This is a genomic window from Streptomyces sp. NBC_00464 (genome assembly GCF_036013915.1).
Taxonomy (GTDB): domain Bacteria; phylum Actinomycetota; class Actinomycetes; order Streptomycetales; family Streptomycetaceae; genus Streptomyces.
The window spans coordinates 3,711,453-3,767,619 of record NZ_CP107899.1; the positions used below are offsets into that span (position 1 = coordinate 3,711,453).

The 56,167-nt window shown below is 67.9% G+C and carries 63 protein-coding genes and 1 tRNA gene (1 of these 64 running past the window's edge); 20 read left to right on the forward strand and 44 right to left on the reverse strand.

Features of this window, described 5'->3' with window-relative positions; all coding sequences use genetic code 11:
* The first annotated feature begins 57 nt into the window (after positions 1-57).
* The 4 genes from sigM to trxA all read left to right on the forward strand — a co-directional run bounded on the left by sigM (position 58) and on the right by trxA (position 3,159).
* Positions 58-762, forward strand: a complete 705-nt coding sequence (gene sigM, locus OG912_RS16560) for an RNA polymerase sigma factor SigM (protein ID WP_327709996.1) — start codon at positions 58-60, stop codon at positions 760-762.
* The gene (locus OG912_RS16565; protein ID WP_327709997.1) at positions 759-1,691 is read left to right on the forward strand and encodes an anti-sigma factor family protein; all 933 of its coding nucleotides are present in this window, start codon (positions 759-761) and stop codon (positions 1,689-1,691) included. The genes sigM and OG912_RS16565 overlap by 4 nt, the downstream gene beginning before the upstream one ends.
* 133 nt (positions 1,692-1,824) lie before the next feature.
* Positions 1,825-2,787 (forward strand): thioredoxin-disulfide reductase, encoded by a 963-nt coding sequence (gene trxB, locus OG912_RS16570; protein WP_327709998.1) that lies wholly within the window; start codon positions 1,825-1,827, stop codon positions 2,785-2,787.
* Between the two features lie 42 nt (positions 2,788-2,829).
* Complete coding sequence (trxA, locus tag OG912_RS16575; protein WP_219569130.1) at positions 2,830-3,159, forward strand: thioredoxin; 330 nt, start codon at positions 2,830-2,832, stop codon at positions 3,157-3,159.
* A gap of 121 nt (positions 3,160-3,280) precedes the next feature.
* Here the strand turns inward: trxA and OG912_RS16580 are convergent, their stop codons facing one another.
* From OG912_RS16580 to rpmH, 9 genes are all read right to left on the reverse strand, one after another.
* Positions 3,281-3,898: a GNAT family N-acetyltransferase gene (locus OG912_RS16580; protein ID WP_327709999.1), complete on the reverse strand. Its 618-nt coding sequence runs from the start codon at positions 3,896-3,898 to the stop codon at positions 3,281-3,283.
* Between the two features lie 228 nt (positions 3,899-4,126).
* On the reverse strand, positions 4,127-5,239 hold the full coding sequence (locus OG912_RS16585; RefSeq protein WP_327710000.1) for a ParB/RepB/Spo0J family partition protein: 1,113 nt from the start codon (positions 5,237-5,239) through the stop codon (positions 4,127-4,129).
* A complete protein-coding gene (locus OG912_RS16590) occupies positions 5,236-6,312 on the reverse strand; it encodes a ParA family protein (RefSeq protein ID WP_326740680.1) in 1,077 nt (358 codons plus the stop codon). Before OG912_RS16590 ends, OG912_RS16585 begins: the two co-directional genes overlap by 4 nt.
* Before the next feature lie 292 nt (positions 6,313-6,604).
* The gene (gene rsmG, locus OG912_RS16595; RefSeq protein ID WP_148019655.1) at positions 6,605-7,345 is read right to left on the reverse strand and encodes a 16S rRNA (guanine(527)-N(7))-methyltransferase RsmG; all 741 of its coding nucleotides are present in this window, start codon (positions 7,343-7,345) and stop codon (positions 6,605-6,607) included.
* Between the two features lie 84 nt (positions 7,346-7,429).
* Positions 7,430-7,939: a Jag family protein gene (locus OG912_RS16600; RefSeq protein WP_326737415.1), complete on the reverse strand. Its 510-nt coding sequence runs from the start codon at positions 7,937-7,939 to the stop codon at positions 7,430-7,432.
* 14 nt (positions 7,940-7,953) lie between these two features.
* Positions 7,954-9,228: a membrane protein insertase YidC gene (gene yidC / locus OG912_RS16605; protein WP_327710001.1), complete on the reverse strand. Its 1,275-nt coding sequence runs from the start codon at positions 9,226-9,228 to the stop codon at positions 7,954-7,956.
* A gap of 3 nt (positions 9,229-9,231) precedes the next feature.
* Positions 9,232-9,591 carry a membrane protein insertion efficiency factor YidD gene (gene yidD / locus OG912_RS16610; protein ID WP_327710002.1) on the reverse strand — a complete coding sequence of 120 codons (360 nt, stop codon included), beginning with the start codon at positions 9,589-9,591 and terminating at the stop codon, positions 9,232-9,234.
* On the reverse strand, positions 9,588-9,959 hold the full coding sequence (gene rnpA / locus OG912_RS16615) for a ribonuclease P protein component (protein ID WP_148019659.1): 372 nt from the start codon (positions 9,957-9,959) through the stop codon (positions 9,588-9,590). The genes yidD and rnpA overlap by 4 nt, the downstream gene beginning before the upstream one ends.
* Before the next feature lie 21 nt (positions 9,960-9,980).
* Entirely contained in the window at positions 9,981-10,118 is a 138-nt protein-coding gene (gene rpmH / locus OG912_RS16620) for a 50S ribosomal protein L34 (RefSeq protein WP_010985740.1), read from the reverse strand.
* 380 nt (positions 10,119-10,498) lie between these two features.
* Between rpmH and dnaA the strand changes: the two genes are divergently transcribed.
* From dnaA to OG912_RS16675, 11 genes are all read left to right on the forward strand, one after another.
* On the forward strand, positions 10,499-12,298 hold the full coding sequence (dnaA, locus tag OG912_RS16625) for a chromosomal replication initiator protein DnaA (protein WP_326737412.1): 1,800 nt from the start codon (positions 10,499-10,501) through the stop codon (positions 12,296-12,298).
* A 1,166-nt stretch (positions 12,299-13,464) separates the two neighbouring features.
* Positions 13,465-14,595, forward strand: a complete 1,131-nt coding sequence (gene dnaN, locus OG912_RS16630) for a DNA polymerase III subunit beta (RefSeq protein WP_148022051.1) — start codon at positions 13,465-13,467, stop codon at positions 14,593-14,595.
* A 146-nt stretch (positions 14,596-14,741) separates the two neighbouring features.
* Positions 14,742-15,620, forward strand: coding sequence for a phosphogluconate dehydrogenase (NAD(+)-dependent, decarboxylating) (gene gnd, locus OG912_RS16635; RefSeq protein WP_326737411.1), 879 nt, complete (start codon positions 14,742-14,744; stop codon positions 15,618-15,620).
* Positions 15,621-15,747: 127 nt separating this feature from the next.
* A complete protein-coding gene (gene recF / locus OG912_RS16640; RefSeq protein WP_327710003.1) occupies positions 15,748-16,878 on the forward strand; it encodes a DNA replication/repair protein RecF in 1,131 nt (376 codons plus the stop codon).
* A complete protein-coding gene (locus tag OG912_RS16645) occupies positions 16,875-17,435 on the forward strand; it encodes a DUF721 domain-containing protein (RefSeq protein ID WP_327710004.1) in 561 nt (186 codons plus the stop codon). Before recF ends, OG912_RS16645 begins: the two co-directional genes overlap by 4 nt.
* Before the next feature lie 460 nt (positions 17,436-17,895).
* Positions 17,896-20,019, forward strand: a complete 2,124-nt coding sequence (gyrB, locus tag OG912_RS16650) for a DNA topoisomerase (ATP-hydrolyzing) subunit B (RefSeq protein ID WP_327710005.1) — start codon at positions 17,896-17,898, stop codon at positions 20,017-20,019.
* A 73-nt stretch (positions 20,020-20,092) separates the two neighbouring features.
* Positions 20,093-22,756 carry a DNA gyrase subunit A gene (gene gyrA, locus OG912_RS16655; RefSeq protein WP_326737406.1) on the forward strand — a complete coding sequence of 888 codons (2,664 nt, stop codon included), beginning with the start codon at positions 20,093-20,095 and terminating at the stop codon, positions 22,754-22,756.
* 93 nt (positions 22,757-22,849) lie between these two features.
* Positions 22,850-23,464: a DUF3566 domain-containing protein gene (locus OG912_RS16660; protein WP_327710006.1), complete on the forward strand. Its 615-nt coding sequence runs from the start codon at positions 22,850-22,852 to the stop codon at positions 23,462-23,464.
* Positions 23,465-23,541: 77 nt separating this feature from the next.
* Positions 23,542-23,615: transfer RNA gene (locus OG912_RS16665), tRNA-Ile, on the forward strand.
* 588 nt (positions 23,616-24,203) lie between these two features.
* Positions 24,204-25,178 carry a hypothetical protein gene (locus OG912_RS16670; protein ID WP_327710007.1) on the forward strand — a complete coding sequence of 325 codons (975 nt, stop codon included), beginning with the start codon at positions 24,204-24,206 and terminating at the stop codon, positions 25,176-25,178.
* A 385-nt stretch (positions 25,179-25,563) separates the two neighbouring features.
* Positions 25,564-25,800, forward strand: coding sequence for a helix-turn-helix transcriptional regulator (locus OG912_RS16675; protein ID WP_327710008.1), 237 nt, complete (start codon positions 25,564-25,566; stop codon positions 25,798-25,800).
* Positions 25,801-25,818: 18 nt separating this feature from the next.
* Here OG912_RS16675 and OG912_RS16680 read toward each other — a convergent pair whose 3' ends face one another.
* The 3 genes from OG912_RS16680 to OG912_RS16690 all read right to left on the reverse strand — a co-directional run bounded on the left by OG912_RS16680 (position 25,819) and on the right by OG912_RS16690 (position 27,843).
* Positions 25,819-26,364, reverse strand: a complete 546-nt coding sequence (locus tag OG912_RS16680) for an NUDIX hydrolase (protein ID WP_327710009.1) — start codon at positions 26,362-26,364, stop codon at positions 25,819-25,821.
* 9 nt (positions 26,365-26,373) lie between these two features.
* A complete protein-coding gene (locus tag OG912_RS16685) occupies positions 26,374-27,495 on the reverse strand; it encodes an adenosylhomocysteinase (RefSeq protein WP_327710010.1) in 1,122 nt (373 codons plus the stop codon).
* A 180-nt stretch (positions 27,496-27,675) separates the two neighbouring features.
* Positions 27,676-27,843, reverse strand: coding sequence for a hypothetical protein (locus tag OG912_RS16690; RefSeq protein ID WP_327710011.1), 168 nt, complete (start codon positions 27,841-27,843; stop codon positions 27,676-27,678).
* 156 nt (positions 27,844-27,999) lie between these two features.
* Between OG912_RS16690 and OG912_RS16695 the strand changes: the two genes are divergently transcribed.
* Together OG912_RS16695 and OG912_RS16700 are read left to right on the forward strand one after the other, a co-directional pair.
* Positions 28,000-29,457: a helix-turn-helix domain-containing protein gene (locus OG912_RS16695; protein WP_327710012.1), complete on the forward strand. Its 1,458-nt coding sequence runs from the start codon at positions 28,000-28,002 to the stop codon at positions 29,455-29,457.
* A gap of 11 nt (positions 29,458-29,468) precedes the next feature.
* Complete coding sequence (locus OG912_RS16700; RefSeq protein WP_327710013.1) at positions 29,469-29,954, forward strand: hypothetical protein; 486 nt, start codon at positions 29,469-29,471, stop codon at positions 29,952-29,954.
* 733 nt (positions 29,955-30,687) lie between these two features.
* Here the strand turns inward: OG912_RS16700 and OG912_RS16705 are convergent.
* The 24 genes from OG912_RS16705 to OG912_RS16820 all read right to left on the reverse strand — a co-directional run bounded on the left by OG912_RS16705 (position 30,688) and on the right by OG912_RS16820 (position 50,846).
* Positions 30,688-30,954 carry a hypothetical protein gene (locus OG912_RS16705; RefSeq protein WP_327710014.1) on the reverse strand — a complete coding sequence of 89 codons (267 nt, stop codon included), beginning with the start codon at positions 30,952-30,954 and terminating at the stop codon, positions 30,688-30,690.
* Between the two features lie 30 nt (positions 30,955-30,984).
* Positions 30,985-31,335 (reverse strand): hypothetical protein, encoded by a 351-nt coding sequence (locus OG912_RS16710; RefSeq protein WP_327710015.1) that lies wholly within the window; start codon positions 31,333-31,335, stop codon positions 30,985-30,987.
* 3 nt (positions 31,336-31,338) lie between these two features.
* Complete coding sequence (locus OG912_RS16715; RefSeq protein WP_327710016.1) at positions 31,339-32,163, reverse strand: CHAP domain-containing protein; 825 nt, start codon at positions 32,161-32,163, stop codon at positions 31,339-31,341.
* Complete coding sequence (locus tag OG912_RS16720) at positions 32,163-32,405, reverse strand: hypothetical protein (protein ID WP_327710017.1); 243 nt, start codon at positions 32,403-32,405, stop codon at positions 32,163-32,165. Before OG912_RS16720 ends, OG912_RS16715 begins: the two co-directional genes overlap by 1 nt.
* Positions 32,406-32,469: 64 nt before the next feature.
* Complete coding sequence (locus OG912_RS16725; protein ID WP_327710018.1) at positions 32,470-32,967, reverse strand: hypothetical protein; 498 nt, start codon at positions 32,965-32,967, stop codon at positions 32,470-32,472.
* A complete protein-coding gene (locus OG912_RS16730; protein ID WP_327710019.1) occupies positions 32,964-33,425 on the reverse strand; it encodes a hypothetical protein in 462 nt (153 codons plus the stop codon). Before OG912_RS16730 ends, OG912_RS16725 begins: the two co-directional genes overlap by 4 nt.
* 10 nt (positions 33,426-33,435) lie before the next feature.
* Positions 33,436-35,886 (reverse strand): LamG-like jellyroll fold domain-containing protein, encoded by a 2,451-nt coding sequence (locus tag OG912_RS16735; protein ID WP_327710020.1) that lies wholly within the window; start codon positions 35,884-35,886, stop codon positions 33,436-33,438.
* A 2-nt stretch (positions 35,887-35,888) separates the two neighbouring features.
* A complete protein-coding gene (locus OG912_RS16740; protein ID WP_327710021.1) occupies positions 35,889-39,593 on the reverse strand; it encodes a hypothetical protein in 3,705 nt (1,234 codons plus the stop codon).
* 73 nt (positions 39,594-39,666) lie between these two features.
* On the reverse strand, positions 39,667-40,239 hold the full coding sequence (locus OG912_RS16745) for a hypothetical protein (RefSeq protein WP_327710023.1): 573 nt from the start codon (positions 40,237-40,239) through the stop codon (positions 39,667-39,669).
* A 10-nt stretch (positions 40,240-40,249) separates the two neighbouring features.
* Entirely contained in the window at positions 40,250-40,783 is a 534-nt protein-coding gene (locus OG912_RS16750) for a hypothetical protein (RefSeq protein WP_327710024.1), read from the reverse strand.
* Positions 40,784-40,822: 39 nt separating this feature from the next.
* Entirely contained in the window at positions 40,823-41,230 is a 408-nt protein-coding gene (locus tag OG912_RS16755; RefSeq protein ID WP_327710025.1) for a hypothetical protein, read from the reverse strand.
* A gap of 68 nt (positions 41,231-41,298) precedes the next feature.
* Entirely contained in the window at positions 41,299-42,285 is a 987-nt protein-coding gene (locus OG912_RS16760; RefSeq protein ID WP_327710026.1) for a phage tail tube protein, read from the reverse strand.
* 1 nt (position 42,286) lies between these two features.
* Positions 42,287-42,517 carry a hypothetical protein gene (locus OG912_RS16765; protein WP_327710027.1) on the reverse strand — a complete coding sequence of 77 codons (231 nt, stop codon included), beginning with the start codon at positions 42,515-42,517 and terminating at the stop codon, positions 42,287-42,289.
* A gap of 25 nt (positions 42,518-42,542) precedes the next feature.
* Positions 42,543-43,010, reverse strand: a complete 468-nt coding sequence (locus OG912_RS16770) for a hypothetical protein (protein ID WP_327710028.1) — start codon at positions 43,008-43,010, stop codon at positions 42,543-42,545.
* Positions 43,010-43,822 (reverse strand): hypothetical protein, encoded by an 813-nt coding sequence (locus OG912_RS16775; protein WP_327710029.1) that lies wholly within the window; start codon positions 43,820-43,822, stop codon positions 43,010-43,012. The genes OG912_RS16770 and OG912_RS16775 overlap by 1 nt, the downstream gene beginning before the upstream one ends.
* 12 nt (positions 43,823-43,834) lie before the next feature.
* Entirely contained in the window at positions 43,835-44,290 is a 456-nt protein-coding gene (locus tag OG912_RS16780; protein ID WP_327710030.1) for a hypothetical protein, read from the reverse strand.
* On the reverse strand, positions 44,290-44,694 hold the full coding sequence (locus OG912_RS16785) for a hypothetical protein (RefSeq protein WP_327710031.1): 405 nt from the start codon (positions 44,692-44,694) through the stop codon (positions 44,290-44,292). Before OG912_RS16785 ends, OG912_RS16780 begins: the two co-directional genes overlap by 1 nt.
* 66 nt (positions 44,695-44,760) lie before the next feature.
* Positions 44,761-45,993, reverse strand: a complete 1,233-nt coding sequence (locus OG912_RS16790) for a phage major capsid protein (protein WP_327710032.1) — start codon at positions 45,991-45,993, stop codon at positions 44,761-44,763.
* A gap of 73 nt (positions 45,994-46,066) precedes the next feature.
* Positions 46,067-46,879 carry an HK97 family phage prohead protease gene (locus tag OG912_RS16795; protein WP_327710033.1) on the reverse strand — a complete coding sequence of 271 codons (813 nt, stop codon included), beginning with the start codon at positions 46,877-46,879 and terminating at the stop codon, positions 46,067-46,069.
* Positions 46,876-48,072, reverse strand: coding sequence for a phage portal protein (locus OG912_RS16800; protein ID WP_327710034.1), 1,197 nt, complete (start codon positions 48,070-48,072; stop codon positions 46,876-46,878). The genes OG912_RS16795 and OG912_RS16800 overlap by 4 nt, the downstream gene beginning before the upstream one ends.
* Positions 48,073-48,185: 113 nt before the next feature.
* Positions 48,186-48,380 carry a hypothetical protein gene (locus tag OG912_RS16805; RefSeq protein WP_327710035.1) on the reverse strand — a complete coding sequence of 65 codons (195 nt, stop codon included), beginning with the start codon at positions 48,378-48,380 and terminating at the stop codon, positions 48,186-48,188.
* Positions 48,377-49,921, reverse strand: a complete 1,545-nt coding sequence (locus tag OG912_RS16810) for a terminase (protein WP_327710036.1) — start codon at positions 49,919-49,921, stop codon at positions 48,377-48,379. The genes OG912_RS16805 and OG912_RS16810 overlap by 4 nt, the downstream gene beginning before the upstream one ends.
* Positions 49,881-50,129 carry a hypothetical protein gene (locus tag OG912_RS16815; RefSeq protein WP_148019692.1) on the reverse strand — a complete coding sequence of 83 codons (249 nt, stop codon included), beginning with the start codon at positions 50,127-50,129 and terminating at the stop codon, positions 49,881-49,883. The genes OG912_RS16810 and OG912_RS16815 overlap by 41 nt, the downstream gene beginning before the upstream one ends.
* 276 nt (positions 50,130-50,405) lie before the next feature.
* A complete protein-coding gene (locus tag OG912_RS16820; protein ID WP_327710037.1) occupies positions 50,406-50,846 on the reverse strand; it encodes an AAA family ATPase in 441 nt (146 codons plus the stop codon).
* A gap of 65 nt (positions 50,847-50,911) precedes the next feature.
* Between OG912_RS16820 and OG912_RS16825 the strand changes: the two genes are divergently transcribed.
* Complete coding sequence (locus OG912_RS16825; protein ID WP_327710038.1) at positions 50,912-51,457, forward strand: hypothetical protein; 546 nt, start codon at positions 50,912-50,914, stop codon at positions 51,455-51,457.
* 32 nt (positions 51,458-51,489) lie between these two features.
* On the opposite strand, the gene OG912_RS16830 is transcribed toward OG912_RS16825, so the two are convergent.
* Together OG912_RS16830 and OG912_RS16835 are read right to left on the reverse strand one after the other, a co-directional pair.
* Complete coding sequence (locus tag OG912_RS16830; RefSeq protein ID WP_327710039.1) at positions 51,490-51,774, reverse strand: HNH endonuclease; 285 nt, start codon at positions 51,772-51,774, stop codon at positions 51,490-51,492.
* A gap of 16 nt (positions 51,775-51,790) precedes the next feature.
* On the reverse strand, positions 51,791-52,138 hold the full coding sequence (locus OG912_RS16835; protein WP_327710040.1) for a hypothetical protein: 348 nt from the start codon (positions 52,136-52,138) through the stop codon (positions 51,791-51,793).
* Between the two features lie 591 nt (positions 52,139-52,729).
* Here OG912_RS16835 and OG912_RS16840 point away from each other — a divergent pair.
* Positions 52,730-52,858: a hypothetical protein gene (locus OG912_RS16840; RefSeq protein WP_327710041.1), complete on the forward strand. Its 129-nt coding sequence runs from the start codon at positions 52,730-52,732 to the stop codon at positions 52,856-52,858.
* A gap of 313 nt (positions 52,859-53,171) precedes the next feature.
* Positions 53,172-53,744, forward strand: a complete 573-nt coding sequence (locus OG912_RS16845; protein WP_327710042.1) for a hypothetical protein — start codon at positions 53,172-53,174, stop codon at positions 53,742-53,744.
* 5 nt (positions 53,745-53,749) lie between these two features.
* Here the strand turns inward: OG912_RS16845 and OG912_RS16850 are convergent, their stop codons facing one another.
* The 6 genes from OG912_RS16850 to OG912_RS16875 form a co-directional block, all read right to left on the reverse strand.
* A complete protein-coding gene (locus OG912_RS16850; protein WP_327710043.1) occupies positions 53,750-54,049 on the reverse strand; it encodes an endonuclease domain-containing protein in 300 nt (99 codons plus the stop codon).
* Positions 54,046-54,453, reverse strand: a complete 408-nt coding sequence (locus OG912_RS16855) for a hypothetical protein (RefSeq protein WP_327710044.1) — start codon at positions 54,451-54,453, stop codon at positions 54,046-54,048. Before OG912_RS16855 ends, OG912_RS16850 begins: the two co-directional genes overlap by 4 nt.
* Before the next feature lie 152 nt (positions 54,454-54,605).
* Positions 54,606-54,977, reverse strand: coding sequence for a hypothetical protein (locus OG912_RS16860; RefSeq protein ID WP_327710046.1), 372 nt, complete (start codon positions 54,975-54,977; stop codon positions 54,606-54,608).
* A 146-nt stretch (positions 54,978-55,123) separates the two neighbouring features.
* A complete protein-coding gene (locus OG912_RS16865) occupies positions 55,124-55,333 on the reverse strand; it encodes a hypothetical protein (RefSeq protein ID WP_327710047.1) in 210 nt (69 codons plus the stop codon).
* Between the two features lie 17 nt (positions 55,334-55,350).
* On the reverse strand, positions 55,351-55,485 hold the full coding sequence (locus OG912_RS16870; RefSeq protein ID WP_327710048.1) for a hypothetical protein: 135 nt from the start codon (positions 55,483-55,485) through the stop codon (positions 55,351-55,353).
* Between the two features lie 146 nt (positions 55,486-55,631).
* Positions 55,632-56,167 carry the 3' portion of a hypothetical protein gene (locus OG912_RS16875; RefSeq protein ID WP_327710049.1) on the reverse strand. The gene runs 205 nt beyond the window's last position, so 536 of the gene's 741 nt are visible here — the last part of the coding sequence; its start codon lies off the right edge, out of view; it ends in the stop codon at positions 55,632-55,634.

Below are 56,167 nucleotides of genomic sequence, written 5' to 3' on the forward strand. Positions count from 1 at the left end.
CCCACCTGAACCGTGATAGACAGACGGACCTTGATTCAGAGAGGGAGGGAGGGGGAGGTGGCCGCCGAGCCGTCCGGAGAACTCAGCGACTCAGACCTCCTCGCTCGCCATGTAGCCGGTGAACCGGACGCCTTCGGTGAGCTCGTACGCCGGCATCGCGACCGGCTGTGGGCCGTGGCGCTGCGGACCCTGGGCGACCGTGAGGAAGCGGCCGATGCCGTACAGGACGCGCTGATCTCCGCCTTCCGCGCCGCCCACACCTTCCGCGGCCAGTCCGCCGTCACGACCTGGCTGCACCGCATCACGGTTAACGCCTGCCTCGACCGAATCCGCAAAGCCTCCTCCCGGAAGACCGCACCGGTCGACGACCCCGAGCGGTTCGACCAGCTCCTGGAGCCGCACGAGTCCGCCGAGGCACCAGCCGAACGTCAGGACCTCCACCGCGAGCTGCTCGCGGCCCTGGCCACCCTCCCCGCCGAACAACGCGCCGCTCTCGTCCTCGTCGACATGCAGGGGTACCCGGTGGCGGAGGCGGCCCGCATCCTCGATGTCCCGGTCGGCACCGTGAAGAGCCGCTGTGCGCGGGGACGCACCAGGCTGGCCCCTCAGCTCACCCATCTCCGCAGCGAGAGCGGCGGCAGTAAGGCGCCGAAGACGGAAGGGAACCGGACGCCGAGAGCATCCGTCCCACCGGCGGCGGGACCAAGAGATGCAGAGACGAGCGATCCAGCGGCAGCGAAGGGCGGAGGTGGACGCGCATGACACCAACGACCGATACAACCCAGCACCCGGACGTCTCGGAGATCTCCGACCTCACCGAGGGCCTGCTCACCCCCTCCCGCACGGCTGACGTCCAGCGCCACGTAGCCGGCTGCGAGCTCTGCGCCGACGTCCACACCTCGCTGGAGGAGATCCGCAGTCTGCTCGGCGCTCTGCCCGTCCCGGAGCCCATGCCTTCCGACATTGCGGATCGCATCGACGCCGCACTCATGGAGGAAGCCCGCTCCGCCCGCGAGGCGCCGGAGGCGACCGATGTTTCACGTGAAACGGCATCCGCTGCACCTTCCCCGGAACTCTCGGACCGCCCCGCCGGACACTCACGTGCGGCAACTGGTCCCGGTCGGCGCCCTGCGCGACGGCGACGGCGCACTGCGGTGCTCGGCGCCACTCTCGGAGCCGCCCTGGTCGGCGTGAGTATCTTCCTGCTGCAGAACCTCCAGCTGTCCGGGAGCAGCGACGACAGCGGTGCTATGGACCGGAGCGCCGCTCTTTCGAAGACCGGCTCGGACACGTTCGCCCAGTCCACGCTGGAAGACCGGGTCCACAGCCTCCTGGGCTCTCGCACAGACGCTGCCAGCCCCCAGGACTCCAGCGGAGAGGTACAGAACCCGTCGTCCGACACCAAGTCCTCGTCGGAATCCGCGCCCTCCAAGTCCGCATCACCCCAGAACCCGCTCCGCGCTCCGACCGTGACGGTGCCTTCCTGTGTCGAGCAGGGCATCGGCCGGAGCACCGCCGCCCTCGCCATGGAGCGGGGCACCTACAAAGGTGCCGATGCCTTCCTCGTCGTGCTGCCGCACCCCACGGACACGAGCAGGGTCCAGGCCTACGTCGTCGACGCGGCATGTGTCGGTGCCGAGCCCGCGGTCAAGGGAAAGCTCCTGCTGACGCACGCCTACGCGCGCCCCTGAGAATCCCGCCGGATGCTGCCCCGGCACGTCGGGAATGCATCCCCCGTAGGATCCGTTGGGTGGGGTGAGAGTCGTTGAACCGACCCCAGTAGGCGTGGACAGTAGGCAGTCTGCAGAGACGAGGAAGAAACCCGTGAGTGACGTGCGTAATGTGATCATCATCGGCTCCGGCCCCGCGGGCTACACAGCCGCCCTGTACACCGCGCGCGCCTCGCTGAAGCCGCTGGTGTTCGAGGGCGCAGTCACCGCCGGTGGCGCGCTGATGAACACCACTGACGTGGAGAACTTCCCCGGTTTCCAGGACGGCATCATGGGCCCGGACCTCATGGACAACATGCGCGCCCAGGCCGAGCGTTTCGGCGCCGAGCTCATCCCGGACGACGTGATCTCCGTGGACCTCACCGGTGACATCAAGACGGTCACCGACACCGCCGGCACGGTTCACCGCGCCAAGGCCGTCATCGTCACCACGGGCTCGCAGCACCGCAAGCTCGGCCTGCCCAACGAGGACGCCCTTTCAGGACGTGGTGTTTCCTGGTGCGCGACCTGCGACGGCTTCTTCTTCAAGGACCAGGACATCGCCGTGGTCGGCGGCGGCGACACCGCGATGGAAGAGGCCACGTTCCTCTCCCGATTCGCCAAGTCGGTCACCATCGTCCACCGCCGTGACTCCCTGCGCGCCTCCAAGGCCATGCAGGACCGCGCGTTCGCCGACCCGAAGATCAAGTTCGCCTGGGACAGCGAGGTCGCCGGTGTGCAGGGCGAGCAGAAGCTCTCCGGTCTGACCCTGCGCAACACCAAGACCGGTGAGACGTCCGAGCTCCCCGTGACCGGCCTGTTCATCGCCGTCGGCCACGACCCGCGCACCGAGCTCTTCAAGGGCCAGCTCGACCTCGACGACGAGGGCTACCTCAAGGTCGCCGCTCCCTCGACGCGCACCAACCTCACCGGTGTCTTCGGTGCGGGCGACGTCGTCGACCACACCTACCGGCAGGCCATCACCGCTGCCGGCACCGGCTGCTCCGCCGCTCTCGACGCCGAGCGCTTCCTGGCCGCGCTCGCCGACGACGAGAAGGCCGCAGCAGCCACCGTCTGATCCACGCCTCACCCCACACCCCGCGAAGTTAAGGAGGCCGCCGTGGCCGGCGCCCTGAAGAACGTGACCGACGACTCTTTCGACGAGGTCGTCCTGAAGAGCGACAAGCCCGTGCTGGTGGACTTCTGGGCTGCCTGGTGCGGCCCGTGCCGTCAGATCGCCCCCTCCCTGGAGGCAATCGCGGCCGAGCACGGCGAGATCGAGATCGTCAAGCTCAACATTGACGAGAACCCGGCCACCGCTGCGAAGTACGGCGTCATGTCCATCCCGACGCTGAACGTCTACCAGGGTGGCGAGGTCGCCAAGACCATCGTCGGTGCCAAGCCGAAGGCCGCGATCCTCCGCGACCTCGAAGGCTTCATCACCGAATAAGGCAGGACAGCAGTCCCGCTGTTTCACGTGAAACATGAAGCGTGAAACGTGAGCAGTGAAGAACGAAACGGGTCCACCCCTCAGGGGATGGACCCGTTTTGCGTTCCTGGCCATGCACCGCTCACAGCGGCCGCAGCGCCGGTTCCTTCTGCACGACGCCCAGCAGTCGGTCCAGCGCCATCTCAACGTCTTCCTTCCACGAAAGCGTCGTGCGCAGCTCCAGCCTGAGCCGCGGGTGCACCGGATGGGGCCGAACGGTCTTGAATCCCACCGCGAGCAAGTGATCCGCCGGCAACAGACAGGCGGGTTCCTTCCACCGGGCGTCCCCGAAGGCCTCGATTGCTTTGAAGCCTCGGCGGAGCAGGTCCTTGGCGACTGTCTGCACCATGACTCGGCCCAGCCCCTGGCCTTGGTACCCGGGGAGGATCAGGGCGGTCATCAACTGAACCGCGTCAGGGGAGACAGGACTCGTCGGAAAGGCCGTCGCTCGCGGCACGTAGGCGGGCGGCGCGTAGAGAACGAAGCCGACGGGCACATCGTCCACATAGACCACGCGGCCGCAGGACCCCCACTCCAGCAGAACGGCGGAGACCCAGGCTTCCTTCTCCTCTTCGGCCCTCCCGCCCTTGACCGCAGCGGCACCACGCACCGGATCGAGCTCCCAGAACACACAGGACCGGCATCGCTGGGGGAGATCAGACAGGTTGTCCAGCGTGAGTGGTACGAGCCGACGCCCCATGAAGGTCGTTCCTCACTTCCCGCACCCGCCGCATCGCGCGACGGCCGGTGCACTCCGTTCACGGAGGCGGATCAAATGGATGTGCGCTACCAGAACGCATCGTATCCACCAAGGGATCAAGCCGACACCGTGAAAAAGCAAAGGGCGGACCCTCTTCCGCAGACAGCAAAAGGCGGGCTGTCCTCCGTCACCCACCGGAGGACAGCCCGCCACTCACCACTCAGAAAGTCAGCTCTCGTCGCCCTCAGCCGTCTCCCCAGAAGGGGCCTCCTCCTCCGAAGGAGCACGGTCCAGAACGCGGCCCTCGCCCGGCGCGAGACTGCCGAGGATGCGGTCCAGATCCTCCATCGAGGCGAACTCGACGACGATCTTTCCCTTCTTCTGACCGAGGTCGACCTTCACCCTGGTCTCGAACCGGTCGGACAGCCGGGACGCCAGGTCGGTCAGCGCCGGCGACAGCCGGCCACCGGCCCGCGGCCCCTTGGGCTTTACGGAACTCGTGGGCCTGGAGCTCATGAGCGTCACGATCTCCTCGACCGCACGCACCGAAAGCCCCTCGGCCACAATGCGATGGGCCAGCTTGTCCTGCTCCTCGGAGTCGTTCACCGAGAGCAGCGCCCGTGCATGTCCCGCCGACAGCACCCCGGCCGCGACCCGGCGCTGAACCCTCGGCGACAGCCGCAGCAGGCGCAAGGTGTTGGACACCTGCGGCCGCGAACGCCCGATCCGGTCGGCCAGCTGGTCATGAGTGCACTTGAAGTCCTTGAGCAGCTGGTCGTACGCGGCCGCTTCCTCCAAGGGGTTCAGCTGAGCCCGGTGAAGGTTCTCCAGGAGTGCGTCCAGGAGCAGCTTCTCGTCGTCCGTCGCCCTGACGATCGCCGGGATCTGCGTCAGACCGGCCTTACGGCAGGCCCTCCAGCGCCGCTCACCCATGATGAGCTCATAGCGCCCGGGTCCCGTCTTCCTCGCAACGACGGGCTGGAGAAGGCCCACCTCCTTGATGGAGGTGACCAGCTCGGCAAGTGCGTCCTCGTCGAACTCCTCACGCGGCTGACGAGGGTTCGGCGTGATCGAGTCGATGGGCAGCTCGGCAAAGTACGCCCCGGCCACCTCTGCAGGCCCACCGGCCCCATCGGACACCGAAACAGGTGCACTCGGCTCCGGCACCACAGCGCCACCCGAGGTCACCTTCGCAACGGCCACGCCCCGCTCGGACGTCAACACCGGCCTCGTGCCGGGTGAGGACGTCCCCATCCCGGCGGGCGGCATCTGCTTCTCCTGCGGAGCGGCAGGGATCAGGGCACCGAGCCCTCGCCCCAAACCTCTACGACGCTCGCTCACTGGATCCCCTCCGAAGAATTCTGCTGGCTGTTCCGACTGCCCGTGTGGGCATGCTGGGCCTCGTACTGCACTCCGGCCCCGCGCAGCGCGATCTCACGAGCTGCTTCGAGGTAGGACAGGGACCCGCTCGAACCCGGGTCATAGGTCAGCACGGTCTGCCCGTAGCTCGGCGCCTCGGAGATCCGCACCGAACGAGGAATGCTGGTCCGCAGCACCTCCTTGCCGAAGTGGCTGCGCACCTCCTCCGCGACCTGTGAAGCGAGCCTGGTCCGGCCGTCGTACATGGTGAGCAGGATCGTCGACACATGGAGATCGGGGTTGAGATGCCCCCGCACCAGGTCGACGTTGCGCAGCAACTGCCCCAACCCTTCCAGCGCGTAGTACTCGCACTGAATGGGGATCAGCACCTCCGCACCGGCCACCAGGGCGTTGACCGTCAGCAGGCCGAGCGAGGGCGGGCAGTCGATCAGGATGTAATCGAGCGGCTGCTCGTACGCCTGAATCGCCCGCTGTAGTCGACTCTCCCGCGCCACCAGCGACACCAGCTCGATCTCCGCACCGGCGAGATCGATGGTCGCCGGGGCGCAGAAGAGACCTTCGACGTCCGGCACGGGCTGAACCACGTCGGAGAGCGGTTTGCTCTCCACCAGGACGTCATAGATTGAGGGAACCTCGGCATGGTGGTCGATACCCAGAGCCGTAGAGGCGTTCCCCTGCGGATCGAGGTCGACCACCAGAACACGTGCACCGTGAAGTGCAAGCGACGCGGCAAGGTTGACCGTCGAGGTGGTCTTACCCACCCCGCCCTTCTGGTTGGCCACCACCATGACCCGCGTCTGGTCAGGCCGCGGCAGACCCTCGCCGGCACGGCCGAGGGCCTCCACCGCCAGCTGGGCCGCACGGCCGATAGGTGTGTCATCCATCGGCGGCGGTGTTTCACGTGAAACACCGTCCCCCGCCGATTCGGTTCGGGGACCGGGGACCGGATCGGTCATCGGTCCCGCGATGTTGGCGTCGGACCGCAAGGATTCACTCTCCTCGACTTCAGGCTCGCAATGAGCAGAGCCTGCCATGGTTTCGGGGTCGTGAACCAGCGAGGCCCGCTCTTCTGTGGATGAATCCACTTCTGTGGACAACTCCGTAGCCCTAACGGGCCTGCGATGGCGAGGGGTGGCAGCCGCACGACCGCGGCCGATGATTCCATGCAGCAGAGAGCGACGTTTCACGTGAAACACGATGCCCCTGCAGCGTAGCTACAGGGGCACGACACTCCGCGCGGGGTACGTACAGCTCCTTGACTGAAACAAGACCGAGATCGGGATCAAACGGTAGGTAACAGTCAGATGCGTAGCGTAATCGCGCTACTCAGCGACGACGACGTGTCCGACTGACCCTCGCGGCCTTGGCTCGCTTTGCGGCGAACCTCACACCGCCGGGGCTCTCACCCACCACCACGCGCACCACGGTGGACATCGGATCGACGACACCTTCGCCCACGTGGAGCACCTCGGTCTCCACGACCCCGAGCTTGCTGAGGGCCGCTCGCGCGCCGTTGATCTCCTCCTCGGCGGTATCGCCCTTGAGGGCCAGCATCTCCCCGTACGGGCGAAGCAGGGGCACTCCCCAGCCCGCCAGGCGATCCAGAGGAGCCACCGCTCGAGCCGTCACCACATGCACCGGCTGGAGCGTGCCCAGGACCTCCTCGGCCCGGCCGCGGACGACCGTCACATGATCCAGTCCCAGGAGCTCGACAACCTCCTGGAGGAAGTTCGTCCGCCGCAGCAGCGGCTCAAGCAGGGTGATCTTGAGATCCGGGCGTACCAGCGCCAGCGGAATCCCCGGAAGGCCGGCACCCGAACCCACATCGCAGACCGTGACGCCCTCGGGAACGACCTCGGAGAGCACCGCGCAGTTCAGCAGATGCCTCTCCCACAGACGCGGGACCTCGCGCGGACCGATCAGCCCTCGCTTGACCCCCGCATCGGCCAGCAGTTCCGCGTACCGGACGGCCTCGGGAAAGCACTCACCGAACACCTCCCGGGCCTCGTCGGGCGCCTGGGGAAGCGCTACTTCCTCCGTCACGGGAACCGTCCTTCCATACCGCATCGCCGCACCATGGGTGGCTGACTATCAGGCTGACAAAGATCGGCCCCGTCTGCGAACAGACGGGGCCGACAAGAGAGGATCCGGTCAGGCCGGAAGGACGACGACGAAGCGCTGCGGCTCCTCGCCCTCCGACTCGCTGCGCAGACCTGCGGCCGCAACCGCGTCGTGCACGACCTTGCGTTCGAACGGCGTCATCGGGTCCAGCTTCACCGGCTCACCGGTGTTCTTGACCTCGTCCGCGGCCTTGGCACCCAGCTCGGCAAGCTCCGTGCGCTTCTTGGCCCGGAAACCGCCGATGTCCAGCATCAGACGGCTCCGGTCACCGGTTTCCCGGTGCACGGCCAGCCGTGTGAGCTCCTGAAGTGCCTCCAGCACCTCACCGTCGCGACCCACGAGCTTCTGCAGTTCACGTGCCGAATCGCTGATGATCGAGACCGCGGCCCGGTCCGCCTCGACGTCCATGTCGATGTCGCCGTCCAGGTCGGCGATGTCGAGCAGGCCCTCAAGGTAGTCCGCTGCGATCTCCCCTTCCTGCTCGAGACGGGTCAAGGTGTCGCTGCCCTCAGCGGCCGTGGAGGTGGTGCCTTCCGTCACGGATGGACTCCTTCTTACTTCTTGGACGGGTGCTTGGGCCGCTGCGGGCCCTTGCGCTGTCCGGACTTGGCTTGGCGTGAGGAGCCGGACGCGGGCTTGCCCGCCGGCTTGGACTTGTCGTCCTGCGGTGCACTCTTCTGCAGGGAGGTCTTGGACTCGGAGTCGGACTCGGACTCGCTGGAATCAGCGTCCTTGGCCCCGGCCGGGTGGCTTGCGGCGGTCTGGCGCTTCGCCTTCGTCTGACGCTTGGGCTGCTGGCGCCGCTGTGCGGTTCCGCCCTCGGCCTCGGCCACGGCGGTCTCACTCTTGGCCACCGAGCCGTCCTCCTGCGGGGCCAGGCCGAGCTTGGCCAGCCCCGTGACGAACTTCCGCTCGATGTCATTGCGGTCCGGACCCTTGACCGCGATCCGCTTGACCGTGTTGCGCCTGGTCCGTCCCCGCACCTCACCGTGCGCGGTGACGCTCTTCAGGAGACGGCCGAGGTACTGCTCCTGCGCCTTGCTGCCCGGGGTCGGGTTCTGGTTGATCACGTACATCTGCTGACCCATGGTCCAGACGTTGGTGGTCAGCCAGTAGACGAGGACACCGACGGGGAAGTTGATACCCATGACGGCGAAGATCAGCGGGAAGATGTACATGAGCATCTTCTGCTGCTGCATGTACGGCGTCTTGACCGTCAGGTCGACGTTCTTCGTCATCAGCTGGCGCTGGGTGAAGAACTGCGAGGCCGACATCATCACGATCATGACCGCGGTGACGACCCGGACGTCCACGAGCGAGGCGCCCAGCGCCTCGACCTTGTCCGCGCTGTCCATGAACTTCGCGGCGAGCGGAGCACCGAAGATGTGTGCCTGACGCGCGCTGTCCAGCAGCGACTGGTCGATGACACCGATCTTCTTGTTCGACGCGATGGCCGAGAGCACGTGGTACAGAGCGAAGAAGAACGGCGACTGCGCGATGATCGGAAGGCACGAGGAGAGCGGGTTGGTACCCGTCTCCTTGTACAGCTTCATCATCTCTTCGGACTGACGCTGCTTGTCGCTCTTGTAGCGCTCCTGGATCGCCTTCATCTTCGGCTGGAGCACCTGCATGTTCCGCGTCGACTTGATCTGCTTGACGAACAGCGGGATCAGACAGATACGGATCAGCACCACGAGGGACACGATGGAAAGACCCCAGGCCCATCCCGTGTCAGGGCCGAAGATCGCCCCGTACAACTTGTGGAACTGGACGATGACCCAGGAAACGGGCCACGTGATGAAGCTGAACAGACTGGCAATCGTGTCCACTAATCAGGCTCCTTGAGCATTGGGCGAAGTCTCTGCGGCCGAGCTCGGGAGATCGGTGGCCGACCTCCCGGGAGGCACATCAGCGGCGGAGTCCCCGCCCTTGCCACCGCGTACGGCACTACGCAGCAGCTCGTGCCAACGCGGACGTTTGCGTGGTGGAACGTGATCCACGCCGCCGGGTGACCACGGATTGCATCGCAGGATGCGCCAGGCCGTCAGCGCTGTTCCCTTGATCGCTCCGTGCCGGTCGATCGCCGTATATCCATAGTGGGAACACGACGGGTAGTAACGGCAGACAGGCCCGAGAAGTGGGCTGATCGTCCACTGGTACAGCTTGATGAGAGCCAGCAGCGGGTACTTCATCGCGCGCCCCCTCCCAGCAGCCGCTGAAGCGCGGCGTCCAGGTCTCGGGCCAGCTGTTCATGGTCGGCGTCACCCGAACCGGGCAACGCGCGTACGACAACCAGGCTACCGGGGGGCAGCAGGGCAAGCCGTTCTCGGACCAGATGGCGAAGCCTTCGCTTCACCGCTGTGCGGACGACCGCGCCACCCACTGCTTTGCTGACAACGAAACCCGCACGCGGCGGGGGAGCAGTCTCCCCAGTCACGTGCGGGTCCGTTGCACCGCTGCGTAGATGAACGACGAGTAGAGGGCGGCCGGCCCTGCGTCCTCGTCGTACCGCGGTCGCGAAGTCCTCGCGCCGCCTCAGCCGATTCTCGGTAGGCAGCACGTCATGACGACCTGTACGCGATCAGGCGGACAGGCTGGCGCGGCCCTTGCCACGGCGGGACGCGAGAATCGCGCGGCCGGCACGGGTCCGCATACGCAGACGGAAGCCGTGGGTCTTCGCGCGACGACGGTTGTTCGGCTGGAAGGTGCGCTTGCTCACTCGGGGGCTCCAGTAATGATCGTGTGTTGGCGGGACATCGCCTGGCTGTCACCGTGCGCCCACGAGAGACTCGCGTAAACGCCCTAGTTGCACCGCTTCACAATCACAGATCGTGATCTTTGCCCATCGGAGGCAGGCGGCAGCAGCCATCGACAACTCGACCTGGTCACGGTACGCGCGGCTACGCCATCCGGTCAAACCGACCCTGTCGGACCCCCCATTGTGCACAGCCTGTGGACAACGACTTGAACCGCACGGGTCGGCCCGCCTACCGTGGCTGAACCCCGGTTCTTTTTCTTCCCGCCTGCCGGTCCTCACCCATCCCGACCCATACGTCCCGAGAAACACACATTCGTGGGACCAGCGAGAGAGCGTGCCTTGTGGCTGACGTACCTGCCGATCTTGCCGCAGTGTGGCCACGAGTGCTGGAGCAACTCCTCGGGGAGGGCCAGCAGGGCATCGAGCCGAAGGACAAGCAGTGGATCGAGCGCTGTCAGCCGCTCGCCCTGGTTGCCGACACCGCGCTGCTCGCCGTCCCCAATGAATGGGGCAAGCGCGTCCTGGAGGGCCGGCTCGCCCCTCTCATCAGCGAGACGCTGAGCCGCGAGTGCGGTCGGCCGATCCGGATCGCGATCACGGTCGACGACTCCGCGGGCGAACCGCCGAACCCGCCGGCCCCCCCGATGCACCAGTCCCAGCAGCCGCAGCAGCACCGCTATCAGGGACCTCAGCACGACGAGCGTCAGCACAACGACGGGTACGACGGTTACGGTCACCGGCCCTCGGACGACGGGATGCCGACGGCCCGTCCCGCGTACCCCGACTACCAGCAGCAGCGCCCCGAGCCCGGTGCCTGGCCGCGTACCCAGGAGGACCTCTCCTGGCAGCAGCCCCGGCTCGGCGGGTTCCAGGACCGCGACCCGTCCGCCGAACAGTGGCGCGAGCCGTACGGCGGCCGCCCCCAGCAGCAGCCCCAGCACGACTACCGCCAGCAGCCTCCCGAGCGCCAGGGGTACGAGTCCCAGCGCCCCGAGCGCCACGACATGCAGGAGCCCCAGCACCGGCAGGGCGCCGGTACCGGACGGCCCGGCGGCGGCACCGGCCCGATGGGCGCACAGCCCGCACCGGCGCCCGGCCCCGGCGAACCCCACGCCCGACTGAATCCGAAGTACCTCTTCGACACCTTCGTGATCGGGGCCTCCAACCGGTTCGCGCACGCCGCGGCCGTCGCCGTCGCCGAGGCGCCCGCGAAGGCGTACAACCCTCTCTTCATCTACGGAGAGTCGGGACTGGGCAAGACTCACCTGCTGCATGCCATCGGGCACTACGCCCGCAGCCTCTATCCGGGCACCCGGGTGCGGTACGTGAGCTCGGAGGAGTTCACCAACGAGTTCATCAACTCGATCCGCGACGGCAAGGGCGACACCTTCCGCAAGCGGTACCGCGATGTCGACATCCTGCTGGTCGACGACATCCAGTTCCTGGCGAGCAAGGAGTCGACGCAGGAGGAGTTCTTCCACACCTTCAATACGCTCCACAACGCCAACAAGCAGATCGTGCTGTCCTCGGACCGACCGCCCAAGCAGCTGGTGACCCTGGAGGACCGGCTGCGGAATCGTTTCGAGTGGGGCCTGACCACCGATGTGCAGCCTCCGGAGCTGGAGACACGCATCGCGATCCTGCGCAAGAAGGCAGTGCAGGAGCAGCTCAACGCCCCGCCGGAGGTCCTGGAGTTCATCGCCTCCCGTATCTCCCGCAACATCCGTGAGCTGGAGGGCGCTCTCATCCGCGTGACGGCCTTCGCCAGCCTCAACCGTCAGCCGGTGGACCTCGGGCTGACCGAGATCGTGCTGAAGGACCTGATCCCGGGCGGCGAGGACTCGGCTCCGGAGATCACGGCGACGGCCATCATGGCGGCGACCGCCGACTACTTCGGACTGACCGTGGAGGATCTCTGCGGATCGAGCCGCAGCCGTGTGCTGGTGACGGCACGCCAGATCGCCATGTATCTGTGCCGTGAACTGACGGACCTGTCGCTGCCCAAGATCGGTGCGCAGTTCGGTGGCCGGGACCATACGACGGTGATGCACGCCGACCGCAAGATCCGCGCGCTGATGGCGGAGCGGCGCTCCATCTACAACCAGGTCACCGAGCTCACCAACCGCATCAAGAACGGCTGACGAGCCCTCCCGCACCGACGCCGGCACACGCAAGGGCCCCATCGATAAGGGCGCTCCGCGGACTCCCGAAGAGTCCACGGAGCGCCCTTCCGCGTTCCGGGAAGCGTTCCACAAGTCGTTCCGGACCGCGGCTCCGGAAGGCGGCTCCGGGCGGCGGCCCAAGAGATGACTCAGGAGGCGGCTCAGGCGGCGGCTCAGGCGGCGGCTCGGAGGTCATCCGTGCGTCGCCGCGAGCTGCCGTACGTCGCGGAGAGCCACTGAGAACTCCCGAGAACTCCCGAGAACTGCCGAGAACTGCCGTGAAGAGCATGCAGCACGCTCCACGAGCGGCCCGATCGACGGTCCCTGACCGCCCCTCAGGGGGTCGGGCAGGCCACTCGCACCGCCCACGCTGTTCGAATACCTGCCGCGGAGAGGCTGTTCTCCACAGATCTGGGGAGAATCTTCCCTCCACAGCCTGGGGATCCAAAAGTTGTCCATACTGCATCCACAGGCAGGGCAGCCGATACTCCATCAGGCCAGCTCAGGAGCCTGGGGATTTGTGGTCAACAATGATCCACAGCCTGTGGACAAGTTTTTCGTCCACAGGGTCTCACCGAGGTTGTCCACCGTCGGCCCACAGGCCGTCGGCCGTTTTCCCCAGGAAGGGCAGGCTTCTCCACACCGCTGTCCACTGTTCGGCAACGCAACACCCGCTTTCACCGCACCGAGTGAAAGGCGTCACACCAAGAGGGTCGGTTGGGCTGTGGGAAACGTGGGTAAAGCTGGGGACAGCCCTGGGGAGAAACCCCCCTGCCCTGTGTATCGGGTGTGCACAACTTTCGGGTGTCCACAGAAACACCAGGTTGTCCACCGGTGCCACCCACAGGGTCGGTGGACAAAAAAGTGGGTCTGACCTGCGAAAACGACGTTATCCACCGTTTCCACAGGCCCTACTACTACTGCCACCTATAGTTAGCCCGGAATCCGCTTCGAAGTGGGGCCTGTGCACAACTCGGCGCCGGAGCTCTCCGAACCTCTTGTCGCGACTTGACCCCGAGCAGCACCGAGTGTCGGTGCCGTACGTCAGACTGGTCCCCGGCGTCCTCCCCCCGGCATCGGTGGAGCGACCCGACCAGACGACGAAGGCCAGCAGGGCGAGCGAGCAACAGCAGGAGGCGGTTCCGGTGAAGATCCGGGTGGAGCGCGATGTACTCGCGGAGGCTGTGGCCTGGGTGGCCCGTAGCCTCCCGGCCCGTCCGCCGGCGCCCGTTCTTGCGGGCCTTCTGCTGAAGGCTGAGGACGGAGCCCTCAGCTTCTCGAGCTTCGACTACGAGGTTTCGGCCCGGGTCTCGGTGGACGCCGAGATCGAGGAGGACGGCACGGTGCTCGTCTCCGGCCGTCTGCTCGCCGACATCTGCCGTGCTCTGCCCAACCGGCCGGTGGAGATTTCCACAGACGGTGTACGGGCGACCGTGGCCTGCGGCTCCTCCCGGTTCACACTCCACACCCTTCCTGTGGAGGAGTACCCCGCACTGCCGCAGATGCCGACCGCGACCGGCACCGTGCCCGGTGAGGTCTTCGCCTCGGCGGCCGCCCAGGTCGCGATCGCGGCGGGCCGCGACGACACGCTGCCCGTGCTCACAGGTGTGCGTATCGAGATCGAGGGCGACACCGTCACCCTCGCCTCCACCGACCGCTACCGCTTCGCGGTCCGCGAGTTCCTCTGGAAGCCGGAGAACGCCGACGCCTCCGCCGTCGCGCTGGTGCCCGCCAAGACGCTGCTGGACACCGCCAAGGCGCTCACCAGTGGTGACACGGTGACGCTGGCGCTGTCGGGCTCCGGTGCCGGTGAAGGCCTCATCGGCTTCGAGGGCGCGGGCCGGCGTACGACCACCCGACTGCTCGAAGGCGATCTGCCGAAGTACCGCACGCTCTTTCCCACCGAGTTCAACTCGGTCGCGGTCATCGAGACGGCCCCCTTCGTCGAGGCCGTCAAGCGCGTGGCCCTGGTGGCCGAGCGGAACACCCCGGTGCGGCTCAGTTTCGAGCAGGGCGTCCTGATCCTGGAAGCGGGTTCCAGCGACGACGCACAGGCTGTGGAGCGCGTCGACTCGGTGCTGGAGGGCGACGACATCTCGATCGCCTTCAACCCGACCTTCCTGCTCGACGGCCTGAGCGCCATCGACTCCCCGGTCGCCCAGCTCTCCTTCACGACGTCCACCAAGCCCGCGCTGCTCAGCGGCCGGCCGGCCGTGGACGCCGAGGCGGACGATGCGTACAAGTACCTGATCATGCCGGTCCGCCTCTCCGGCTGATCCGGTCACCGGTCCTGCCGACGCCCAAGGAATCGCGGCAGGACCCGACGGGCACGTTCAGCGCCGAGCATGCCCGGCGTCCTGTCCCCTGCCGGGCGTAGGCTCGGTCCTGGGTACCAATCGGCACAACGCTTAAGGAATCTCTGATGGAGCTCGGTCTCGTCGGCCTCGGCAAGATGGGCGGCAACATGCGCGAGCGCATCCGCCGCGCCGGCCACACCGTCATCGGTTACGACCGCAACCCGGACGTCGCCGATGTCCACAGCCTCGAAGAGCTTGTGGGCAAGCTCAAGGGCCCCCGCGTCGTGTGGGTGATGGTCCCGGCCGGTGCCGCGACCCAGTCCACGGTCGACGAGCTGGCCGAGCTGCTCTCGCCCGGCGACATCGTCGTGGACGGCGGGAACTCCCGCTGGACCGACGACGAGAAGCACGCGGTCGAGCTGGGCATCAAGGGCATCGGCTTCGTCGACTGCGGAGTCTCCGGCGGCGTCTGGGGCCTGGAGAACGGCTACGCCCTGATGTACGGCGGCGACGCCGAGCACGTGGCGAAGGTTCAGCCCGTCTTCGACGCCCTGAAGCCCGAGGGTGAGTTCGGTTCCGTCCACGCGGGCAAGGTCGGCGCCGGCCACTTCGCGAAGATGGTTCACAACGGCATCGAGTACGCCATGATGCAGGCCTACGCCGAGGGCTGGGAGCTCCTGGAGAAGGTCGACTCCGTCACCGATGTGCGCGAGGTCTTCCGCTCCTGGCAGGAGGGCACGGTCATCCGTTCCTGGCTGCTCGACCTGGCGGTCAACGCGCTGGACGACGACGAGCACCTGGACCAGCTCCGTGGCTTCGCCGCCGACTCCGGCGAGGGCCGCTGGACCGTGGAGGCGGCCATCGACAACGCCGTGCCGCTGCCCGCGATCACCGCGTCGCTCTTTGCGCGCTTCGCCTCGCGCCAGGACGACTCCCCGCAGATGAAGATGATCGCCGCGCTGCGCAACCAGTTCGGCGGCCACGCGGTCGAGAACAAGAAGTAGCAGTCGAGAACAACAAGCAGTAGCGGTCGGGAACAAGCAGTGACCGCAACGAGGAGCGGGCCGGACCGGACGGTCCGTCCCGCGCTACGAAGCACGGAGCAGGAAGCCGGGAAGGTCGGCGTACACCATGCATGTCACGCATCTGTCGCTGGCCGACTTCCGCTCGTACGCCCGGGTCGAGGTGCCTCTCGACCCGGGCGTCACCGCGTTCGTGGGGGCCAACGGCCAGGGCAAGACCAATCTCGTCGAGGCCATCGGCTATCTCGCGACGCTCGGCAGCCACCGCGTCTCCTCCGACGCCCCTCTCGTGCGCATGGGTGCCGACCGGGCTGTCATCAGGGCGGCTGTCACCCAGGGCGAGCGGTCCCAGCTGATCGAGCTGGAACTGAACCCGGGCAAGGCCAATCGCGCCCGGATCAATAGGTCCTCGCAGGTCAGACCCCGTGACGTACTGGGCATAGTGCGCACGGTGCTGTTCGCGCCGGAGGATCTCGCGCTGGTCAAGGGCGACCCCGGCGAGCGCCGGCGGTTCCTCGACGAGCTGGTCACCGCGCGTTCGCCGCGGATGGCCGGGGTGCGCTCCGACTACGAGCGGGTGCTGAAACAGCGCAACACGCTGCTGAAGTCCGCGGCGATGGCGCGCCGGCACGGCGGACGGTCCATGGACCTGTCGACGCTCGACGTGTGGGACCAGCATCTGGGCCGGGTGGGTGCCGAACTGCTGGCGCAGCGGCTGGACCTGATCGCGACGCTTCAGCCCCTGGCCGACAAGGCGTACGCGGACGTGGCGCCGGGCGGCGGTCCGGTGACGCTGGAGTACCGGAGCTCGGTGGGTGCAGAGGTGGAGCCCGCTCGCACGCGCGAGGAGCTGTACGCGCAGCTGATCGCGGCCCTTGCCGAGGTGCGCAAGCAGGAGATCGAGCGGGGCGTGACGCTGGTCGGCCCGCACCGCGACGACCTGGTCCTGGGCCTGCGCGGAATGCCCGCCAAGGGGTACGCGAGTCATGGGGAGTCCTGGTCGTACGCGCTGGCCCTGCGGCTGGCCTCGTACGATCTGCTGCGCTCCGAGGGCAATGAACCGGTGCTGGTCCTGGACGACGTCTTCGCCGAGCTGGACGCCCGGCGCCGCGAGCGGCTGGCCGAGCTGGTGGCCCCCGGTGAGCAGGTGCTGGTGACGGCCGCGGTGGACGACGACGTCCCCGGAGTGCTCGCGGGGACCCGGTACGCGGTGTCCGCCGGTGAGGTGGAGCGGCTGTGACCGGCGACGGGGACGGCAAGGACCCGGCCGGGGGCCCGGCGAAGCAGCCGGAGCCCTCGGGTGTGGACTTGGCGCGGGTGGCCCTGCGCGCGGCGAAGGAGCAGGCGAAGGCGCGCGGTGCGGCCGCGCAGCAGAAGAAGCAGGCCCGGCGGGGCGGCGGACTGCGTTCCGGTGCGCGGGCGGACGGCCGGGATCCGCTGCCGCTGGGGGCCGCGATCAACCGTCTGATCACCGAGCGCGGCTGGGAGACGCCGGCCGCGGTGGGCGGTGTGATGGGCCGCTGGCCGCAGATCGTGGGTGACGATCTTGCCAATCACTGTGTGCCGTTGCGTTATGACGAGGCCCCCGACGAGCGGGTGCTGACGGTGCAGTGCGACTCCACGGCGTGGGCGACGCAGCTGAGGCTGCTGGCGCCGCAGCTGGTGGCCCGGCTGAACGCGGATCTGGGGCACGGCACCGTCCGGCTGATCAAGGTTCTGGGGCCTGGAGGGCCCGCGCGCAGATACGGCCCGCTGCGCGCGCCCGGGAGCACCGGCCCGGGCGACACCTACGGATGACACCCATGGATGACCATGCCTGACCTGGTCTTTTCCTTCTGATCGACAGCGGTTTTCCTGCTGACCGACGGCGATTTCCCTGCTGGCCCACCGCGATCACGATGCTGTGCGCGAGGGGCCCGGGGCGCGCTGCGCCCTGCTTGTCACCGATGGCTCCGTTGCCCCTGTTGCGGGGGTGTGCGGTGGTTGCAACCGTACGGCGGGGAGCAGGCGTCCCTCACCGTAGCGGGAGGCTGACAGGCAGAAGCGCTCAATGCCCGTGTGAGCCTCTTGAGGCCCCTTCCCGGATATGGGGAGTCGTCAGGCGCTCATTCAGGGCGGCACATGCGGACTCAGGTACCGGCAAACCCCCATTCGGGTCGGCGCTACCGGTAGACTGGTGGACAATCCCGCGTCCTTGCGGGATTCGTCGATACAAGCCGAACGACGCAGCCGCTCCCGCCTGCCCGGAGAACGGCCTGTGCTGTGCCAGAAAGGGCGCTTCGTGGCCGATTCCGGCAACCCCAACGAGAACATTCCGTCCACCCCCGGTGAGAGCAGCGCTGCTCCCGCCTCGGCCGAGGTGATGGCCGACGTGAAGGCGAAGGCTTCGGGTGAGGTGAAAGCCTCGTACGACGCCAGCGCGATCACCGTGCTGGAGGGTCTGGACGCGGTCCGCAAGCGGCCTGGCATGTACATCGGCTCGACCGGTGAGCGCGGTCTCCACCACCTCGTGCAAGAGGTCGTCGACAACTCGGTCGACGAGGCGATGGCCGGGCACGCGGACACCATCGACGTCACGATCCTCGCCGACGGCGGGGTGCGCGTGATCGACAACGGCCGTGGCATCCCGGTCGGCATCGTGCCGTCCGAGGGCAAGCCGGCCGTGGAGGTCGTCCTCACCGTGCTGCACGCCGGCGGCAAGTTCGGCGGCGGCGGTTACGCCGTCTCCGGTGGTCTGCACGGCGTCGGTGTCTCCGTGGTCAACGCGCTGTCCACCCGGGTGGCCGTCGAGGTCAAGACGGACGGGTACCGCTGGACCCAGGACTACAAGCTCGGCGTCCCGACCGCCCCGCTGGCCCGTAACGAGGCCACCGGCGAGACGGGTACGTCGGTCACCTTCTGGGCCGACGGGGACATCTTCGAGACGACCGAGTACTCCTTCGAGACCCTCTCGCGGCGCTTCCAGGAGATGGCCTTCCTCAACAAGGGCCTCACCCTGAAGCTGACCGACGAGCGCGAGTCGGCGAAGGCGACGGCGGGCGCGGACAGCGCCGAGGCGGTGGACGTCCCCGAGGAAGAGGCGACGCGCACGGTCACGTACCACTACGAGAACGGCATCGTCGACTTCGTCAAGTACCTCAACTCCCGCAAGGGCGATGTCATTCACCAGTCGGTGATCGACATCGAGGCCGAGGACAAGGACCGTCTCCTCTCGGCCGAGATCGCCATGCAGTGGAACACGCAGTACAGCGAGGGCGTCTACTCCTTCGCCAACGCGATCCACACGCACGAGGGCGGTACGCACGAGGAGGGCTTCCGTGCGGCGCTGACCTCGCTGGTCAACCGGTACGCGCGCGACAAGAAGCTGCTGCGCGAGAAGGACGACAACCTCACCGGTGAGGACGTCCGCGAGGGTCTGACGGCGATCATCTCGGTGAAGCTGGGCGAGCCGCAGTTCGAGGGCCAGACGAAGACCAAGCTGGGCAACACGGAGGCCAAGACCTTCGTGCAGAAGGTCGTCCACGAGCAGCTGACGGACTGGTTCGACCGGAACCCCAACGAGGCCGCCGACATCATTCGTAAGGGCATCGCCGCCTCGACCGCCCGCGTGGCGGCCCGCAAGGCGCGTGACCTGACCCGTCGCAAGGGCCTCCTGGAGAGCGCCTCGCTGCCGGGCAAGCTGAGCGACTGCCAGTCCAACGACCCGACGAAGTGCGAGATCTTCATCGTCGAGGGTGACTCCGCCGGTGGTTCGGCGAAGTCCGGCCGTAACCCGATGTACCAGGCCATCCTGCCGATCCGCGGCAAGATCCTGAACGTCGAGAAGGCCAGGATCGACAAGATCCTGCAGAACACCGAGGTCCAGGCGCTGATCTCGGCCTTCGGTACCGGGGTCCACGAGGACTTCGACATCGAGAAGCTCCGCTATCACAAGATCATTCTGATGGCGGACGCCGACGTCGACGGTCAGCACATCAACACCCTGCTGCTGACGTTCCTCTTCCGCTTCATGCGGCCGCTGGTCGAGGCCGGGCACGTCTACCTCTCGCGCCCGCCGCTCTACAAGATCAAGTGGGGCCGGGACGACTTCGAGTACGCGTACTCGGACCGCGAGCGCGACGCCCTCGTGGTGCTCGGCAAGGAGAACGGCAAGCGGATCAAGGAAGACTCGATCCAGCGCTTCAAGGGCCTCGGCGAGATGAACGCCGAGGAGCTGCGTGTCACCACGATGGACGTCGACCACCGTGTGCTCGGCCAGGTCACGCTCGACGACGCGGCGCAGGCCGACGACCTGTTCTCGGTGCTGATGGGTGAGGACGTCGAGGCACGGCGCTCGTTCATTCAGCGCAACGCCAAGGACGTTCGCTTCCTCGACATCTGAGTCGGCCGTACAAGGAGGAGGGTCCGGCGACCCTCCAAGCCGCAGCCGCAGCGCGAAAGGACTTTGACCAGCAATGGCCGACGAGAACACCCCTGCCCCCGTGACGCCCGAAGAGGTCCCGCCCGTCGAGGGCGTGGGCATGCGTGTCGAGCCCGTCGGGCTCGAGACGGAGATGCAGCGCTCCTACCTCGACTACGCGATGTCCGTCATCGTGTCGCGTGCCCTGCCCGACGTGCGGGACGGCCTCAAGCCCGTCCACCGCCGGGTGCTGTACGCGATGTACGACGGCGGCTACCGGCCCGAGAAGGGCTTCTACAAGTGCGCCCGCGTCGTCGGTGACGTCATGGGTACGTACCACCCGCACGGCGACTCCTCGATCTACGACGCCCTGGTGCGCCTGGCGCAGCACTGGTCGATGCGCATGCCGCTGGTGGACTCCAACGGCAACTTCGGTTCCCCGGGCAACGACCCGGCCGCCGCCATGCGGTACACCGAGTGCAAGATGATGCCGCTGTCCATGGAGATGGTCCGTGACATCGACGAGGAGACCGTCGATTTCAAGGACAACTACGACGGCCGCAACCAGGAGCCGGTGGTTCTGCCGGCGCGCTTCCCGAACCTGCTGATCAACGGTTCGGCGGGCATCGCGGTCGGCATGGCGACCAACATCCCGCCGCACAACCTGCGCGAGGTCGCGTCCGGCGCCCAGTGGTACCTGGAGCACCCGGAAGCCTCGCAGGAGGAGCTCCTGGACGCCCTCCTTGAGCGGATCAAGGGCCCGGACTTCCCGACGGGCGCACTCGTCGTGGGCCGCAAGGGCATCGAGGAGGCGTACCGCACGGGCCGTGGCTCGATCACGATGCGCGCGGTCGTGGCGGTCGAGGAGATCCAGAACCGCCAGTGCCTGGTGGTCACGGAGCTTCCGTACCAGACCAACCCCGACAACCTCGCGCAGAAGATCGCCGACCTGGTCAAGGACGGCAAGGTCGGCGGCATCGCGGACGTCCGTGACGAGACCTCGTCGCGTACGGGCCAGCGCCTGGTCGTCGTGCTGAAGCGGGACGCGGTCGCCAAGGTCGTACTGAACAACCTGTACAAGCACACCGATCTGCAGACCAACTTCGGCGCCAACATGCTGGCGCTGGTGGACGGGGTGCCGCGCACCCTGTCGATCGACGCGTTCATCCGCCACTGGGTGACGCACCAGATCGAGGTCATCGTCCGGCGTACGAAGTTCCGGCTGCGCAAGGCCGAGGAGCGCGCGCACATCCTGCGTGGCCTCCTCAAGGCCCTGGACGCCATCGACGAGGTCATCGCCCTCATCCGGCGCAGCAACACCGTGGAGATCGCGCGTGAGGGCCTGATGGGCCTGCTGGAGATCGACGAGATCCAGGCGAACGCGATCCTGGAGATGCAGCTGCGCCGGCTGGCCGCGCTGGAGCACCAGAAGATCACCGCCGAGCACGACGAGCTCCAGGCGAAGATCAACGAGTACAACGCGATCCTGGTGTCGCCCGAGCGTCAGCGGCAGATCGTCAGCGAGGAGCTGGCGGCGATCGTCGACAAGTTCGGCGACGACCGGCGCTCCAAGCTCGTGCCCTTCGACGGCGACATGTCCATCGAGGACCTGATCGCCGAGGAGGACATCGTCGTCACGATCTCCCGCGGCGGCTATGTGAAGCGCACGAAGACGGACGACTACCGCTCGCAGAAGCGCGGCGGCAAGGGTGTGCGCGGCACGAAGCTCAAGTCGGACGACATCGTTGACCACTTCTTCGTGTCCACGACGCACCACTGGCTGCTGTTCTTCACCAACAAGGGCCGGGTCTACCGGGCGAAGGCCTACGAGCTCCCGGACGCCGGCCGTGACGCCCGCGGTCAGCACGTGGCGAACCTGCTGGCCTTCCAGCCGGACGAGCAGATCGCCCAGATCCTGGCGATCCGCGACTACGACGCGGCGCCGTATCTGATCCTGGCCACGAAGGGCGGTCTGGTGAAGAAGACCGCGCTGAAGGACTACGACTCGCCGCGTTCCGGCGGTGTCATCGCCATCAACCTGCGCGAGACGGCCGACGGCAGCGACGACGAGCTGATCGGCGCGGAGCTGGTGTCGGCCGAGGACGACCTGCTGCTCATCAGCAGGAAGGCCCAGTCGATCAGGTTCACTGCGACGGACGATGCGCTGCGCCCGATGGGCCGTGCCACTTCGGGTGTCAAGGGCATGAGTTTCCGCGAGGGAGACGAACTGCTCTCGATGAATGTCGTCAGGCCCGGTACTTTCGTGTTCACTGCCACTGACGGCGGGTACGCGAAGCGGACCCCCGTCGACGAGTACCGCGTCCAGGGTCGCGGCGGCCTGGGCATCAAGGCCGCCAAGATCGTGGAGGACCGGGGCTCGCTGGTCGGTGCGCTGGTGGTCGAGGAGACGGACGAGATCCTCGCCATCACGCTCGGCGGTGGTGTGATTCGTACGCGAGTCAATGAAGTCAGGGAGACGGGCCGTGACACCATGGGCGTCCAACTGATCAATCTGGGCAAGCGAGACGCCGTCGTCGGTATCGCGCGCAACGCCGAGGCAGGTCGCGAGGCCGAAGAGGTCGACGGGACTGACGATGCCGAAGGCGAGACGCCCGAGGCAGTGACAGCTGAGGCCACCGCGGCCGACGCAGCTGCCGACAGCACGGTCGACGGCACAGTCGAGGGCAACACGTCCTCGACCGGGGAGCACGAGGAGTAGAGCGTGAGTGGAGCCACGGGCGCCGGTTCGGCCGCTTCCGAAGCCGGCGGAAACGGCGCCCGTGGCCCTGCCACGGACTCCCAAGGGGGCACTGTGACGGATACCCGGGGCCCTCAGCCCCAGTACGAGGGTTACGCGACCGGGCCGTTGCCCGGTGAGCGGGAACCCGCACCGGGCCAGGCGGGCCCGTACCACCCGCCGCAGGCCTACCCCTCGCCCCCTGCGGGCGGGACCCAGGGTGGCGGCCGGTCCCACGGGGGGCGGCAGGGCGCCGTGCAGGGCGCAGGCACGGCCCAGGCGACCCGCAGGCCCCGGACGGGGGCGCGGACGACTCCGCGTACCCGCAAGGCGCGTCTGCGTGTGGCCAAGGCCGATCCGTGGTCGGTGATGAAGGTCAGCTTCCTGCTGTCCATCGCGCTCGGCATCTGCACGGTGGTCGCGTCGGCGGTGCTGTGGATGGTGATGGACGCGATGGGCGTCTTCGAGACCGTCGGCGGCACCATCAGCGAGGCGACCGGTTCCAACGAGGGCAACGGCTTCGACCTGCAGTCGTTCCTGTCCCTGCCGCGGGTGCTGATCTTCACCTCGGTCATCGCGGTGATCGACGTGGTGCTGGCCACCGCGCTGGCGACGCTGGGCGCCTTCATCTACAACCTGTCGGCCGGCTTCGTGGGCGGTGTCGAGCTCACCCTGGCCGAGGACGAGTAGCGACGCGGGTATCGATTTTGGGACTGGCCCCGACGTGCGCTAATCTTCTTCACGTCAGCGCGACACAAAAGCGCGGCGGGGCTATAGCTCAGTTGGTTAGAGCGCATCCCTGATAAGGATGAGGCCACAGGTTCAAATCCTGTTAGCCCCACAGCAGTAGGTAGCAGGTCAGAAGGCCGGTAGATCTCAGGATCTACCGGCCTTCTACTTTTGTCGATCTTGGTACCCCGCTACTACCCCGTAACGTTTTGTCTGGCGCGCCTATCCCGCCCGGGGGTCAGCCCGTTTACTCTCAGCACGAAGCCCCCTGCCGCTTTGCTCGGCAGGGGGCTTCGTCTGTCCGGTCGGGGACCTCCCGAGTACCTCGACCGGGGTCTGTGGGGCGGGGGGTCACCCCCAGCCGACGTCCTTCGCCTCTTCCGTCGTCGGTGTCGGAGCGGGCGTAGGAGTCGGGTCTGCCGGAGGAGTTCCCCAGCCGACGTCCGCAGTGGCCGGCGGGGCCGGGACTTCGGTGGCGGAAGACGCTGTGGCCGCGGCCGTCAGTGCGGTGACCGCGAGTGCAACAGCGGCCAATGCGGCACGGATTCTGGACTGGCTCACCAGCAACCCCCCTTATCGAACGCGTGTACGTTTACGCGTTGCTGTACGTAGGTTGCCACGCCCGAACCGCGACACCAAGCGGCTCGCCGTGCTGAAATCTGTACGTGCGGTTTTCAGCACATAACAAACGGGGGCAAACATGAAGGAAACAGAGCAAACCGCAACCGCTCTACTCGCAGAGAGCGCTGTAGAAACGTACCGAGCGGTCGCTGCCGCAGGCATCGCACCGACCGAAACGAATCTCTCCGACCTGCTCGACCTCCACCTCGTCGACCCCGATCCGTACCAGCCCGGCCACTACATCGCCCGCGACCCCCGCGCCGTGGCCCAAGGCCTCATGGCCGCATCTCTCGCAGACCTCACCGCAGCCATCAGCCGCATCAGCCAGATCCCCACCGTCGAAGCGCTGGCCGCCGACTATGACCCCCATCGCTTCTACGGCGGCCCCGGCAGCGAATACCTCGGCACCCCCGCACTCATGAACGCCCGCATCCTGCCGCTCACCGACGCGGCCACCACCGAGGTCTACACAGCGCAGCCCGGAGAGCCGGCCGACCGAGACCCTGAAACCCTCCGAAACGGAGCAGCCCGCACCGTCGCCGCCTGCCAGCGCGGCGTTCGCGTCCGCTCCATCTACAACGCGCGCGCCCACGACCACGACCAGACCCGGACCCACATCGACGAGCTGGTATCCGCCGGCGCCGACGTCCGCGTCCTGGGCGCACCGTTCCCTCGCATGGTGCTGCTCGACCGGATGCACCTGTTCATCGACAACCTCGTCGTCGAGGGGGCAGCGGCTCACTCCGGCTGGCACGTCTCGGACCGCAGCTCGGTCATGTGGGGCCGGTCCATCTTCGACCTGTGCTGGGATCGGGCCACGCCCTGGCAGGCCCTCAGCCGGGCCACAGGGGCGGCGGTGACCACGGCCCGGCAGCGGGCACTCATGCAGGAGCTGGAGGCCGGATACTCGCAGCAGCAGGCCGGCCGCCGCCTCAGCCTCGCAGAGCGGACCGTGGCCAAGGAGCTGGCAGCCCTACGGACAGCCCTCGGGGCCCGGACGCTCTACCAGGTCATGGCCTGGTGGGGTCGATCGCCGGAACGGCACCTTCCGTGAAATCGCACAAGGTGTCACGACTCTGTGTGCACCAGGTCTACGGGCTGTAGATCGATGGTGCTCGTGCGTAGAGTGCCAGGCGGGGAGCAGGTGGATTCCCCCACCACCTACTGACGCACAACCCCCGACTGACCCGGCCCGAATGCTCGGGAGGCTTCGGGTCGGAGACGCCCCCTGCCGGCGATTTCGGCAGGGGGCGTCGTGCTGAACACACTAAACCGCCCCACCCCGAGACGGGATGGGGCGGCGCAACCCGGCCGAATATGGCCGAGCTGGTGCGGTCGATGTCGGACGCACATCACAACCCGACCGCACGTATCCATGATCGCTAAATTTCCCTGGCCAGGTAAAGACTTACGATCATGATCGAATCAGCGTTGAGTTTGTGTCGGCCGACCCAACCCCGGACTGGGTACTCCCCCTCCGCCAGCAGATCGGCACAACCCTGCGCGCAGCCCGCATCGAAGCAGGCCTCACCCAGGTACAGCTCGCGGAGCTCGCCGGCATGGACCACAAGACCGTGCACCGCATCGAGTACGCCATCAGCGACCCCAGCCTCACGATGCTCCTCCGCCTGGCCGCCGCGCTCCATGTGCCGATCGAGGACCTCGTGCGCAGATGAGTCGCGGGCGCCCAAGGGCTACAGCACGGCGGTCAGCACCCGGCTACGCAGCGGCTCCGTGACCAGCATGTCGGCAGGCTGCCACGACGCCGCGCTCACCTCTTCCTCCTGGAGCACGATCTCGGCAGCCGTGGTGTGGAACAGGAATCGGAAGTCGAAGTGGAGGTGCTCCGGCTCATCCTTCGCGGGGTTCGCCGGGATGACGTGCGCATCGACGTGCAGCGGCAGATCGACGGTCAGCGTCACCTGGTCGGAGTCGATGCCGGTTTCCTCGGCCAGCTCGCGAAGTGCCGCACCGACGAGCGTCTCGTCAACCTCTTCGACGTGGCCACCCGGCAGCAGCCACTTCGAGAGCGTGCGGTGCTCGATGGTCAGCACGCGGCCGTCGGGGCGGTGGAGCACAGCGCCGGCGGTGACGTGACCGAGGAACTCCTTACGCGAAGTGATCGCGTCGCCTGCCTCGTCAAGGACCGTGAGCAGCGAGGCGAGCGGCTCCTTGTCCTCTGGGTGCTGGGCGAGGTACGCGTCGAGCGTTTCGCGGACGTGCTGGGAGGTGATGGGCATGGGTGCTCCTTAGCGGTTGAAGTAGCTCAGCCAGGTGGACGCGATGGCAGCGCGGTCGGTGGGTGTCACCTCGTGTATGCCGCTTGCCAGGGCGCCTTGGGCGAGAATGCGGATGCTCGCCAGGATCTCCGCCTGGACGAGGAAGATGAACGGGCCCACGCTGGCGCCGTGCAGGAAGTTGACGGCGTTGCCCCCGTTCAGCAAGTAGAAGTAGTGGCCGGTGGTCTGGTAGCGGGTGACGTGGTCGCCGGACGGCGTACGGGTGTAGACGTCGGGCAGGCCGTCGAGGTCGAGCTCGTCCTCCGACGACGTAACAGTGGCAACGTAGGCCCCGTTACGCAGGGCGGAGAAGTCCTCGCTGCGGAGTGAGACAGCCCCGGTAGCGCACAGGACCAGGCCGGCGCCGTGCAGGGCGGCATCCCGATCCCGCGCCACGGTGAAGCCCTGTGAGAGCGCCTGGGTGCGACGAACGGGGTCGATGTCGTAGACGGTGACCTGAATGCCCTTGGCGTGCAGCAGGCGGGCGATGGAGCTGCCGAGCTTCCCGAAGCCGAGGACGAGGGCAGGGCGGCCGTGCAGGATGTCGCCGCGTGCCCGCATGAGGGCCTCGGTGGAGAACACGACGGACTGGCCGACGAGGAAGTCCTCGGGGTCCTTGAGTGGCGATCGGGCCACGGACACGACTGGGCAGGGGAGCTTCTCGATGTCCGCGTACCGGCGGTGTCCGTTCTCGGTGTCCTCGACTACGCCGAGGATGCGCCCGGAAAACCGGTCACAGATCGCGTCGAGGCTGGGCGCGAAGTAGCCGCCGACGTCGAGGAGCACGAGGGATTCGCCGGCCGCCCGAGACTCAAGGAAATCGACGGCGGTGTCTGGGTCGGTGAACAGCTCTCGGGAGAGAGCGGCGCACGGGCTGACCTTCTCGACAGCGCGCTGCGCTGCGGCGTCGATCGACTTCGGCTTGGGCAGGACAGCTCGCAGTTGAGAGGCGGCTGCCACAGCCCGTACGAACGATGGTCGTTCCGGCAGCAGGTGGGTGATGAGCAGGGAGGCAGGGGGCTCCGAGGGGCGGAACTGGGCGTTGATCCGGGCGAAGTACGCGTCGAGCCGGGCGTTTTCGAACGCTTCCATGGGCGTCGCCTTTCAGGTCTCAAGCGCGGGTGCGATGGCAAGGGCAGGCACAGAGGTGCACTTCGACGGGGCGCTCCCATGCCGTGGCGCCCGGTAGCCGTAGCTCACCCGGACCAGGGCATTCGTCGTGCTCGCCGATGCGGCACGCCGGGGCAAGGTCCGCTCTGGGCGCTGCGGCCTTCACGGCCGCTGCTCTGCGGCCGGCCCCGACGAGCAGCGAGCGCATTCGCAGGCCGGGAAACGGTCGGTGTCCGCAGGCCGTTCGAGGGGGACGACCTCGCCCTTCTCACGTAGGACCCGGGCGGAGCCCCAGCGGTCGACCTCGTACACCTTGAGTGACATTCCCATGGGGCGCCCCCCGCCGTCGGTTGTCATCGCTTCAATAGCGTCGTCCTGCGGCGCTAACTCCGGGATGACCAGCGGGGGTTACCGATGCGGTAATACACTCGTTGCTCCTCCAGCAAGGCGCCTGCGTGTGCATAGGATCGCGACGGAAGTCAGCCCATGGATGCCACCACCCCCGGCCTGCTCAGCCCCGATGTGCTCGACAGAGCAGACCTCCGGGCAGCGCTCATCGAGCACGACTTCGCAGCCGTCTTCACCCTGATCAAGAAGTGGGGCGGCCTCTCCCAGAACCGCATCGCGTCCGCCTGCCAACTCACCCCCGGCAAGGTGTCCACGATCATCAACGGGGCCCAACGCGTCACCAGCTTCGAGGTCGTCTGCCGGATCGCCGACGGCCTCCGAATTCCGGGCAGCCTGCTCGGGCTCGCAGCACGCCCCTGGGAGGGCACACACCACCCAGCACAGCAGGACCAGCCAGACGCTCCAGGTGACCGGCCAGACGCAGACGAGATCCCGTGGCGGCCCGACGCCACCGTGGACCTGGCCACCCACCTCACCAGGAGTGATCTCGTGATGGACCGAAGGGCCCTCACCCGCGCCCTTGCCGGCGCCGCGGTAACCGGCGCCGCCCTCCTCGACAGCCTCGAAGGCTGGCTCGTCCCGGCCGCAAGCGTCCCGGGACAACGCCGCCCGGGACGACTCGGCATGCGCGAAGTCGAGGAACTGGAGACCACCGCGCGCGCCTTCCGCCAGTGGGACCATCAGTACGGTGGCGGCCTTCGAAGGAAAGCGGTCCTCGGCCAGCTCGCCGAAGTCTCCGGCGCCCTCGATGACCACCAGGCCCCGGCTGTGGCCGACCGGTTGTACCGCGTCATGGCGCAGCTGGCCGGCACTGCTGCGACCATGGCGTGGGACTCAGGACTGCATCGGCGGGCTCAGGACTACTACCGCCTCGCCCTTCGCGCAGCTCACGCCGGAGGTGACGTCGTCTTCGGAGCCAACGTACTGGCCGGGATGGCCCGGCAGATGCTCTATCGCGACCGGCCGGACGACGCGCTACAGCTGATCCACCTTGCGCAGGAAGGTGCCCGCGACGTGATTGGCCCCCGGGCCCGAGCCATGCTCCACACCCGCGAAGCCTGGGCCTACGCTGCACAAGGGCGCGTCGCCGGGTTCCACCGGGCCACCACCAAGGCGGCCGAAGATCTTGCCGCTGCTGGCGCGGATGGCGACGAGCCATATTGGATCGCGTACTTCGACGAAGCAGAACTCGCGGGCGTAACCGGGGGACGGCTTCTCGACCTCGCCCGAACCGACCCGCGCCAGCACGCCACCCAGGCAGCCGACGAGATCCGGACTGCCCTCGCATACCGCGGCCCCGAGGCTGGGCGATCTCATGCGCTCGACCGTATCGGCCTGGCGGAATGCCAGTTTCTCGCTGGCGACATCCGGGCGGCAGCCGCCGAAACAACCCTCGCCGTGCAGGCCGCGCGAGGCACACAGTCGGGGCGTGTCCGTACTCAGCTCAGACAGCTGTATCCCTACACCGTGGGACACAGCGCCTCGCGCCCGGTGCGGGAGGCGCGCGATAGTATCCGCGACCTGCTGTCGAGCTGAGGGACGGGCGCATGACGACATTGGCCGTGACCGGGCATATGGACCTGACAGACGAAAGCGTGCCGCTCGTGCGCGAGGCTCTTCGCCGCCTGCTGACCGCGCACAGCGAGGACTTGATCGGGGTCTCGTGCATCGCGGCGGGAGCCGACAGCCTCTTTGCCGAGGAAGTCACCGCCGCAGGAGGAAGGCTGGTGGTCGTGATCCCCTCACAGGACTACCGCGCCCGGAAGGTCAAGCCAGAGCACGCGGCAGTCTTCGACCACCTTGTCGAAACTGCCGTCGAGGTGCTTACGCTGCCGCACGACACCGCGAACCGCGGCGCCTACGAGGCGGCCAACGCCGAGCTCTTGAAGCGTGCTGATCGGCTCGTCGCCGTCTGGGACGGTAGCCCTCCTTCGGAGAAGGGTGGGGGCACAGCCGACACGGTGGAGGAAGCCCGAGCCGCTGGAGTGCCAGTAGATGTGGTGTGGCCGGATGGAGCGGGACGACGGGGCTGACCCCGAGCGCACGAAAGCGCCCCCCGCCGCCGGCCGAAGCCGGGACAGGGGGCATGCGCTCAAGTGCGGCGGCGGTCCACGGGCAGGCCCAGGACCGTAGGGTTCGATGCCGGGTCGGGGGCGGTCGGGGGGTCGCGCCGGCACATCAGTCCATCCGGATCACCCGGCGGCGGCTGCAAGTTGTACCCAGCCGGGCACGTCTGGCCGTTGACGCCGTCGCGCCCGGCCGCGCCGTCCTTGCCCGCAGGCCCGGGGGCACCGGCTGGTCCCTGCTCGCCCTGCGGCCCAGCCGGGCCGACCGGACCGACAGGGCCAGCCGCTCCCGGGACGCCAGCAGCACCGTCCGCCCCGGACGCTCCCGACGGGCCCGGGGTCGGGGTGCCCGCCGCGCCCGGGGCGCCGCGCTCGCCCTGCTCCCCACGCGGCCCCGGAGGGCCAGGGATCGGCACCGGCACTGCGGCACGGGCCGGCAGATCCTCCACCGCATCACCCGGATCCGGCGCGGCCGGGGTGCCACCGCGCGCCTGCACCTGCGCGCGCAACTTCCGCACATCCGTGGCCAGCTTCGACACGGCGGTACCGCGGCGGTCCGCTTCCGTCGCCAGCTGGTCTCCGCGCGCCTGCGCCTTATCGATCTGCAAGAACGCCACCGCGACCGCGCCCCCCAGGAAGAGGAGGGCGGCCACGATCCACAGCAGGACACGGCGCCGGTACAACAGGTGCTCCGCCCTGGTCACGGTGTACCCCCGAGCTGGGTTACGAGGAACCGCAGACGGGACACTTCCAACTCCAGTGCGGCCGCGCGCTGCTCGGCTGCCGCCTGGTCCAACTCCGCCTTGTCCCGCTCAGCAGTGAGCCGTGCAGTGAGGCTGTCGTATCCGGTGATGACTCCGCCCTCCCGGGCCGCTCTCGTGGCGCCCCGGGACCCGTAGGCGGCCGCTGCCGCAGCAACCGGACTGGCCAGCAGTGCACCCAGCGCGGTCAACATGGCAGCGTCCACACGTTCCTCCAGTGCGCTCAGGTCGGCAGCTCAGATACCCGTCGGGCGGGCGGGCCGCTTCTCAGCAGGGGCGACCTGCCCGCGAGTCAGCAGCGCCAGGACGGCGAGTACCAGGGCGTTCAGACCACCGACGGTCTCGGCCGACACGGCGAACCCGTAGGCCGCGAGCAGGGCCACCGCAGCAGCGACGAGCCCGGTGAACGCGCTGGGTGCGACTGGCCGGGTGATGGCCGCCGTTGCTGCGGCGAACACGCCGGATACGACAGCAACGATCGCACCAGCCTGCTCCCCGGACAGCCCGAAGTTGAAGCTGACAAGCAGGGACAGGGCGCCGCTGATCGTGGCGATGATGAGAGCCGGTTCACGGCCGAAGATGCGCATGGGTCAGGACTCCGGGGTGTTGATGTTGACGTCGATGACGGCGGACTCGATCGCGGCAGTGACGGCGGCCACGATCTTCGCGGTGTCCGCGCCCTTGCCGACCTGCCCGGCCAGTGCAGTGATCGCGGCACTCATCGCGGCGACCCGCTTGTCCGTCGAACGGACCCGGGCCTGCAGGTCCTTGAGGATGCTCTGCGGCTGCCACGTTGGGTTGGTCTTGTGGTCCGCTGCATCCCCCGGGCCAGCGATGGCGTCCGTCCGCCACACCGCGTCGTAGATGTCCTTCTTCGTCATCCCCGCCATGGGGTCCTCCTCGATGCTCGGGTTCTTCCAGGTGGGGTCGGCGGACGTGATGCCGCCGGGGTAGTCGGGGTAGCCGTAGCCGTACACGTAGGCGTCCCGGCGCTGCCGGACCTTGCGGTACACGCCGTCACCCTCGGCACTGCCGCTGGTGTTGGTGTTGCCCTCGATCGTGGTGATCGTGGTGTCGTCGTAGCCGATGACGATCCCGGTGTGAGACCCGCCGCCAGGCCCGAACATGACCTGCGCGCCGACCGCGGGGAACTCCGACCAGCGACCGGCCTTCTTCCACCAGTTCGTTGCCGTCGCGCACGACGCGGTGACCGGGTACGAGCCCTTCGGCAGGCCAGCGGTCTGGAACGCCCAGGACGTGAACGTGCAGCACCACGCCTGATAGTCGGACCACGCCAGGCCGGGCACCGAAGCTGAGTACTTCTGCTTGTTGTTCCAGTGCCCGCCGCTGAACCCTTCGCGGTAGCCGACCTCGCCCTTAAGAACACGGGCCACATCGGCGTACCTGCCGGCCATCAGACGCGCTCCGGCCAGTGCCAGCCGCCGCCCTCGTGCGAACCGTTGGCCTTCGGCTCGCCATGGGTCACCTCGCGGTTGAAGAACATGCCCTCCGGATTCAGCACCGCGAGATCCACGAGGAACGGTCCGTGCACAGCAGTGATGACGGCGGCCCGGCACTGCGAGGTGTACTCGCCGCCGGGGGTGCCGTAGCTGACGTAGTGGACGATCCGGCCGACGGCCGGTACGGGTGATGACATCGAGCCCTCCAGGGCATACGAAAGCCCCGGCCGGATCGGCTCGGGGCGGGGTGTACGGGGTGGGTCAGGTGGCGGATTCGTAGGTGAACGTCATCCTGAGTTGCGCGCCAGCAGCGTGGGTCTCGGGCTTCGTCGGATTCATCCACGTCAGCCGGGTGTTCGTCGCGCTGTCGGAGAAGAACGGGGCGGTCGTGCCGGCCCCGGACGAGATGACCATCTGCCCAGCCCACCGGGCGACACCGAGAAGCTGGGCCTGGCCGACGGCAGCCATTCCGCTCGCGGCCGCGGTGGCGGGGAGACTGAACCCGTAGTCGCCGGATCCGTAGGTGGTGGTGGACCCGGTGGTGAGATTGATGTTGCAGAACACGATCCTGCCCAGCTTCATGTACCGGCCGGTCAGTGTCCCGTTGTTGAGGACGGGGTTCGTAGTCGATGCGGTCCAGGTCGGGGTGTACGGCGTCCACGCACCGAAGAACGAGTTCAGCTGGTCGCGGATCTCCTGGTTCATCAGCGCGGCCGTGACCGTTTCGCCCGCACCCCAGGTACGGGGAGCGACGGTCACGACTGCACCTCAGGCTGGACCGGCCCCGGGTCCACGATGGGCACGTTGGGGTTGGTCGGGTCGGCAAGGTTCCACCAGAACCGGCGATCGAGGGCCAGCGCCTGAGCCTCCGCGGCCGCCACGTCGTCGGGCAGGATCAGCGGCACCCAGTCCCGCATGCACATCACGCACCCGAACCGCGGGTCATTGACCGACACGATCCACGCAGACCCGCAGGCGTCGCACTCGGCCAGCCAACGACCGTCATCGATCCGCGCATACAGGCCGGGGTGGTCCGGGACGGTAGCGGTGGGGACAGAGACCCGGCGGTGCAGGTGGGTCTCAGCCCACAGGTAGACGAGCTCCGCACCGGGGATCTGCGACCAGTCCTGTGTGGGCTGGCCGCGCCTCGGCGGTGGCGGCAGGTAGTACGTTTCCGCCTGCACGATGGCGGTGGCGGGCAGTGCTGTGGCACCCATGAGTTCTCCGTCAGTAGGCGAGGCGGGTGGTGTAGCCGAGCTGGGAGTAGGCCGGATCGTCGAGGACCCAGACGCTGTCCCGGCTGCTCGCGCTGGTCCGGAACTGGATCAGATGGCTGTTCTCTTTGATCGTTTCGGTGTAGCCCTCGACGGTGACGCGCATCTCCGGTGCGTTGCTCTCCGCGGGCAGGTCGTACACGGTGAAATAGTTCGAGATGTCCGCGTCGAGGATGTCGAGGAACTCGGGCAGCGTCGCGGCTTCGATCGGCACCTCGCGCAGCTCGGGTTGTGGGTCGGCGTACCGGGACACCAGCCAGGCCGCGGCATCCGCGACCGAGTTGTCCGTGGTCTTGAGCACGTTCAGCTGTTGCTCGTACAGGCCGAACTCGGTGACGGACGCTGGCTCGCTGACGATCTGCGTCGCCCCGCCCGGCCGGGATGCCTCCACCTGGTTGCACAGCTTCTGATCGTCGTCAGCCAGCCGTGTCCCGGGTTCGACGTCGGCGTAGGCGATCGTGAACGTCTCGTCGAACGGATCGGGGTTGTACCGCAGGTCACGGGACTGGTACGCCAGCCCGTAGTAATCCCTCTCTGCGAACAGCTTGCCGCTCTCCGTGGTCTCGACTTCCCGCAGCCGGGCTACAACCGACGTGCCGGCGGGCCCCTGCGATGCGACGGGATCGAATGTGGTCCCGAGGAGCGTGACCGAGTCCAGGCCCGCGTACCGGGCGAGACGCTCGACTCGCCAGTCCGACGACTCGCCGCTGAATCCGGTGCGCGCGTCCGAGGACACGGCGTACACCGAGCCGACCGGGCCAGTAGCCAGATGGAGGGACACGTGCGCGATCTGCCCGGAGAACAGACGGGCCGACCGGTAGCCGCCCACGTACATGGTTCGCACGTCCGGTGTCGACGCGGCCAGCAGTGTTCCGCCGACAGCCGCCCCGTCCACGTAGACGCGCTTTGCGGCCCCGTCGTAAACGATGTGGTGCCACGCCCCGTTGGCAAGGTTGCCGCTGGTTGTGGTCGCGACGGTGAGCGCGGTGCCGTCCTGTGTCGACTCCACGGTCAGGATGCCGCTGCCGTTGAGGGCGAGCACCAGCTGTACCGTCAGCGAAGGGTCGTGCAGGCCGAGGATCGCCCGGCCCGCCGTCGACGTCTTGATCCACACCTGTGTGTGGATCAGCCACGTCGCCATGTTCGCCGCCATCTGCGGGCCGAGGTCCCCGACCAGGTACCGGCCCGCCGTCGCCGACGCGGGGGTGAACGTCGGTGCGCTCTCCCCGGTTTCGGGGACACCGTCCCCACCGAAAACCAGGCTCCCGCCAGCCCCCACCTGCGTGGACGCCAGGGCGCCGATCCCCGACCCCACGACGGAGCCGGCGGACGACGACTCGGCGGGCTCGGACAGCGGGAAGTACGCGGCCGGGAAGCTGAACGTCCCGGTCGTCGTGTCCCTGGTCAGCACCTCCATGCCCAGCATGCTGCGAAGCGGCGGCTGCCGGTTGAGGCGCTTGAACAGGTCCGTTGCCGAGATGGAGACGGACGACAAGAGCCCTTCCCACTGCACTGGCCACTCGTTGACCATGCCGTAGAAGCGCGGCCGCACCTTCGCGCCGAGGAGATCCCACTCCATGTAGTCCGCGGTGCCACCGGTGCGGGTCGCCGTGAACTCCACCTGCACGGTGTCCGTGGCCACCCACGCCGGGGTGGGCAGCGACCGGTAGACCGTCCAGTCCCACCCGTCCGGGCTCGCCTCGAAACGAAGGACGCCGCTGCTCTCGCGAATGCGCAGCCACGCATGGGCGATCGGGTCATACGGGACAGTGACGGCACCGGCGTCCGTAGACCCCACCTCGGACGCCGCCCGCAGCTGGTTGGTTACGGCGTTGTACGACCAGCGGACCCGCGTCCCAGACGTCTGCGAGTAGATCCACATCGACACCGACGTCGACGACGAGCCGTTCGCCCCGGGCGCCGTGGACAGCTTCACCGGCAGGGATGCCCCCGCCAGCGACCATTCCCGAATCGACGTCTGCCGGGACACGACACCCGACACGACCGGTAGCCGCAGCCGACCCCCTGTCTGCACCGCCCCACCGGACGACGTCCACATCGTCGGGTCCATCACGCCACTGTCGAAGGCGTCGCCCAGCATCGACAGTGAGTACGGCGCCGCCCCGGACCGGACAGGCACGACCGCCTGACTGATCCTGAGCGGTGCGTTGGGCCGGACATGCGGGTAGAACGGGCTGTCCGGGTTCCCCGGTGTCAGAGCCCCGTCCGCATTGTCGAGCCGCAGTGACGCCGTGCCCGGCTGGATCTCGGACAGTTCATCCGCCGCGCCCCGGGTGATCGACACCCCCTGGACCTGATCCACCCGGCGGGTGACGTCCGACCACAGAATGCTCTCCTGGGACTGGATCAGCCCACCCCAGCCCATCTCCACAAGGACCGGCACGGCTACCTCCCCACGCTCAGGTTCACCGTGGCGCCCTGCGCACGGCCCAGTTGCACCAGCACCCGCTGCACCTCCCGGCCCACCGCGACCGGGTCCATGGCCTGCTCGACGGTGACCGCCACGTTGTAGACCACGCCACCCCCACCGCCCATGACCGCGGGCCGGCCGATGACCGGCTGCATCCCGGCGACCCGCCCGGACACCTCGCCGAGTGCGGCGTCGAGCATCGGCATGGGCTGCGTCAGTCCTTGCGCCAGGCCCTCCGTGGAGTACCGGCCGACCTGCGCCATCACCGTGCTGGGCGACTTGATGCCCAGCGCCTTCTTGATGGCCGTCTGCATCCCCTTCGCGATCTTCGTCATCTGCGTCTCGATCGCGTCCTGTTGCGACGTCAGCCCCTTCAGGAACCCGGCCCCGGCCTGTGAGCCCGAGTCGTACATAGCGTCCGCCCCGGCCTTGCCCAGCGACGTCGTGGCCGAGTCGAGCGCGGTCTGAGTGGAGTTGATGGACTTCAGCGTGGTGGACGAAGCACCAGCCAGGGCCGACGCGTAGGCGTACCCCTGCTCCGGACCCATGTCGAGGATCTGCCGAATGAGGCCCTTGGACAGGCCGCGCTTGGCCAGGGTCCCGATGTAGCTGGTGAAGGTCTTGATCTTCGCCAGCTTCGCCGCCAACCCGGCCTTGATGCTGCCGGCCGACACTTCGCCGTCCGCGATACCGAGCTGCCCCAGCGTCGTTTCCTGACGCGCGGCTGCCGTGACAGTGCCCGCGAACTTCTTCGCCGTCGCGATCGTTGCGGCAATGTCGTCCCGCCTCTTGGCCAGGACCTGCAACCGCTTCGTGTCGCGGTTGACCATCGCGACCAGCCGGGAATCCTTCGTGGTCCGCGAGCCCCTCCACGCAGCCCAGATGTCCCTGACCAGATCCTTCGAGACTGCACTGATCTTGCCCTTGGACCCGGTCAGCCCGATGATCAGGCCCCGGCCCGCGTCGGCCGCGAGCGCCTTCGTCTTCTTCGACGGGCTCGCGATCTCCAGCTCATCCCGAATCCCGTACAGGACCGCAGCCCCAAGACCCCGGCCACCAGCCGTGACGGCATCCGTCGACACGCCCATGCCGGACCGCAGCCCCGCACTCGCGTCCCGGCCGGCCCGCGCCGCATCAGACACCATCGCCATGCTGTCGGAGTGGGAGTAGATCTCCGTCCCGCCCCCACCGAAACGCATGAGCTCGGGGCCCTGCTCGCCAACCCAGGCCAGTTCGCCCGGCTTCGGCTTGCCACCGGAGGCGAACCCGCCGATGGACTTCGCGAAGCTGGACACACCCGAGTGTGATGACCGGTACTGCACCATCACGCTGGCGGTAGCGGTTCGCCCATCCATCGCGGCAAGCTCTCGCTTCGCCTGCGCGATCTTCGCCTGAAGATCGCCGATGTTCGCCTTGACCTGCGCCTTGCGCGAGTCAGGAACCTTCGCCAACCGACTCTTCGCGTCGGCCAGCTTTGCCGCCAGATCCTCCAGGTTCCCCTTCAGGCGGGCGGTCTTGTCCGGTGTCTTCAGGATCTGGTCCGCGAGCTTCCGGGCCTCATCCCGGTTCAGTCCCATGGCGTCGGCTGTCGCGATCAGCTTCTCGCGGCCGCGGGCATAGATGCCGTTGACGGTCGACCATGACGCCCCGGACTCCCGGGCCTGCGCTGCCGCCTCATCCGTCTTCGACGCCAGGTCGTTCAGCGCAGTGGCTGCCGTCCGGGCCTTCTCGCTGTTGAGGTTGAGCTGCCCGCCAGAGATTGACAGGGCTTCCTCGTTGCCCTTGATCGCCTTCGTGGCAGCATCGATCGCAGCCTCGAACCCGATCATCCCGCCCAGACCCTGCCGGTGGGATTCGTTCAGCGCACTGATGCTCTGCCGCAGCCCATCCGCGCTGGACTTCTGCGCGTCGAGCTTCGCCTGCACCTGCTGAGCCTGCGTACCGAACAAGCCCATCGACTGGGCGGCCAGCTGCTCCTCGAACGCCTTGTCCGCCAGCGCTTCCTTGTACTCGGTGAGCTTGGTGTTCAGGCCAGCTGTCTCGTAGTTGTTCTCGCCCATCTGCTTCTTGATGCGGGCCAGAGCAGCCGCGGCCAGGTCGGCCTTGCCGCCGGCCACGAGACCAGCCAAGGACTTGTCGAGCGCCTCGACTTCCTTCTTCGCGTCCTTGAACGAGATGGGGTTGTCGTTGAACCGCTTGAAGAACTCGTCGCCGTCCTTGGCCGACATGAGGTTGAGGCTGGCCATGAGGCCGCTCAGGTCCTTGCCGAAGACTCTGGCCGTTTCTCCCGCGACTTGGCCCGAGTCGGCGAACCGGCCCAGGCTGGACGTCATCTTGTCGATGTCCGGTGGCGCAGACTTCCCCATCTGCGACAGTTCCATAAGGCCGATAACGAGCAGTCCAATACCGGCGCCGGCCAGGGCGATCTTCGCGCCTCGCGACATGGCGCCAATCCCGGCAGTGACCGCAGCCAGACGGCCCGGTGCCGCGGCAGCAGCCGACCGCATCGCGACGATCTCCGCAGTGAATGCGGCCATCGCTGCACGACCCGCGGCCATGCCGGCCGCCGCCAACTTCGCAAGCTTGATCGCTACGACCAGCTGGAGGATCGTACTGACCGCGTCAGGTGGGACCGCCGCCACGATCCCCGACAAACCGTTGACGACGTCGAGCAGCGAGACACCGACACCCGAGGCCCCGACGAGGACATTGCCCAGCGCCTGGCCGACGTTGCCGAGAGTCTCCGCAACGACCGGGCCCTGCTCGCGGGCGAAGGCCATGAACTCGCTGAGACCGCCGCCGACCTCACCGGTGTCCACGGTCCGCATCAGATGGATGAGCTGGTCGTCGACCTTGCGAAGAGTGTCGTTCGAGAACTTCGTGAACTTCTGGGTGACCCGGTCCAGGCCGGGTGACGCCATCTCGCCACCGAGGACCGTCATCATGCGGTCGAGCTCGTGCCCCGTGCCCTTGACCAGACCCTCGGTTTTCGGGAGCAGGCCGTTGGCGATCGCGAGGCCCTTGTTGAAGGCCGGCATCGTGTCGTCGGCCAAGCTGTCGGACCAGTTCTTGGCCGAGTCTTTCAGCAGTCCGAGCGCAACCGCGGCTTCGCGAGTCTCCGGCGGTAGATCCGCCAGCACCCGCTGATATGCCAGCTGCGCCGTGATCGCTGCTTCGGACGTGCGGCCGCTCTTACTGACCGCGTCCTCGTACTTCTGCTGTGCCTCGCCCGCCTCGGAAAGGGCGGAGATCTGCGGGATCAGCGCGCCCGTGAAGGCAATGGCGGCGATGGCCACGGCGCCGGCCCCGGCGGCGAGCGGCGCCAGGGACGCGGCGGCCGGGATCGCTGCCGGGGCCAGGCTGATCAGCGACGCTGCGAGTTTCTCGCCCACCGTTGACGCGCGGTCCGCAACGGCCGACCAGTCCGCCGTACTGCGCCGGGCCCCCGTGATGCGGAGGCCCGTGAGCCGGGCCGCGTCCGACGTCGTGAGGAAGCGGCCGCGAAGGTCCCGCAGCCGGCCGTCCGCGTCCTGTGTGAACGCGCGCAGGTCCGAACTCGCGCCGCCTGTCACCCGCTGAAGGCGCCGACGGAAATCCTCTGAGGACTCACCCGCGCGACGCATGACGGGGGTCAGACCGTCGCGACCATCGAGCACGAACGTCAGGCGGGTGGACGCCATCACTCACCTCCGGATTGCTGGGCCTGCTGGTGGGCGTCCATCCAGATGACGAGCGCGTAGAAGTCGTCGACGATCAGCTCGTCGACGTCGCGGGGTCCGAGGTGGAGGAGGTGGGCGAAGAGTCCGAGGTACTGGGCTCGGAGATCTGGGATGTCGAGATCGAGGACGTCGTCGGCTCGGGTGCGGCCTCCGACGCTGCCGATGCTTCCCCGGCCGGGGACGGGTCTTTTCCCTCAGCCTCGGCCTGGCACTTCTCGATGTACGCGCGGGCGTGCTCCGGATCGGCCGCTGCCTCCGGTACCTCGGCGAGCGCCAGGACGACCTGCTCGATCGTCACGGTCGGGTCAGTGGCCCGGTAGGCGAAGCCGTTGTTCACCCAGTCCTCGATCTCCCGCTTGTCGTAGCGGGTGGTCAGCTCCTCAACACCGGGATCGAACTCCGCGAACCGCAGGGTCGGAGCGTGACGCTTCCGCAAGACCCAGACGATGCCCCGCATGGCGTCAAGGTCATCGAGTGGCAGCCCCTCCTTGATGGCCGGCCACGTCTTGTCGATAGTCCGGCCGACGATGGATGCCTCCGACGACAGCAGGGTCCGGACGTCGTACTGCTCCGGCTCTCCGCCCTCGGGCGTGTAAACAATGATCATGATGGGTTCCCTACTCAAGTTGGCGGCGAACGTCATCGAGGATGCGGTTGACCTCGGCGGTCATACGGGGGGTATGGGTGCGGACGGTCTTGTCCCACCACAGGGGGGTCGTGGTCTGGGTCGCCCACCGACGGCGGTTGGCGAACACTGGATGGCGGATGCGGCCGGGCGTGCCCCCGCGGCCTCCGTCGTTCAGCACGCCGGGCATGGTCCGCAGGTCGCGCGGCAGCCGAGCGAGATCCACCCAGACTCGCGCGCCAGGGTTGCCGGCAGTTCGGACACTGATCCGGATCGCGGCCGCGATCGTGGCGCGCATGGGCCTGGTCGTCGGGGACGGGCCCCCGCGCTTCCCGGAGGCGCGGCCTGCCGATCGAATGGGCAGGCTACTGACTGTGTTCTTCAGGTCATCGCGCAGCGGCTCGCCCGCACGCCTGATCCGCCGCTGCATGCTGCTGCGGATGTGCTCGCCACCGGCCGCCCTGAGCCTGCGTTGCAGGTCCAGGAGCTGACCGGTACCGAGGATTCGTACGGAGGAAACAGCCACCTGACACCTCCCGGTAGAAGGCGCCAAGGGCGAGGCAGATCAACAGACGATGTGGCCGAACGCCTCGACCTGGCGGTTGATCTGCTCCTGGGTTCGAGGGGGCCTGTTGCGGCAGATCACGGTGGTGCCGCCTTCAGCAACCCACGAACTGGCAACTCCTCCGTGGCTGCTGCAAGCCCCCTGCCTTCCAATGGACTGGGACGACCAGCCATCCGCGCAGGATGTCCCCTGGAACGTCCACGTCACTGGGGTCTCAGGCGGGGCCGGCGTTGGGGAGTTGGATACGCGGCGGGTCGAGTCATCGTCCTGGAAGAACGAGACCTTCACGAAGACCACAGCGATGATCAGGAAGAACGCGACGCCTGATACGACGACGGTCCCCTGATACACGACCTTGATCGCCTTCTTCAGACGACCCCAAGCGCGCGATATGCCAGCAATCCCCACGCCCTTGCCTCCCCCGAGCCGCGTCCCCACACGGCGTTCGAATCGTACTGCGGGAACGGGCTCAGATTTCAGAGGGTGATGTCCGTGGACATGTACTCGATCGACGGGACGTTCGTGCCGTTCGACAGCCCGGTGAAGTTGAACGTCGGCTTGACCAGGTCGAAGCCTTCGACGGTCGGCGGTGCGTCGTCGAGCTTGATCACGGGGAGCTTCACGGTGAACCGCTCCGGGTTGGACGCGGCGATGATCGGGCCGGTGAAGTCCCACACGAATGACATCCCGCCGTCGCTGGTGTGCAGGTCATCGAGCACGGTGTCGACGTAATCGCCCTCCAGCGAACCGGTGATCTTCACCTGGTCGTTGGTGATCGGCTCGGCCTTCGTGCCCGACTGGCCGGCGTAGTAACGCTCGGTCGCCTGCGGCCGCTCGATCTTGACGCTGACCTTGCGAATGCCGTCACGCGCCACCTCGGACGCGTACGTACCAGTCTTCACCGACATCTGCCCGAAGTGAAACGGCGACATGCTCGGGTACGTGGCGACCGCGAGCACCGACGTCTCCTCAACGTCCTTGCAGTCGAGCTCGAACGAGACAGTCAGCATGCCGCCAACCTCGCACGAGAACTCCGCCGAGATCACCTTGCAACCCAGGAAGTTCTTCCTCGTCACAGTGCCCGTGGTGAGCGGGAGACCTTTCTGCAGCGTGAGGCTCTTGCCCGCGACGTCGGCCAGGAGGTGAGTCTGGAGGTACGCCGCCGTGGCAGCCTGCTGCACCGGCGTCACTGTCGTACCCATCAGCGACTGGAGCAGGACTCCCATCGCCTTGTTGGTGACCTCCATGTCCAGGCTGCCGGCGGCCGAGCGCTGGGTGACCACGCGCCGGGACGACAGCGGCATCAGGCGCCCGGCCGCGATGCCTGCGGACTGTGCCGTCACCTTCTTCAGTTGAAGGGATTCCTTCGTGAACTCCACGAACTTGGTGGGGGCCACGTAGGTGCCGTAGGTGGTCTCGGCCGCGATGCCGACCTGCGCCCCGAGTCCGGATCCGATCGCCATGTCAGGCCCCCGTCTTGGTGTCGGCGGCCTTGGCCGCGCTGGTCTTCTTCAGCCCAGGGGCTGGGGCCTCGGAGGCCTTGGGCTCCTCGACTCCCTCCCATACGTGGGGCTGGCAGGCGTAGCCCTCGTACCGGCCGTCAGGGACTTGGACGACCTCGTCCGGGTGGACAGTGCGGCTGCCGAGCTCCGGCACGGTGACCGGCTCGGCGCCGATGTAGCGCACTCGCGCCATGGCGTAACTCCTCATGTGGGGATGGTCAGATGCGGGCGCGGCAGGTCACCGTGAAGGCGAGGCCCGCGCGAATGCCCTGGTCGGTGTTGGACTGGTGGAGCACGCCGCGGGTGAGGTGCGCCCACTGCACTGCGCCGTTGAGCGTCGGTGCCTCCGGGTTCGGGCCGGTCGCGCGGATCGCGTCCTCGACGACGGCCAGGAGCTCGAAGGCCCGCAGCCGGCAGACGCTCACATCGGAGTCGCCGGACCAGGTATCAATCCAGCCCGCGATCGTGAAGTCCTCGTCTCGCCGCCTCGCACCCGCGTACGCGAAGTCCTGCACGGTCTCGGCCGCGGTGTCGCCGTCGGGGGACCAGCCGACCGCGAGCAGGTCCTGGTCGGACATGTCGCCGACCGGGGGCCCGTCAATGACGTTCACCTCGGCCAGGGCCGGTGCGGCCCGAAGCACGGCCAGCAGCGCAGCGATTGCGCCGGGTACTGCAGAGGTCGCCATTACGCCATCCCTGGGGGGATCTGGTCCGGGTTGAGCAGCTGCACAGCCCGGTTCGGAATCGCATATCCCAGGCCCGGGATCGGCTCGGTGACGTCGAAGTCACCGACGCCGAGCTGTGGCCGGCCCGGCCCCTGCTGAGTTCTCCACAGGTGTTGAAGGATGATGCGGGCGGCTGCGGTGATGTTCGCGTCGATGATGCGGCGCCCCGCCTCGTACGTGACCCGGAGCGGCCCGGTGAAGCAGCCGCCAGTGCGCAACCGCACGATGCCTGTCGACTCGTCGAGGTCGAGGCCAGCGACCTCGTACGACGTGCCCCCGGACAGCACCGAGGCCACCGAGGTGAGCGTCAGGGCAGGGACCTGGCGCAGGGCCAGGGCCTCGACCAGGCGCACCGGGTGAACCTCGGTGACCGTACGGACAACGACCGGACCGACGAACCACTCCACGGCCCGGGTCGTTGCCTCGACCCAGAACCGGACCTCATCCCGATCCGCTGCACTCTTCTTGTTGAGGTGGTCCATGGCGTCGGACAGCGACACGATCGACGGAGGAACTGCATCTCGAACGTCGAATGAGTCGGTGTACGCGGCGCCGGGGCCGGTGAAGAGCCAGCGGACGGTATGGCGGCCGGCCTGCGCCGTGGGGTAGTCGGCCTGGTACTGGCCGGTGGCTGTCTCCTCGACGGGCGGTGACGTGCTTGTGCCGTCGGGGAGTCCGATGGTGAGTACCGCCGTGGCGGCGGTGGTGAGGGTGCCGTCCGGGTCTCGGCACTCAGCAGTCAGGCGCGCTGTCGCGCCGAGGTCGTACGGCACCCTCGCCTCCTTCTACCGGGTCTCGATGCCGTCGCGCAGGTCGCCACCGTGCGAGGCCTCGGCAGCCAGCTCGGCGTCCGCCTGGTCGGCGGCGGCGCGCGTTTCATCGTTCGCGCGGGCCTGCGCGAGGACGGTCTCCCGCTCCTTCGCGATGCCCGCCCGGTTCTGGCCGGAGGCCTCGACGTCGAGCACCCGCACCGCCTCCTCCTCGCCGACGTCGACGAGGTACGCCAGCACCTCGCGGTTGCTGTGCTCGGCCGGGTCGAACGCCTCGGCCTGTGACAGATCGTCGGCGGGCGGCACCCGGTCGGGAGCCACCGGCGGCGGAGACGGAATTTCGTCCGCCCACACCGCGCGATATCCGTCCGCCCACTTCGCCGCCTCCTCCTCCGCCAGTTCGACCAGGTCGCCCGGCTGCCAGGAGAAGTCGAGGCCCGAGACCGCCTCCAGGATTCGGATTCGCAGCATCAGGCGTGCACCACCGGAGCGACCCGAGGGTTCGCCAGGAGGACCTGCGCACCGAGGGTGCCGCCCGACGTCGTACCGGCCGCCGTGAGCGCAGCGCGAAGGTAGCGCTTCTGGCCCTTGTAGCCGATGACGAACAGCTTGTTGTCGTCGGCCGCGACGATGGCCGGCTCGACGCCCTGAAGCTCCGACGTGGCGACCGCGGTGAAGTTGGTGTTGTCGTCGGACTCCTGAACCTCGATCGTGTGGGTGCCATCGGTGATGACACCGGTGTGCACCACGACCATGGCGTCCTGGAACAGACTGCCGTTCGTGGCCCGGTCCACGCCGGTGCCGTTCGATGATGCGGTGCGGGTGGCGATCGCCAGGGTCTCCCGCAGGGTGACGTTGCTGTACGCGTCCCTCATGACGCGCTCCTCTCAGGTCATGCCGGGCCGGGGATCAGAACGGCCCAGGGCTAACAGCGGGATGGATCAGGACGCAGGGTGCTGGTACAGCCGGATGGCGTTGGAGTCCTGGATGCCGCCGTCGAAGCGGGCGAACCCCAGGAAGGCGACCTGGAGGTACTCGGCGTACCGCTCGACCAGGCGCAGCGTCTGGACGTCGAGGACCTGGCGGATGACGTAGCCCGCCTTGAAGTCGCCGAACGCGATGCTCTTCGCGTTGGCGGCCGGGCCGGGCATCGAGTCGTCAACCGTGTACGCGAACCCGTTGATCGTGGCCGGGAACCCGGGCGCCGGGATCGGCTGCCACAGCGGCCGGCCGTCCAGGTCCTTGAGCTTCCGGAGAACCTTCAGGAGGCTGTCACCGAACAGGTACTTACCGTTGGCCCGGTAGGCGCTGTTCACCGAGTGCTCCAGGTCGACCAGGTCGTCGTAGACAACCGAGGTGACCTGGCCGGAGGCGCCCGTCTTACCGACGACACCGCTCGTGACCAGGCCCTCGGGCTGGTCAACGCCGGTGCCGGTGACCCAGGAGCGAGCGGCACGACGGCCAATGCGCTCGCCCAGCTTGCGCGGCACCCACTGCTCCAGCCCGAACGCCGAGTCCTGGAGCAGCTGAACCGGGAGCTTCACCTGCTTCGAGCTCGCGGTGAACGCCTTCAGCTTCCGGCCACCGAAGGAGAAGTCCTGCTCGCCGGCGGCCTGGTTCTCGCCGAGCCATTCGCCCTCGTTGGCGGTGTCGTCGTTAGTCGGCCACGGGAGGTCGGCGCCCGTCGCCGTGGTGATGACCTCCGCCAGACCGAGCAGGCCACCGAAGGCCTTCATGGCCTCGGTCATCACGTTGCGGAACTCGTCGGGAACGAGGAACCCGCCAGCGGTGTCGGGGGCCGTGCCCTGCGCGCGGGCGTCGTTCTCCATGAGGAGGAGACGCTGCTCGGAGGAGAGGCGGTCCATGCCGCCGCGCAGGTACTGGGAGAAGGCCCCGGCGTATCGCTCGGCCGCGTTGTCCTGGTCGCGGTCCTCGGGGGTCGGGCCGGTGGCCGTGACGATCTGCGACCGGTCGACCTTGTCGAGGGTGGCCATCTTGTTGAGGCGCTCGATGTCGCCGGACACCTCGGTCAGGCGGGCCTCGGCCTGGTCCCAGTTGCCGCGCTCCTCGGCTGTGAGGTCGCGGTCCTCGGAGTCGGCGGCGGCCTGGATGTCCTGCATCCGCTGCCACGTCGTGTTCTGCTCGGTGATGAGGCGCTTCAGTCGCTCGCTCATGGGGTGTGCTCTCGCTTCCGTCATGCCAAAAGGCCCGGCACGTGGCCGGGCTGGCGGGTGAGTGTGGGTGGTGCTACTTGCGGGGGAGGCCGAACCGTGCGGCCAGTGCCCGCATGCGGAGGTCCCGCGCGGCGTGCTCATCCCGAGTGGCATCAGCCGGCTCGGTCGCCTCGTCGGCGGTGTCCTCGGTGGTGCTCTCGCGAGTGGACTCACCCGGCTCGCGATCGTCTGTGGTCAGCATGTCGAGCAACTCGGGCCGGTACCGGGCCCGCCGCTCGATCGCGGCGAGGTCGCCGCGGTACGCCAGGGCGGTAGCCACGGCGCGGAGAGAGGCCTCGGTGTCCGTGTACGCGGGGAACGTCACCGCGCTCACCTCGAACAACTTGACCTCCTGGATCGTGCGGAGCTCGGCCTGCACGACCTGGTCGTCCTTCGTCTCGACGTCGATGACCTGCCAGTCGTCCTTGACCACCTGGAAGCCGAACGACATCCCCGTGATGTTGCCGTTCCGCAGGTTCGCGCGGAGGTCCTGGACGTACGACAGGGCGGGGTCGAGAGCCGAGTCGACCGGGAGGCCGCGGGCATCCTGCGCCAGCGACAGCGTGCCGGCCGACACCCGGGACACCACGTAGTAGGTGTCGTGGTCGATCAGCATCCGTGCGTCGCCCTCGGAGATGGTCTTCGTGAAAGCCCCGGGGGCGATCTCCTCGTAGAAACCCCACCTCAGGGGATTGCCGATGCTGGTGCGGCTGTTGAAGACGGCGGCGTATCCGAAGAACCGCTCGGCCGTCGCGCCGTCCTCGCCCGCCCGGACCGCCACCTCGGCCGTGGACAACGGCAGATGGCGGCGCTCCTCCAGGGCCGTTGCCCGCGTCAGGGTCCTCATGTGGTCTCTCCGGTTTCGTCGGGGGTGTGCATGAGGCGCTGCGCCTCGGCCATGAGCGCGGCCGCGCGGGCCGCGTTGCTGCCGGCAGGAGGCTGCGCGTCCTGTCCGGCCAGCGGGTTGAAGCCCAGCGGCGCCATGTACATCGGCTGAAGGTGAAGGTCGCCCTCCGCGCCTTCGAGCGGGGGCAGGTCCTCCAGGTCGAGGATGTTGTTTGCCGAGTAGGCGCCGACATCGCGCATGGCCCGGTAGAAGGTGGCGCGCGCTGCGCTGTCGCCTCGCAGCAAGCCGCCCAGCTGGTACTTCGCGGACATGTCCTTGGGCAGCAGCTCCTTCGTGATCCGCTGCTCTGTTGGCGCCAGCCACGTCGGCGACAGGTCCCACGTCACGAATCCCTGCGCCTGCTGCTCCAGCCCCGTTCCCCAGCTGGTGCTCTTCGAGGTCTCCATCAGCAGGAAGAGCGGGACGCCGAACATGCGCGCCACTTCGCTGATCTGGAACTCTCGGGACTCAAGGAACTGGGCATCCACGTTGGGCATCGCGACGGGCTTGAAGGACGCTCCGGAGTCGAGGACGGCCACCTCGTGTGCGTTCGCGACCCCACTCATCTTGGCTTTCCAGCGCTCCTTCAGCGCGTTGGCCTGGTCCGGGTTCAGCCGCTGCTCGGTCTGGAGTACGCCGCCGATCATGTTGCCCGAGCCGAACAGTCGGGCCGCGGAGATCTCGGCGGCCTGCGCCAGGCTGATGCCCTGCGCCGCCAGCCTCACCGGCGAGCAGCCGGTCAGTCCGTCGTAGCCCACGCCGGGGATGTGGAGGATCTCGTACGGCGTGAGGATGTGCTGAGCGCCCCAGTCGTCAGTGACCTGGAACAGCTTCCCCGACGGCAGGTCCTCGTCCGGTCGTACGCGCTCGACCTGGACCCGATCCGGGGTGATCGGCCACAGCTCCCGGATCTCCCCGGAGGTACTTCGGATCTTCTGCATGTACGTGTTGCCCCACAGCACCCGGTGTACGTACCCGAGCCGCCACAGCTCCAGCGGTGTCAGGTCGGGATGCGGATCCCTCAGCAAGTCGAAGGGCACCTTCTCCTTTGTGCCGGCCACGTACGTCGGCAGGGGCAGGGCCGCGGACACGTTCGAGATGACGTTCACCGACCGCCACACCGCCGGCATGTGCAGGCTGGTGCGCTCGTTCACCGCCACCCCGGCCGCCGTTGCCCGACCGCCGAGGAACTCTGCGAGCGACGCGGAGGTGAGCGGCGTCGCTGGGTTCTCTACGCTCCGCCGATCGAAGAGCCCGAACAGACCTGTCACTGCCGCTCACCCCCTGCCCCGCTACCACCGTGCTGCCCACCAGCAGCACGTCCCACTGACGCGCGTTCGCACGCCAGCACTCCCAGCACCCCGCCCACCAGCAGGGCCGCCGGGACGCTCCACAGGCCGATGCCCGCTACGGCCACCAGCACAAAGACCACCTCCGCGGCGAACAGCACACGCTCAGTCACCACAGGTTCGGCGCTCCTTCAGGCTCGATGTCCGCTCGCTCGGCGTAGCCCCACGACGCATGAGTGGCCGCGACCAGGGGCGTGATGTCCACCGACACCCCGCGCCTCGACCAGCCCCACCCGTCGCCGATCGGGCGTTTGTCCGCACCGGCCAGCGCGGTGGCGAGCGGCGCCTGGTCCAGGTGCACGAGCGTTTGGTCCGCGACCGCGTCGAAGAACTGACCGCTGGCGGCGGCGACCTGGCGCGTCGTCATCTCCAGCAGCAGGTCCTCATCACCGACCGTCTCGCGGCCGGCCTTCTCCAGCGCCTTCTTGATCGCGGGGATCAGCGACGCGGCCGGACCGCCCGAGTCGATGACGACCGCGCACGGCTGCCACTTCTCCACCAGCTCGGCCAGGCGCTCGACGACCCAGCCGGTACCGGGCCGGTGGTCGATGACCTCGACGTGCCGTGACTCCCCGCTCGCGCCGGCAGCGCAGATCGCACTGTGCGACCGCTCGGGAGTCGTGTCGACGGCGAACGCCACCGTCCCGCCGATCGCGGACGTCCCATCGCCCAGCGCCCGCCACGTCTCCTCGTCGATGACCCGCCACGTGTCGCCCTCCTCCGACGGGTAGTCCCCGACACCGAGGCGCTCACGCGCGAAGATCTCGTCACTCATCGTCAGTCGCTCCCGCTCTGTATGCGCCAGCGTCAGGCGATAGCCCAAGGCGGGATTGGCTTTCGCCACAGACAGTGGCGACAAGGGGTCGTCGTGATCGGTGCAGTCCGGGCCGCACTCGCGCACGTGGGGGTTGATCGACCACTCCAGGTAGGCGAGCGAAGGGTCTGGGGTTCCGGACTCCATGGCCGCGAGGGCACGGCGTCGTAGCCGGGCGAGCTGTACGGACGGTGAGCCGATGCCCGCGCTGCCCAGGTACCAGACCTGCGGGTTCTTTACGGCCGCCATGGTCGGCATCAGCGCGCCCATCGCGTCGTCGCCGAGGATCATGTCCTCGTCGAGCATGTTGCAGTCGCCGGTGAAGCCGCGGCCCGAGCCACCGCTACGGGCCAGGAACCGCAACCGCTGCCCGGTGAGGAGCTCGATGGCCTCCTCGCCGGTGGTGCGCCGTACGGCTTTCACGCGCTTACGCAGCGAGTCCGTGTTCGTGACCAGGGCGACGATCCGCCGGAACGCCTCGACGCTGGTCTTGAACTCGTGCGCCGAGTGGATGATCAGCCGCTCGCCGAGCAGGAACAGCCCGGCCAACTCTCTGGCCTCGATGATCCCGCCCTTGCCGTTCTGACGAGCAACGTTGATCGCGACCTCGAACGCCGACCAGTTCCCGTCCGGCCGCTCTCCGAGCCCCACGTGCATCGCGAACTGCTGCCAGTCGTCGAGCACGAGACCGGCCACAGCGGCCAGCTCAACGGCCTCCTGGCCCGCTGACGACGTGTACGGAGGCGCGGTGAAGACCCGCGGCCGCTGCACTCCCCGGGCGTCTGGGACGGGGACCAGGTCATGCGCCACGGCGCTGGGCCCGTCGAGCAGCGAGGTCATCGAGCGCGTCCCCCTCAGTCTGGACGGGGGCGAGTTTCCGCAGGTCAGCAAGGGTGGCGCGAAGCTCGCGCGCTGCTACGGCAATCGCGGTGGGGGCATCACTTTCGTCGATCGCCTGCGCGAGCTGGATCGCGAGATCAGCAAGGCCCGGCGCGATCTCTCCGACTCCGAGCTGAGCGATCTCGTCGCGCGTTCCGTCCTCGACCATGACCGCACCCCCGATCACAAATCTGACGACGTGTCAAATAACTCGGGAGGTAACTTTTAGTGACGGGCTGGATGTCACTTAAAGTGATGTCGATCTTGGTGGCGGAAAGTGACTTCTTTGGAAGATCATTTTCATTTCGGTCCGCGCAAAAATCACGGCGACAAGGGCGTTTGGGTCGCCCGCCTTCGGGCCCAACTTTTGATCCACTCTCTCCCCCGGGCCGCGATCATCGGCCTGATGATCACGGTCTGGAGGCGGGCCGGAGCCTGGGAGTGATCACCAGTCGCGTGATGCCTGGGTGGTTACCGGGCGTGATCCGCCCTTGCGTCGGTCCCGGTACCAGCGGGTGACGACGCCCTCCATGGCGGGCTGGCGCATGTCTTTGACTCGCTGTCGAACGATCGCTTCGCCTGGATCGACGGTGATGATCCGTGCGCCGAGGCGCTTGTATCTGGTGCGTGCCTTGGCCCCGGGAATGGTGTGGATCAGGTAGACGTCGGCCCGGTCGAGTAGCTGCTCGGCCTCGGCGATGGCGGCCTGGCGTGCGCGGTAGACGACGCGGAGGAGTTCGGGGCTGTGGTTGTGGTGATCGGCGCCGGGGCCAGCCATGGCGAGGGCGATGACGTCGAGGTCGATGACGATGTCGCGGGGCTTGGCGTGGGCTCTGATCCAGGAGGACTTGCCGGCTGCGGGTGGGCCGGTGACGACGTACAGCACGAGTGCTCCTGCATGGGACAAGGGCTAGCTGAGCGGAAGCGTGGCGAAGCGGGCACACTGCTGCGATGGAGATGTCAGAGACCTTCGCGGCAACGGTGGCGGGAGTGGCGCCCGTCATCTGGCTTGTCGGGGCCCTGGAGATGCACCAGTACGCAAAGCGCAGGGCGGATGAGTCCCGAGCTCTGGAGAAGCTCTATGCCGAAGGGCGAGCCGCAGCCGAGGGGGGCGATCCGGGGACTGTGCGTGAGGCGATCAGGCTGATGCAGGAGCGTGTGGAGCCGGTCCTGGCCTCAGCTGAATCGAACATGACCCTGCGGAAGGCGGTCTATTCGCTGTGGGCTGTGGTCGTTGCCGCACTGCTTGCAGCCGAATCAGGGTCGTTGATGTGGCTTGCCACCGGTGGAGGGACGGAGAGTGGTTTGGCCTGGCTCTGTCTCGTGGCGCTCGTGGCCGGGTTTGCGGCGGTGACGTCCTTGCCTGTGATCGTCACGTACGTCGAGATGGAGCAAGCGATCAAGAGGCGTCGTGAGCACGCCGGCAATATCGCCGCTTTGCTGGCGGCCGAGCGGCGGTCTCAGGCAGGCCCTAGCGAGCCGCCTGCGGGTGCATAAGGGGTCAGGGGCGCGGAAGCGTTGCGATGGCCCTACCACGTTCGTGAGGCTCGGCCCTGCTTGATGCTCGTGCGGTTGCCGCGGGCGCTGTTGCAGCGGCGGTGTGCTGAGCGGGCGTTGGCGGGGTCGAGGAGGTCGCCGCCGAGCGAGAGCGGGATCAGGTGGTCGAGGGTGAAGGCGTCGCGGTGCTTGCCCGCCTCGGGGCCGGTGATCTCGTACGCGATGTTGTGGCCGCAGAGCCAGCAGGGCAGGCCGAGGGAGCGCTGCTTGATGCAGAGGTCTCGGTAGCGGCGCCCGTTGCGGGGGTTGCCGGCCACGGGCGCCACCCCCTGGTTACTCGGTGTCGGCGCTGGCCGCGTCCTCGATCTGCTTCTCCAGGTCGTCCTGGCCGTTCTCGTTGACCTGCTGAGTGATCGCCAGGAGCGTGTCGAGGTAGTCGGCTTCGGGGATGTCGGTGCAGGCGTCGGGGCGGGGTTCGTCGGCGCCGAGCTGGTTGCCGGCGTTGATGTGGGCGTAGACCGCGTCGGAGCAGGCTTGGGCGGCGGCTTCGGGGTCGGCCGGTGCGGAGCTGGTGATGTGGCTGGGTTTGGTCTCGGGCTTGTCGTCGGGCGTGCTGGAGCAGCCGACGAGGGCGAGGAGCAGGGTGGCGCTGGTGATGGCGGCCGCGGTGATGGTGCGCATGGTCCCCCCAGGACGTTGCGTGATGAGGGCGACATCATCTGGTGCGCGATGGGGGGTTCGGGGGGAAGTGGCCGGTCTGTGACATGGAAGAGCCCCAGCCGCCCCACGGTGGGCGTGTGTGCTGGGGCTAGGTCTTGGTCCGGTGACAGGGGTGCCGCGCCTGCTCGGTGGACCTCCAGGGCTGCGGCTCAGGGCCGGAGCAGCTTCTGTGTCCGGGCACGCCGGACTTGGGGACAGGATGGGGCATTGATCGCGAATGCGCAAGGAAGCAAGGGTGTCCTGGATTCTGACGGGCGCCGCTTTCTGTCGGTCGTTGACCGGGGTGCTCGTGGAATGGGTTGCGGAAATCGCACCAGGTTTGGTCATTCGCAGGCAGGATCTTTTTCGGATCGTGCCTGGTCAGGCGGGACCCGTATCGCCGTGTGACGGTAAGAATCCATAGGGCCCACGCGTACCCGTAGACTGATGCACGCCAAACGACGTTCTCCAGAACTCGTGCCCTTGTGGCGCGAGTTCAAAGGATCCGGCCCCCGCTGTAGGGGTCGGTACGGTGCCGCAAGGGTGCCGGTGGAGGATGACCGGAGGTGGGGGTTGAGTTCCGATCTGGAGAAGCCCCGCAGGAAGTGGACGAGCGCCGAGCGGGCGCAGGTCTGGTTGGCTGCGGTGGGCATCCTGGTGGCGATCATCGCCCTGGCGGGGCAGTTCGCTCAGTACCGCTGAGCGCCCGCGCATGAGAACGGTCGGGACCGGCAGCTGCAACACGCAGCGAGCCCGGTCTGCTGATAGGCGACCGGGCTCGTGAACTGCGCTGGGTGGCCTTGCTCTTGCCGGAGCGGGGCCACCCTCTTTTCTATTGCACGGGCAATAGGTTATGAGCCCACCTTAGCGCACCCGTAAATGCGCTAACGAGGAAGCGGTAACGCGCTATCGGGCCCGTGGCCGTAGCGTCGCCCGAGGGTTCCAGTGATGGCAGGGACGAGAAAACGCAAGCGACCGGCAGACAGGTGATGTGCCGTGCGTCTAGCGTGCCGTCGTGAGTTCAGTGAACTGGGGCGACGCCCCAACCTGGGTGGCTGCGATCTTCGCGGGTGGGGCGGCATGGTTCGCGTACCTGACGATCAGGAGCCAGCGGAAGCAGATCGACGAGCAGCGGGTGTTCATCGGCGAGCAGTCGGCGAACTTGACGCTGGAGCGTGCGGAGCTTCGTGCTGCTCTGGAGACGCGCAGGTGGGCTCAGGCGAAGCAGGTCAGCATGACGTACACGACCCGTGCCACGTTGAGTTCAGGAACGATCACCGGTTACGAGGGTTGGTCGGTTGTGGTGACGAATGGCAGTGACGAACCGTTGGCGGACGTATTGGTCCGGTTCGGGGACACGTACAACGCTGCCAGCGCGGCGGAGCTCAGCGCGGCAGGACTCCCCGATCAGGGGCGGCGCGGTTTGCCAGTCAGCGTGATCGGGCCGGGGCGGCGGGTCCGGTTCGAGTCGCCTCGTTGGCCTGAGGCGACAGTGGACAACAACCTACCCACGGTCTGGTTCTCCGACGCTGCGGGTGAGGTATGGGTCCTCGGCTGCGACGGCGTGCTGAGGCCGGAAGAAGGGTGAGGTGGCTACCAGGGGCCAGAGCAGCCAGGGCAGCGCCGGGCGTACTCGATGAAGTCGGGGTCGCCGGTGTATCGCTCCCACCCTTCGTCGTACTGGCGCATGCGGAGGTTGTGTTGTGCGCAGAGCGGGCCTCGGATGTAGCCGTGGGTGTGGCAGTGGTCCCAGACCATGACGTTTACGGCGGTGAGTTCCGAGGGGGTGCAGCGGCGTTCGCTGTCGGCGAGCGTGCACGGGTGGAGAGCAGCACGCTCCCGCCGGCGGTCGGTGGGTTTGTACAGCACCCGCCACGGGGTCGGGCCAATCACGCGGAACCTGCGGTGCGGGGGTCGTGGCGGCGGCCGGTGAGGGCGGTGGTGATGGTGGTGCCGGTCCAGCGGTTGGCCATCTGGCTGGTGTCGTCGGGGGCGGGCCAGCGGTTCCGGGAGACGTCGGAGCGGATGGTGGCGGCGCTGATGCCGGTGAGTTCGGAGATCTCGCGTGCGGTGTAGAGCCGGCCGGGCTCGAAGGCGGCGGTTCCGCGGGTGAAGTGGGCAGCGATTGCGGCGTCGACTGCGGCGGGGTCGTAGACGTACGAGCGGCCGCGCTTGCCGATGGGGGCGGGCCAGTCGGGGTGTCGGGACCATTGGGCGCGGAGGGTGTCGTAGGCGCGGTTGTGGCGGGCTGCGATCTCTCGGAGGGTCTCGCCGTCGGGGGGTGTGGTGTCTACCATGGTGGTCCGGCCTTTCTGGCTGGGTGGGACCGGCAGCGTTTCGCGAGCACCCCTTGGGGTGTCTGGGCTTTGGCCTGGCGTTGCCGGTCTTCTGTGTGTCCGGGGTGCGGAACGGGGGCCGCCCCCGGCTGGGTGCCGGGGGCGGGTGACGGTTACTTCTGGGTGTCGTTCAGCCAGACCGTGAGGTCCATCAGGTGGTCCTCGGCCATGAGCAGGTTGGCGGCGACCGAGTGGGCTCGGGCGATGGTGAACTCCTCGCGGACGAGGAGGCTGTAGAGGTCCATCCCGCCGAGCCAGAAGGCGCAGACTGCGAAGAGCGTCGCCTGCTGGATCTCGGGCATCGGCTGGTCCTCGACGATGTCCATGAGGCGGCGGATGGCGGGGACGACCTCGACGTTGGAGACGGCGCCGGTCGGCAGGGTCACGGGGATGGGGAGGTTGAGGCAGACGGTGGCGAGCACGGTGTAGCTGGTGCTCAGGTGGTGGGCCATCTTGCCCATGGCCTGGTCCTCGAAGTCCGACATGGTCGGTCCTTTCGTGGTGGGTGGTGGTTGGGGTTCGCGGCCCCTTCCTTGTGTCTCAAGTATCGCATTTGATGTATTGAATTGCAACACCTTTGGTGAAGGGAGCGGCCCCAACCCATCACCGGGCTGGGGCCGCTGACACACCCTTACCGCCGCTGCCACCCGCTCAGCCGGTCGTCCGCCCCGACCACGGCCGACAGCCGCATGTTCGGGAGCTCCGGCAGCGCAGCCCCGACCGCGGCCGCGATCTCCGCCGCCGGGTACCGGACCGGGTCACCCGCGTCCGGCGCGTCCGCGACGACCTCGGCCTGGTCGCCGAACAGCAGCAGCACTTTCACGTTCACTCGCTCGCTCATGGGTTCATCCTCTCCGGTCAGCGCTTCGGCTGGTCGGTGGTCGTGGTGGGTGTCGGCGCCTGGGCGGCCGCCTGCTCGGCGGCGCGCTGCGCCTGACTGATCTCGTTCTTCGCCTGGAGGTCGGCGATGCTGATCGGATTCAGCGGTGCCATGATGCGGGTCCTGTTTCTTCGGGGATGGGTGACCGGGGCGGGCGATGTCTTGGCGGATGGCGCCCGCCTCGGGGCTGGTAGACCGGCGGTAGATCGGCCGGTGGATCATGGGTGGATGCCGGTGGACGCTGCGGTAGATGTGCAGGTCAGGCGGCGGTAGACGGGGCGAGTGACGCCTCGGTCCCCTCGGAAGGGGGGAGGGGCGGGAGCTGGCTCCTGACGACCCCCCGAGTCGGCCCGCGGCCGCCCTGCTTGAGCCTCATCTCCACGGGGATACGGAGGGCCTCCAGGCGGGCCCGGAGGTCGGCCACTGTCCGGCCCTCCATGTGGCCCCGTTTCTGGAGGGATTGCAGGACCTCGGAGAGGAACATCGCGGGGCGGTCGCCGAGGGCCTCGTAGAGCAGGCGCAGGACTGCATCACGGCGGTCCGGCTGATGCTCCTCGGGGGTGCCCGGGGCGACCTTTTCGGCCGGGCGGGGAGCAGCTGCTGCTCTCCATGCTGCGAGGGCCCAGAGGGCGGCGAGGATCCACATCAGCCGAGGGCGGGAGCGGACGAGGAGGAACAGGCCGGCACTGGCCGCTCCGATGATGGCGAGGCGCAGCCAGCATCCGAGGGCGGCGGCCAGGCCTTCGAGGTCCTCGCGGCGGCCGCGGTGTACCCAGGCGGTGAGGGTGGTGGTGA

Excerpts from the sequence above, each read along its gene's own strand:
- OG912_RS16565 (WP_327709997.1), top strand. The coding sequence starts at position 759 with ATGACACCAACGACCGATACAACCCAGCACCCGGACGTCTCGGAGATC.
- OG912_RS16580 (WP_327709999.1), bottom strand. The coding sequence starts at position 3,898 with ATGGGGCGTCGGCTCGTACCACTCACGCTGGACAACCTGTCTGATCTC.
- OG912_RS16590 (WP_326740680.1), bottom strand. The coding sequence starts at position 6,312 with ATGGCAGGCTCTGCTCATTGCGAGCCTGAAGTCGAGGAGAGTGAATCC.
- rsmG (WP_148019655.1), bottom strand. The coding sequence starts at position 7,345 with ATGCGGTATGGAAGGACGGTTCCCGTGACGGAGGAAGTAGCGCTTCCC.
- yidD (WP_327710002.1), bottom strand. The coding sequence starts at position 9,591 with ATGAAGTACCCGCTGCTGGCTCTCATCAAGCTGTACCAGTGGACGATC.
- gnd (WP_326737411.1), top strand. The coding sequence starts at position 14,742 with ATGGAGCTCGGTCTCGTCGGCCTCGGCAAGATGGGCGGCAACATGCGC.
- recF (WP_327710003.1), top strand. The coding sequence starts at position 15,748 with ATGCATGTCACGCATCTGTCGCTGGCCGACTTCCGCTCGTACGCCCGG.
- gyrA (WP_326737406.1), top strand. The coding sequence starts at position 20,093 with ATGGCCGACGAGAACACCCCTGCCCCCGTGACGCCCGAAGAGGTCCCG.
- OG912_RS16670 (WP_327710007.1), top strand. The coding sequence starts at position 24,204 with ATGAAGGAAACAGAGCAAACCGCAACCGCTCTACTCGCAGAGAGCGCT.
- OG912_RS16680 (WP_327710009.1), bottom strand. The coding sequence starts at position 26,364 with ATGCCCATCACCTCCCAGCACGTCCGCGAAACGCTCGACGCGTACCTC.
- OG912_RS16685 (WP_327710010.1), bottom strand. The coding sequence starts at position 27,495 with ATGGAAGCGTTCGAAAACGCCCGGCTCGACGCGTACTTCGCCCGGATC.
- OG912_RS16690 (WP_327710011.1), bottom strand. The coding sequence starts at position 27,843 with ATGGGAATGTCACTCAAGGTGTACGAGGTCGACCGCTGGGGCTCCGCC.
- OG912_RS16695 (WP_327710012.1), top strand. The coding sequence starts at position 28,000 with ATGGATGCCACCACCCCCGGCCTGCTCAGCCCCGATGTGCTCGACAGA.
- OG912_RS16700 (WP_327710013.1), top strand. The coding sequence starts at position 29,469 with ATGACGACATTGGCCGTGACCGGGCATATGGACCTGACAGACGAAAGC.
- OG912_RS16710 (WP_327710015.1), bottom strand. The coding sequence starts at position 31,335 with ATGCGCATCTTCGGCCGTGAACCGGCTCTCATCATCGCCACGATCAGC.
- OG912_RS16715 (WP_327710016.1), bottom strand. The coding sequence starts at position 32,163 with ATGGCCGGCAGGTACGCCGATGTGGCCCGTGTTCTTAAGGGCGAGGTC.
- OG912_RS16720 (WP_327710017.1), bottom strand. The coding sequence starts at position 32,405 with ATGTCATCACCCGTACCGGCCGTCGGCCGGATCGTCCACTACGTCAGC.
- OG912_RS16730 (WP_327710019.1), bottom strand. The coding sequence starts at position 33,425 with ATGGGTGCCACAGCACTGCCCGCCACCGCCATCGTGCAGGCGGAAACG.
- OG912_RS16740 (WP_327710021.1), bottom strand. The coding sequence starts at position 39,593 with ATGGCGTCCACCCGCCTGACGTTCGTGCTCGATGGTCGCGACGGTCTG.
- OG912_RS16745 (WP_327710023.1), bottom strand. The coding sequence starts at position 40,239 with ATGATCATTGTTTACACGCCCGAGGGCGGAGAGCCGGAGCAGTACGAC.
- OG912_RS16760 (WP_327710026.1), bottom strand. The coding sequence starts at position 42,285 with ATGGCGATCGGATCCGGACTCGGGGCGCAGGTCGGCATCGCGGCCGAG.
- OG912_RS16765 (WP_327710027.1), bottom strand. The coding sequence starts at position 42,517 with ATGGCGCGAGTGCGCTACATCGGCGCCGAGCCGGTCACCGTGCCGGAG.
- OG912_RS16770 (WP_327710028.1), bottom strand. The coding sequence starts at position 43,010 with ATGGCGACCTCTGCAGTACCCGGCGCAATCGCTGCGCTGCTGGCCGTG.
- OG912_RS16780 (WP_327710030.1), bottom strand. The coding sequence starts at position 44,290 with ATGCTGCGAATCCGAATCCTGGAGGCGGTCTCGGGCCTCGACTTCTCC.
- OG912_RS16785 (WP_327710031.1), bottom strand. The coding sequence starts at position 44,694 with ATGAGGGACGCGTACAGCAACGTCACCCTGCGGGAGACCCTGGCGATC.
- OG912_RS16790 (WP_327710032.1), bottom strand. The coding sequence starts at position 45,993 with ATGAGCGAGCGACTGAAGCGCCTCATCACCGAGCAGAACACGACGTGG.
- OG912_RS16795 (WP_327710033.1), bottom strand. The coding sequence starts at position 46,879 with ATGAGGACCCTGACGCGGGCAACGGCCCTGGAGGAGCGCCGCCATCTG.
- OG912_RS16810 (WP_327710036.1), bottom strand. The coding sequence starts at position 49,921 with ATGACCTCGCTGCTCGACGGGCCCAGCGCCGTGGCGCATGACCTGGTC.
- OG912_RS16815 (WP_148019692.1), bottom strand. The coding sequence starts at position 50,129 with ATGGTCGAGGACGGAACGCGCGACGAGATCGCTCAGCTCGGAGTCGGA.
- OG912_RS16825 (WP_327710038.1), top strand. The coding sequence starts at position 50,912 with ATGGAGATGTCAGAGACCTTCGCGGCAACGGTGGCGGGAGTGGCGCCC.
- OG912_RS16835 (WP_327710040.1), bottom strand. The coding sequence starts at position 52,138 with ATGCGCACCATCACCGCGGCCGCCATCACCAGCGCCACCCTGCTCCTC.
- OG912_RS16855 (WP_327710044.1), bottom strand. The coding sequence starts at position 54,453 with ATGGTAGACACCACACCCCCCGACGGCGAGACCCTCCGAGAGATCGCA.
- OG912_RS16860 (WP_327710046.1), bottom strand. The coding sequence starts at position 54,977 with ATGTCGGACTTCGAGGACCAGGCCATGGGCAAGATGGCCCACCACCTG.
- OG912_RS16865 (WP_327710047.1), bottom strand. The coding sequence starts at position 55,333 with ATGAGCGAGCGAGTGAACGTGAAAGTGCTGCTGCTGTTCGGCGACCAG.
- OG912_RS16870 (WP_327710048.1), bottom strand. The coding sequence starts at position 55,485 with ATGGCACCGCTGAATCCGATCAGCATCGCCGACCTCCAGGCGAAGAAC.